Source organism: Paenibacillus artemisiicola, from assembly GCF_017652985.1.
Lineage (GTDB): Bacteria > Bacillota > Bacilli > Paenibacillales > Paenibacillaceae > Paenibacillus_Z > Paenibacillus_Z artemisiicola.
The window spans coordinates 1-57,671 of the sequence record NZ_JAGGDJ010000028.1 but is presented as its reverse complement, the minus strand read 5'-3'; the positions used below and the strand labels follow the sequence as shown (position 1 = coordinate 57,671).

Here is a 57,671-nt window from a genome sequence, read left to right as displayed (position 1 = left end):
CGGCAATACTGGCGAATAGAGCAACCATCGCCAACGCCGCGACGGAGAGGAGGAACCCCGCATGCTGTTCGAGCCCGTGCCGCCGATGATCGTGTCCATGGGCCGGGAAGCGTTCGACGACGACGGCTATCTGTTCGAGCCCAAATGGGACGGCTGGCGCATCCAGCTGCATAAGCAGGGCGGCCGGATCGAGGCGTATACGCGCAGCGGGCTCGCCGTGACGGACAAGTTCCCGGAGCTTGCCGAGGCCGCGGCCGCGATCAAGGCGCCCGAGGCGATCCTGGACTGCGAAGGCGTCTGCCTGCGCGGGGAGCGCACGGTGTTCGACGACTTCGCCTACCGCGGGCGCCTGGCCGACCCGAAGCGTATCGCCGCCGCCGCGCAGACGCATCCCGCGACGTTCGTCGCCTTCGACGTGCTGCGGACGGCGGAGCCGCATCTGCGCGAGCCGCTCGCGGCCCGCAAGGCGCGGCTTGCGGAGCTCGTCGCCCCGAATGCCGCGCTCGCGCTCTCGATGCACGTCGAGGGGCGCGGACGGGCGCTGCAGGCGTGGACGGTGGAGCGGAACCTCGAGGGCACCGTGGCCAAGCGCCTGGACGGCGCCTATCGCCCGGGCGTCGTCGCGAAGGACTGGATCAAAGTGAAAAACGTCCAGACGATCGACGCCATCGTGCTCGGCTACCGCACCAAGCCGCGGTTCGCGCTGGTGCTCGGCCTGCACTTCCGGACGATCCGCTTCAAGCCGGTCGGCACCGTCGAATTCGGCTTCGCGCCCCATGAGAAGCAAGCGTTTCTCGAGATCGCGCGGCAGCTGCATGCCGCCTCCGACCGGAAGACGCAGTGGATCGAGCCGAAGCTCTGCTGCCGCGTTCAATACTTGGAGCGCACCGACCGCCACCAGCTGCGCGAGACGGTGTTCCGGGGCTTCCTGTTCGACAAGAGCCCGGAGGATTGCCGGTGGACGTACTGACTTGCCGTCGCCGCTCGCCATACCTAGAAAGGCCCGCGCAGGTTTGCCGCGCGGGCTTTTTGGCATGCTCGCATGTCCGTGCCAGCTGAACCGGCGGCGGCCGGGGAACCGTTTTCAAGGCCATCGCAAACAAGCCAATACCGCCCTGCAAAGGATAAGATCCGCTCATGGAAGCGCCCGGCCCCCTCCGGTATCATGAAGCTATCACCGAAAGAGAAGGGGGCTCGGCCCATGAAACGAAACGGCGTCATCCGCGAACTCGCGCGCAACCGCCAGCTGCTGCTGATGTTTCTCCCGGTCGCGGCGCTGTTGTTCCTGTTCAACTATTTGCCGCTGTCGGGACTCGTCATTCCGTTCAAGAACTTCGACTTCAGCAAGGGAATCTGGGGCAGCGACTGGATGTATCCGCTGCTGAACAACTTCGATTACCTGCTGTCCTCGGACGTGGCGTTCCGGGCGATCCGCAACACGATTCTGCTGAACGCGCTGTTCATCGCCGTCGGCCTGGCGTTCGAGGTCGGCTTCGCGCTCATGCTGAACGAGCTGCGCGGCAAATATTTCAAGCGGATCACCCAATCGCTGACCTTCCTGCCGTTCTTCATCTCCTGGATCGTCGTCGGCGTCTTCACGTACAGCCTGCTCAACTTCGAGAACGGCGCGCTGAACCGCGTGCTGGAATGGTTCGGGCTCCAGAGCGTCGACTTCTACAGCAAAGCGAGTTGGTGGCCGCTCATCCTGACGATCGCGGTCCGTTGGAAAGTGACCGGCTACGGCACGATCGTCTATCTGGCGGCGCTCACCTCGATCGACAACTCGTACTACGAGGCCGCGTCCATCGACGGCGCCTCCCGCTGGCAGCAGATGCGCTACATCAGCATTCCGATGCTGAAGCCGACGATCATGATCCTCACGCTGCTCGCGATCGGCCGCATCATGAACGCGGACTTCGGGATGTTCTACGCCATGGTCGGCGACGCGTCGCTGCTGTTCCCGACGACGGACGTCATCGACACGCTGGTCTACCGCAGCCTGCGCAAATCCGGCGACATCGGCATGGCCTCGGCGGCCGGCTTCCTGCAGTCGGTGGTCGCGTTCGTCCTCGTCCTGGCGAGCAACTACGCCGCCCGCAAAATCGACCGCGATTCGGCGATTTTCTAAAAGCTCGGCGAGATGCCGCGTCCTGCGGTCGGTATAGGTCTCCAATCGCTGTTGTAGTCGGATTTCTTTATTGCATGGATAAGCGGTAGAAATCCGACTACAAAGGCGACCGCTGACGCTTTTTCGACTCTATACCGACTCTCCGGCCGCTCCCATCGCCAATCTTTTCAATCACCTTTGTTTAGGAGGTATCGCCCGAATGGTTGCCAAACGATTTTCCGTCAGCCAAGCCATCATCATGCTCGTCATCTCGCTGTTCAGCCTGGCCTGCCTGCTGCCGTTCCTGATGGTCATCTCGGGCTCGCTCAGCATCGAGAACGACATCGTGAACTACGGCTATTCGCTCATCCCGCGCCACATCACGTTCGATTCGTACCGGATCCTCTTCCTCGGCTCCAACCGGATCGTGGACGCGTACGGCATCAGCATCCTCGTCACCGCCGTCGGCACGGTGCTGTCCCTGATCGTCAACAGCATGGGGGCGTACGTCATGGCGCGCCGGTCGTTCAAATACCGGAACATCCTGTCCATCTACGTCATCCTGACGATGCTGTTCAGCGGCGGCCTCGTGCCGTGGTACATCATCTGCGTCCGCTACCTGGAGCTGAAGGACACGATCTGGGCGATGATTCTCCCGCCGATGGCGAACGCGTTCAACATGTTCCTGATCCGCAACTTCATGCAGTCGGTGCCGGAGGACATCTACGAATCCGCCAAAATGGACGGCGCGAGCGAGTACCGCATTTTCGGCCGGCTCATCATCCCGCTGTCCGTGCCCGTGCTGGCGACGATCGGCTTGTTCGTGGCCCTGTCTTACTGGAACGACTGGTTCCTCGGGCTGATGTTCATCGACAAGCAGGAGCTGCAGCCGCTGCAATTGCTGCTCCGCACGCTCGTCTCCAACGTCGATTTCCTGCGCAACTCCAGCAACGCGGCGGCGATGCAGCGGATCATGCCGCAAATTCCGTCCGAATCGATGAAGATGGCGCTGACCGTCGTCACGATCGGCCCGATCGTCTTCCTGTACCCGTTCCTGCAGCGGTATTTCGTCAAGGGGCTCATGGTGGGCGCGGTCAAAGGCTAGTCTATACCGGCCTCGGCCGTATAGCGATATAATCAAACAATCAGGGGAGAGGATCGCATGAGAAAGCGAAAAGCAAGAATCCCGATGCTGCTCGCCGTCATGATGCTGTTCGCCGCGCTGCTCGCGGCGTGCGGCGGCGATAACGGCGGCAACGGCAGCAACGGCGGGAACGCGGCCGGCAGCAACGGCGGTTCGGGCGACGCGGGCGGCAACGCCGGCACGTCCGGCGACGGCGGCAACGCGGGCAAGCAGGAGGAGGAAGTGACGCTGAAGTTCTACTTCGGCGGCGACAAGAAGGCGGCCACGGACGAAGTGTGGTCCGCGATCAGCGATTACGTCAAGAGCAAGGGGCTGAACGTCAAGTTCACCATCAACTTCATCCCGTTCACCGACTTCAAGGACAAAATGCTCGTCATGGCCGCGTCCGGCGACAGCTGGGACATGAACTTCGACGGCGACTGGCTGTCGTATAAGCAGATGGCGGCGAAGGGCTCCTACATGGCGCTGAACGAGCTGCTGCCGGAATACGCGCCGAACCTGTACAAGAAATACCAGGAGCAGGGCACGCTGTCCGCGGCGACGGTCAACGGCCAGATCGTCGGCCTGCCGTGGACGATGAAGATGAACCAGCGGCTGTTCGCCGGCTGGCGCTCCGACCTCGCCGACAAGGCGGGCATTACGGTCGCGCCGGACTCCGTCAAGACGATCGAGGACGTCGACGCCCTGCTGCGCCAGATGAAGCAGGCGTACCCGAACGAGAAGCTGTCGCGTTCGACGCCGCTGCCGATCTACATGATCCGCGACGAATGGGTCGACCTGAACTTCCACGGCCTCGGCTTCTACCTGAGCGACCCGAAGGTGACGGTGCAGCCGGTCGAGCAGCAGCCGTTCTACCAGGAAGCGATCAAGACGGCGAAAAGCTGGTACGACGACAAGCTGATCAACCGCGACGCGATGATCGACAAGGAAGACGGCGCCGCCGAATGGCGCAACGGCAAGACGCTGTTCACGCTGACGTCGCATGAATGGGCGAACGCGGATCCGGGCTTCTCCGATCCGTCCTTCAAGCAGCAGATGTCGCTGCTCTACCCGGACAAGAAGCAGGTCAACCGGACGCCGCTCGCGAACGTGGTCGCGATCAACCGCAACTCCAAGCACGCCGACCGCGTCCTGCGCTTCCTCGACATGATCGAGACCGACCAGAAGCTGTACGACCTCGTGCAGTACGGCATCGAAGGCAAGACCTACAAGCTCGACGGCGAGACGGCCGTCTACCCGGACGGCATGAACACGACGACGAGCAACTACATGGAGTGGGGCGGCCAGTGGGCGTTCTGGAAGCCGCAATTCATGCGGCCGACGTCGACGTATCCGAAGGACTTCTGGGTGCACGAAGCCGAGTTCGCGGCGGAGCCGGAGAACGTCAACTCGCCGATCGACGGCCTTTTCATCGCCGAGGACGCCATGAAGAACGAGCTCGCCAAGCGCGACCAGACGGCCGACGAGACGGGCAAGCCGCTCGAATTCGGCATCGTGAAGGATCCGGAGAAGGAAGTCGCCGCGTACGCGGAGAAACAGAAAGCGAACGGCCTCGATAAAATCCTGACCGAAACGCAGAAGCAAATCGACGCGTACCTGGCATCGCAAGCGAAATAAGCCGGCGCCGCCGGCAACCCGGCGGCCCGTGCCGCAAACCCGCATACCCATCCAGAGAGCAAGCCGCCCCGCCGACAAGCAAGCTTCGGAATTCCGCCGAAGCGGGGCGGCTTTGCTGTCGGTATCGAAGACACGAGGAGGGAAATGAGTTTGATGGCCAATCGAATTCGAAAGCGGTTACAGTTTGGGGTGACGAGCCTGTTGGCTCTATCGTTGGTGGTATGGACCTTTGCATGGGCGCCGGCTTCGGCGAGCGCCGCGGCGGGCGATCCGGAGAGCGTCAGCATCGAGCTCGGCGCGACGCCGGCCGAAGCGGGCATCACGGCCCGCGCGGGCGACGGCGCGACCGGCCTGCAGACCGGCGAGCTGGACGGCCGGACGTACTGGAAGACGAACAAGTCGCAGGACGAGAACGCGCGCATCATTTATTTCTATTTCGACGCGGACGACGGCTTCACCGAGAACATCGCGAACTACGACGTGGACGTCGCGGTCGACTACTATGACGCGGGCAGCGGCAAAATGGTGCTGCAGTACGACGCCCAGGGCGCGAACAACAGCTTCAAGGACGCGCCGCTGTATACGTACGGCGATACCGGGTCGTGGCAGACGCACGTATACCGGCTGAGCGACGCGAACTTCGCCAACCGGACCGGGGGCGGCGATTTCCGGCTCGGCATCGAGGGCGGCGCCGCGAGCTGGTCGACCAACGCCGACCTGTCGGTCGCCAAGGTGACCGTCACCAAGACGCTGAAGGCGGCGCCGGCCGACCGGATCGGCATTACGTTCGGCGCGACGCCGATCGAGCAGGGCATCACGGCCCGTGCCGGGGACAACCCGGACGGCCTCGTGACGGGCGCGCTGAACGGCAAGGGCTACTGGCAGACGAACAAGGCCGCGCCCGGCGACCGCACGCTGTACCTGTACCTGAACGCGGACGACGGCTACCTGTACGACGTGCAGGACCAGGACGTCTACGTGACGGTGGAATATTTGGACCGGGGCAACGGCAGCTTCGTGCTCCAGTACGACGCGCAGTCCGCGCCGTTCAAGGACAGCCCGTTGTTCGCCTACAAGGATTCGGGACAGTGGAAGACGCACACGTTCAAGCTGAGCGACGCCAAATTCGCCAACCGCGCGAACGGCGCCGACCTGCGCATCGGCATCAGCGGCGGCGGGAACCCGGACAACAACCCGGATCTCGCGGTCGCGTCCGTCACGATCAGCAAGCAGGAGCGGCTGTCGACCGACGCGCAGACGAAGGTGTACGCGACGGAGAACCCGACGGACGACGTCGTCATCGCGGACTTTAGCGTCAAGGACTTCGGCGCGAAGGGCGACGGGACGACCGACGACACGGCGGCCATCCAGTCGGCGCTGACCGCGGCCGGCAATAACGGCGGCGGGGTCGTGTTCGCGCCGGCGGGCCATTACCGGGTGAACGGCAGCCTGACCGTGCCGACCGGCGTCACGCTGCGCGGCGACTGGGCAAGCCCGGACGACAAGGGCGGCGCGGTCACCGGCACGGTGCTGGACGCGTACGGCGGCAAGGGGCAGGCGGACGGCCCGAGCTTCATCCAGCTTCAGCCCGTCAGCGGCGTGACGAATCTGTCCGTCTGGTATCCGGAGCAGACGCTCGACAGCCCGGCTGCGTATCCGTGGACGTTCGAGCAGCTGTCCGGGGACAGCGCGACGATGGCGAACATCACGCTCGTCAACGCCTATAACGGCATCAAGATCGGGCCGGTCTGGAACGAGCTCCATTACGTGAAGAACCTGTACGGCACGGCGCTGCACACGGGCATCTTCCTCGATTACACGACCGACATCGGCCGGCTGGAGGGCATCCATCTGTCGCCTTCGTACTGGTCGGGCTCCGGTCTGGCCGGCGCGCCGGCGGCGGGCGCGCTGCACGCGTATTCCACGGCGAACGCGGAAGGCATCGTCATGGGGCGCTCCGACTGGGAATACATGTCCGACATTCACATCTCGGGCTACAAGACCGGCATGCGCGTCACGACGCGGACGGATTCGCTGGAGACGGCGAACGCGCAGCTGTACCGCATCCGGATCGACGATTGCAACGTGGCGCTGAAGATCGAGGGCGTCAACGATTTCGGCCTGCTGATCACGGACAGCAGCTTCAAGGCGAGCGCCGGCGAGGCGCCGGTCGCGATCTACGCGACGCCGGGCTTCCATTCGATCGCGCAGTTCAACACGGTCACGGTCGGCGGCGCGCCGCTGACGGCGGTGAAGAGCGAAGGCAACGGCGTCCTGTCGTTCGAGAACAGCACGTTCGAGAATTGGGACGCGGCAAGCGGCGGCTACGCGATCGACCTGTCGAGCGGCTCGCTGACGCTGGGGCATTCCGATTTCGCCAAGGCGGAGAACCAAGTCAAGCTGACCGGCGCGGTGCAGACGGTCAACGCCGTTAATTCGGGCTACCGAGACAGCCTGAACGTCAAGGACGAGAGCGACGGCGCGGAAGTGAACGTGACGCAGGACGACCGGTACGCCCTCGAGACGCTGCCGGCCGTCGGCGCCACGGACGCGGCGGTCCGGCCGAAGCCGGCAACGGTTGAATTGTTCGACGTCACCGCGGAGCCGTACAAGGCGGACCGCAATGGGGGCAGCGACGCGTCGGCGGCGATTCAGCAGGCGCTGGACGCGGCATCGGCGGCGGGCGGGGGCACGGTGTACCTGCCGGCTGGCACGTACCGCGTGAATGCGCCGCTGACCGTGCCGTCCGGCGTCGAGCTGCGCGGCTCGTGGGACGTGCCGCATCATACGATCGGCGGCGGCACGGTGTTGTTCACGACCTACGGCGAGAACCCGGCGGACGATGCGCCGGCGCTCATCACGCTGAAGGCGGACGCGGGCACGCGCGGCTTGTCGGTCTACTACGACGAGCAGGATTGGAACGGCGTCAAGCCGTACGCCTGGACGATCCAGGGCCAAGGGCACGGCGTGTACGCGATCGACACGACGCTCATCAATTCGTACCAGGGCATCGATTTCGGCACGTACGACACGAGCGGCCACTATATCGATTACGTGGCGGGCTCGCCGCTGAAGGGAGGCATTTTCCTCGGGGGCGGCGCGTCCGGCGGCTTCATGCGCAACGTGCAGTTCAACCCGCACTATTACGGCCGCAACAACTACGTCAACCACCCGTCGACGGACGCGGATTTCAACGCGGTCTGGACGTACCAGAAGGATCACCTGGACGCGTTCCGTCTCGGCGGCGTCAAGGACGAAACGGTGTTCAACACGTTCGTGTACGGCTCGCAGTACGGCATTCATTTCGTGAAGCAGGGCGAGAGCGGCCCGGAAGCGGTCGTCATCGGCCACGGCACGGACGGCAGCAAGAAGGGCGCGTACCTCGAGGGCGCGGGCGAAGCCGGCCTGTCGCTGATCAACACCGAGCTCGTCTCGCTCAGCACGACGGATAAGGTGTACGTCACGCTCGGCGAGGACTTCGACTCGAAGGCGACGCTGTACAACAGCTCCATGTGGGGCGACACGACGCGCTCCTTCGACGTCTACGGCGGCAAGCTGAACATCCAGCAGGCCAACCTGACGAACGTCGGGGAGAAAGGGCTGAACGCCCTCGGCGGGGACATCGCGCTCTACGATTCGTATTTCCAGCAGCCGCGGACGACGCATGTCTACGCCGCGGGGGGCATCGACAAGCTCATCCTGACGAACAACCTGTTCAAAGGCGGGCTGCAGCTCGTGAACGAAGCGGGCACGAAGGTAAGCGGCACGAACCTGGTGCCGGTGGCGCTCTCGCTCGAGACGCTGCCGCCGGATCCGGCGCACGCGGACCGGGCGGGCGCGAAGCTCTCGCTCATGAACGTCTCCGATCCGGAGCCGCTGAGCGGCAAGCTCGAGCTGCTGCAGCCGGCGCCGTACGCGGCGGCCGCGGTGCCGATCCGCTTCTCCGGCATCGCCTACGGCGAGGAGACGATCATCGATCTGCCGGCGATGGCGGCGGATTCGCTCAAGTACAAGGTGACGCTGGACAACGGCGCGTCGTACGTGGCGTCGGTGAAGTCCGGGCAGGCCTACGCCAGCCGCAAGGACGCGGGCGCGGCGGACGCGCCGGCGGTCGACGTCTCCGCGCTCGACGAATTCGGCGGCGGCGTGTGGGGCGGCCCGAACGGGCTGAGCGCCAAGGCGAACGTCGCATGGGACGACGAGAAGCTGTACGTGAACGTGGACGTCACCGACGACGCGCAGGCGCAGTCCTTCAAGGGCGGCGATATTTGGCAGGGCGACAGCATTCAGATCGGCCTCGACCTGTCGCGTCAGGACGGCGCGGCCAGCCGTAACGTCAGCGAGCTCGGCTTCGCGCTGAACGACGACGGCTCCGTTCAGAAGTGGCGCTGGAAGGCGCCGGACGGCCTGGCGGCGGGCGCGCTCGACGCGTCGGCGGAGACGACGGTCACCCGCGACGACGAGGCGCACGTGACGCATTACGCGATCGCGCTTCCGTTCGCGATTCTGCACGGGCCGGACGCGGCGTTCGAGCCGGGTTCGGGTCCGCTCGGCTTCTCGCTGCTGCTGAACGAGAACGACGGCGCGGGCCGCGCGGGCTACATGGAATTCAACCAAGGCATCGGCACGAGCAAGGATTTCACGCTGTACGGCGACCTGTACCTGTTGAACGCGCCGTTCGCCGATTGGGCGGTGCCGGCGGCCAAGGCGGCCGTGAACCAGGCGAAGGCGGATCGGGACGCGACGTCGATCGACGCGGCGCGGAACTTCGTCAACCTGCTGCCGGCAGGGGCGGACCGGACGGCGCTGAGCGCGCAGCTGGACGCGATTGGCGACGATAATGGCAACGGTAACGGCAATGGTAACGGCAATGGCAATGGCAATGGAAATGGCAACGGTAACGGCAATGGAAGTGGCAACGGTAACGGTAACGGCAATGGCAGCGGGAACGGAAACAACGCCGTCGTGCTCCCGGTGACCCCGTCGTTGGACGCGGCGAGCAAGATCGCGACGGCGGCCGTCGACGCGGCGGCGCTGAAGCAGGCGCTCGCGGACGCGAAGCCGGGCAAGGACGGCAAGACGCGGGTGCGCGCCGAGGCGTCCGCGGTGCAGGGCGCGGCGGGTTACGCGGTCGCGTGGCCCAGCTCGGCCTTTGACGGCGACGCGAACCGCATCCTCGAGATGAAGACGCCGCAAGGCACGATCGCGGTATCCGCGGACATGTTCGGCGCGGATAAGCCGCAGGGCGATACGATCACGTTCGTGCTGAAGGCCGCGGACGGCAGCGCGTGGAGCGACGGTGTCAAGGGCGCGGTCGGCGACCGTCCGGCCGTCGAGCTGTACGTTCTCTCCGGGGGCGAGCCGCTGCCGTGGGCCAACGACGCGGCGCCGGCGACCGTCTCCGTGCCGTACGAACCGGCGGGACAGGAAGCGCCGGGACGGCTCGTGGTTTGGTACATCGACGGCAGCGGCAGCGCCGTGCCGGTTCCGAGCGGCAAGTACGACGCGGCCGCGAAGCAGATGACGTTCCGCGCGACGCACTTCAGCGCGTACGCGGTGGCTTATGCGAAACCGGCTGCGTTCGGCGACTTGGCCGGCGCGCCGTGGGCGCGCGAAGCGGTCGACGCGCTGGCGGCGAGAGGGATCGCGCAGGGCGTGTCCGCGGACGCGTTCGCGCCGGGCCGCGCGGTCTCGCGGGCGGACTTCCTGCTGCTGCTCGTCCGGACGCTGGAGCTGAAGGCGCCGGGCGGCGGCGCGCGGGGCGCGGCGTTCGCGGACGTTCCGGCCGGCGCGTATTACGCGGACGCGGCGCGGATCGCGAGCGCGCTCGGCATCGCGACCGGCACGGGCGACGGACGCTTCCGGCCGGACGCGCCGATCGGCCGCCAGGACGCGGCGGCTTTGGCCGAGCGGGCGTTCCGCGCCGCGGGCCGGACGCTTGCGGCCGGCTCGGACGACGCGCTCGCCGGCTTCAAAGATGCCGCGGACGTGGCAGGATATGCCCGTTCGAGCGTCGAAGCGCTTATTGCGGCAGGGCTGCTGCAGGGCAGCGGCGGCAAGCTGAGCCCGAAGGGAAGCTTGACCCGCGCCGAAAGCGCCGTCCTGCTTTACCGGCTTTACATGAGCTAACCTGGATTCGGCATCGGAGGTTATGGCATATCGCACCACCCGCGCCTCCCGTCCGCCTCGGACGGGAGGCCATCCCATGAAGAAGGAGCGTGCTTCAAGCATGGCGAAAATCACGGGCATCAAGTGCATCCGGACGAGAAGGAACGGCACGTGGACGGTCGTGAAAGTACTGACGGACCAGGATGGCCTCTGCGGCATCGGCTCCGCCAACGATCTGTACAATCCCGAGGCGGTCGTGCAGGTGATCGAGCAGCTGCTCGCGCCGCAGCTGATCGGCCGGGACGCCGGGAACGTCGAGGACATCTGGCAGACGATGCAGCTCAGCTCGTACTGGCGGAACGGCTCGGTGCTGCAGACGGCGATCGGCGGCATCGACGTCGCCCTGTGGGACATCAAGGGCAAGGAGGCGGGCCTGCCGGTCTACCAGCTCCTCGGCGGCGCGTGCCGGGCGGCCGTGCCGTGCTACGGCCATGCCGGCGGACGCGACATCGCCGAGCTGAAAGAGGACGTGCACCGCTTTAAGGAAGAAGGCTATACGGTCATCCGCGCGCAGCTCGGCGGCTACGGCGGGGGCGGCTTCATTCCCGCGGGCGAAGCGAACGTGCCCGACGGCGCGTGGGCGAAGGAAGCCGTCTTCGACGAGCATGCGTATTTGCAGGCGATTCCGGCGATGTTCGAACAGCTGCGGACGGAATTCGGCGGCGGGGTGCAGTTCACGCACGACGTGCACGAGCATGTCTCGCCGATCGGCGCGGTGCGGCTGGCCAAGCGGCTCGAGCCGTACGATCTGTTCTTCCTCGAGGACGCGCTGCCGCCCGAGCACGTCGGCTGGTACCGCCAGCTGCGCCAGCAAACCGCGACCCCGCAGGCGGTCGGCGAGCTGTTCACCAACCCGCAGGAGTGGACGCCGCTCATCACGGAGCGGCTGATCGATTTTATCCGGGTGCGGGTCTCCAAGGTCGGCGGCATCAGCGCGGCGCGCAAAATCGCCGGCCTCGCGGAGGCGTTCGGCGTCCGGACCGCATGGCAGGAAGGCGGGGAGAACGACCCGATCAACCAGGCGGCGGCCGTTCATCTGGATATGGCGGTATGGAATTTCGGCATTCAGGAGATCAATCATTTCCGGCCGGAGGAGCAGGAGCTGTTCCCGGGTCTCGTCGAGCGCAGAGGCGGCTATCTGTACGTCTCAGGCAAGCCGGGCCTCGGGATCGAGTTCGACGAAGAGAAGGCGCTGCTGCTCCCGGGCGAAGATTGGAACAAGGCGAGCTACCATCAGCCGTACAAGCTCGACCGCAAGGCGGACGGTACGCTGGTGCGGCCGTAACGGCGCGCGGATAACCGAAGGAGGAGAATCGACATGCAAACGATCGCGGTAACGGGAGGCGGCGGCAAGCTGGGGCAGTACGTCGTCCGGGAGCTGGTCCGCCAGCAGTACAAGGTCGTCTCGCTCGACCGGACGCACGCCGCCGGCCTGCCCTGCCGGCAAATCGTCGTGGATACGAGCGACCTCGGCCAGGTGGCGAGCGCGATGCAGGGCGCGGACGCCGTGATTCATTTGGCGGCGGTACCGTCGCCGACCGGATTTCCGGTACCGGATATTTTCGCCAACAACGTCATGGGCAGCTATAACGTGCTGGAGGCGGCGTCGCTGCTCGGCATCCGCCGGGTCGTCATGAGCTCGAGCACGTCGTGCTACGGCTTCGCGTGGGCGGTCAAGCCGTTCGCGCCGCGGTATTTTCCCGTCGACGAAGCGCATCCGCAGCTGACGCAGGAGGGCTACGGCTTGTCGAAGACGGTGGGCGAGCTGATCGCCGAGATGTATCATCGCCGGAACGGCATGTCGGTCGTCAGCCTGCGCTTTTCGCTCATCGCGGCCCCCGAGGAATACGCGCGGCTGAAGCGGGGCGCCGGCAAGGCGGAGGAGTTCGCCAAGATCTTGTGGAGCTACGTCGACATCCGCGACGCCGCCGACGCCTGCGTCGCCTCGCTGCGCGCGGACGTGGACGGCGCGGTGGCGCTGAACATTACCGGCGACGATACGCTGAGCGAGATCGAGACGGCGGAGCTGCTGCGCGCGTGCTATCCCGAGGCGGCGGACCTGCGGCAGCCGTTCGAAGGCCGGGCGCCGCTGTTCAGCAACGCGCTGGCGAAGGAGACGCTCGGCTGGCGGCCTCGGTACCGGTGGGCCGACGGGCTGGCTTGACGCGAAGGATGGAGAAGCCCGAGGCTGCCGGACACGGCGGGTTCGGGCTTTTTTGCGCCCGGGGCGGCGTGGCCGGGAGGCGCAATCGGTGAGCGTGACCGGCAGGCGTGGCCGGGAGGCGCGATTGGCAGGCGCGACCGGGAGGCGCGATCGGCAGGCGTGACCGGCAAGCGTGCGATCGGCAGGCGTGTCTGGCACCGCCGCGGCTTGCGGGATCCGCGCGGACGGGCCATACTTAAACTATTCTTAGAACGAGGACGGGGGAGTCGCATTGAAGCCGTTTGTATTGTTCGATTTCGACGGCACGCTCGTGCAGTCCAAGCTGCTGGCCATCCGGCTGTTCAACGATCTGGCGGGTAAATACGGCGGCAGGCGGATCGCGGAGGAAGAAATCGGGCGCCTGTCCGACCTGTCCATCCCCGACCGTCTGCGGGCGCTGAACGTGCCGTTGTATAAACTGCCCGCTTTGGCGCTGGAAGGCAAACGCGCCTATCGCAAGGAGTCCGCGCATCTGCGTCTGGCGGAGGGGATGCGCGAGACGCTGGGGGCGCTGCGGGAGCAGGGGTGCCGGCTGGGGATTTTGTCCTCCAATACGAGCGAGAACATTCGTCACTACTTGGAGACGAACGGGCTGGATGTCTTCGAGGCCGTCCATTCCGCCTCCAATCTGTTCGGCAAGGACAAGGCGATTCGCAGCCTGGCGCGCGCCATGGGGCTCGAGCTATCGCGGCTGCTCTATGTCGGCGACGAATTCCGGGACGTGGAGGCTTGCCGCAAGATCGACGTGCCGGTCGCGGCCGTGACGTGGGGCTGGGACTCCGCGAAGCTGCTGGCCGAAGCGGGCCCGGATTATTTGTGCCATTCGCCGGAGGAGCTGCTGAGCATCGTGAAGGGATGGGAGTAGCGCGTGCCGTAGCATGCGGCGGAAGACGGACGGTGCTAAGGCGGCGGCATGAAGCAGGGGCTGCATCAGAGCGGTTTTCGCTATCGTCCGCGGCCACACGATCCGTTATTATTGCGATTCAGTAGGTTTCGCGAGTTAAGCGGCCACCAGAGACGCTATTTGCCGAAAACAGACGCCAAAGCGGGGCTGCGGGGCCAATAACGGATCGTGTGTCCGCGAAATCGCGAAAACAGCGGTTTTTGGGTAAATAAGCGCACCTGTGTCCGCGAACGGGAGGACATCGCGCGTTTAACTCGCCGACAAGGTGACGAGCAGCAACGATGCCGGGCCGGTGCCGGTGACGGGCGTGACCCTGGACAGCGGGGCGCTCGCGGCCGGCGAATCCGCGAGCCTGATCGCGAACTTCCAGCCGGTGAACGCGACGAATAAGGCCGTCTCGTGGAGCTCGAGCGCGCCGGCGGTCGCGAGCGTCGACGCGAAAGGCAAGGTGACGGCGGTCTCCTCGGGCACCGCGGTCATCACGGCGACGACGGCGGACGGCTCGTTCACGGCGTCCTGTGCGGGTGACCGTGGCGATCCAGCCGCTGTCCGACGCGGCGGCGTCGGGTTCGAACTGACGAGCGTCGGCCTGGCGGCGAGCCTCAGCATCGACCAGGTGACGGTCATGCCGGCGGCCGGCACGCCGTAAAAGGGCGCGCGGAAATCGCGGCCGCCCGAGCGGGACGAATCTTCAAGCTTAACGGTCGGAACCGCTGGGAATCAAAACGGGACGAAGCCGGCAAATGCCGGCTTCGTCCCGTTTTTCGGGCATGTCCGTTCTCCGGACAATTCCCGTCCCTCGGCCGCGGGGCAAGCATTCCCCCGCGCGCGTCATTCCGCCCATTCGCGGAGCGCGCGATAGCTGATCGCCAAGCTTTCGAACGGATCCCCCGGGCAGACGTCCTGCTCCGCCACGTACCACTCGACCCCGGCATCGCGGCAGGCTTCGATAATCGCCGGCCAGTCCAGATTTCCTTCGCCGATCTCCGCGAACCGCTGCGCGTCGCCGACGATGGCCATGTCCTTCAGGTGCACGACCTTCATCCGGCCGGCGGCCTTGCGGATCCATTTCACGGGGTCGGCGCCCCCGGCTTGCACCCAGTACGTGTCCACTTCGAAGCCGACCCGCGCGTCCGTCAGCTCCAGCAGCCACTCGAGACCGGGTTTGCCCGCCATTTTCTCGAATTCGAATTTATGGTTGTGGTAGATCAGCCCGATGCCCGCTTCGGCAAGCTTCGCCCCGATCCCGGACAGCAGGCGGGCCATCTCCCGGTAGCCCTCCAAGCCGGTCCGGTACGCTTCCGGCATCGATCCAAGGCCCGCATAGCGGCAGTCCCAGGCCCGATGAACCTCGATCACCTGCTCCAAATCGCGAAGCAGCCGGTCGAACGGAACATGCGTCGCGCAAATCGTCAATCCGTGCCGCCGGCACAGCTCTAGTATGGTCTCCGGCGCGATGGGGCCGATTCCCGACACCTGCACGGCTTCGTAGCCGATCGCCTTGATTTTGCCCAGCGCCGCATCCAGCTCTTCCGCCGTTTTCGTAAAGCCGCGCACCGTATAGAGTTGGGCGGCGATTTGGTTTCGTTTCATCGGTATTCGCTCCTCGGCTTGAATTTTTCTTAGATCCCGGCTTGCTTGATCTCTGTCTCCATGATGGATGGGCAGCTTCAGCCGCGCGCGCCGAGGAACACGAGGCCGACCTTGCCGGTCGTCACGTCGGCTCGGTCCGGGCCCGGCACGAATTCGGCGATGCGCACCTCGAACCGGTCGGCCAGGCGGTTCAGACCATCGAAGGCGATGACGTCTTCGCCTCGGACGGTGCCGTACAGGATCAGCTCCAGGCCGAGCGGATCGTGCACGCGTTCGTTCTTCTCCCGGATCGTGCCGCCCATGTAGGCGCCGTATTCGCCCGTGCATCCGCAATGCGGGCATTCGTCGATGTACGGATGGAACCGTTGGGGACGGTCGACTTCGTAATGCACGCTGGCCGCGACTTGGTAATAGCGCCCCTCCGCGGTCTCGACCGGATTGCCGGCGCGAAGCGGAGCGAAGTAAAACCGCAGATGGACGCAGTGATCGTGGCTTCTCGCGCCGTCCGGTCCGAGACGGACCGGCTGCAGGCCGCGTCTGCGGGCGAAGGCGTCGCAGCCCTCGCCGGCATGCGCGTAGCCGAAGTCGTTGTACATGTCGGTGCAGGCTTCCAGCTGCTCCATGACGAGCGTAATCGCCGCCCGATAGCTGTCCGCCAGCGATTCGTGCACCAGCACCCACAAATTGGGATAACGCGGCGCGGAATCGGGGAAGAGCGTGCCCGGAGGCAGCTCGTAGTCGGCTAAAATCGCATGATTGGCATTGGCGGTCATCGTGGTCTCATCTCCTCAAAATTAGTCGGCGCGGGGCAATCCGGGCCGGGGCGCCCAAGTGGACTCCGCGAATTCGATCACGTCGAGCAGCGCCGACGTTTCATTGCTGCGGGCAAGCACGTGCGCGGCGGCATCCTTGACGGCCGGGTCGGCGTTCGCGACGGCAAACCCGTTGCGAACCGAGCCGACCATCTCCAGGTCGTTCAAATTATCGCCGACGGCGGCGAAATCGTCCGCTTCCGCGCCGAGCATGCGAATCATCGCCGACAGGGCGACGCTCTTGTTGATGCCGGTCGGCAGCACCTCCAGCAGCCCGCTTTCGGACCGCACGGTGTTGAGCTTGGCGGCGGCTTCGGCTTGCCGGAAACGAATCAGCCCGCTCTCCGGCCCAAGGAGCATGAGCTTGGTCGCTTGCCCTGCGAGGGATGCCATCCGCTCCGGCGAAGCGGTCTCCGCGACGACGCCGTCTTTGTCCATCTGCTTCCGTACCCGCTCAGACAGCGCGGCGCAGAAGATGCGTTCTTGATGAAACAGCAGCAGGTCGAGCTGCCGCACCGCGCCGTCCTCTTCATGCAGGCGCATGACGCGGCGAACATCCGCGGGGTCGAGCCGATGCTCGGTCAAATACGTGCCCGTAACCGGGTCGTAGATCCGGGCGCCGTTGAACAGGATCACGGGCGCGGTTACGCCGAGCTGCGACATGTACGGCATGGCGGAGCGCAAGGTTCTGCCCGTGGCGAACGTGAAAGCTCCGCCGGCTTCGGTGAAGCGGGCGATGCGCCGAACGAGTCCGGGCGGGATCCGCTGCCGGGAGTCCAGCAGCGTGCCATCCAGATCCGAGACGATCCAGCGAATCGGGATGCTTGGTCGGTTAGCGGGAATAGGCGGCTTGTTTAGCAAAGGTCATGTCTCCCGTTTCGCTTATTTCCGTCCGTCCGCTTGCGGCGGGCAGCCGCAGGTTCGCGCCCGATTCCCGGTCGAACACGTAATAGTCGGCGGCCAGCCGCACCGCGACTTCCTGATGTTCGTCAAGCGATTCGGCCATGCCGGCATACGCCTTGACGGTCGCATCGCCGATGCGGACGTGCACGAGGCGTTCTCTCCCGGTGAATTCGACCGCGGCGACCCGGCCTCGCAAATCGGTTTCCAGGCGGTGGACGGGATCCGTGACCAGCGATGCTTGGTGAGGCCGGAAGGCCAGACGCATCGCTTGGCCCTCCCTTATCGCCCCAAGTTCTTGCGCGGCTGCGCCGGGCAGGGGAATCGCCTGGCCGGCAGCCGTCAGCTGCAGGCTGCCGGCGCGCCAAGCGCAGGCCAGTTCATTCATGGCGGGCATGCCGAGGAAGCTCGCGACGAACCAATTGGCCGGCGCGCCGTACAGCTGCAAGGGCGTGCCGATCTGCTGCAATTCGCCGGCGTTCATCACGGCGATCTTGTCGGACATGGAGAGCGCTTCCTCCTGATCGTGGGTGACCATGATCGTCGTAATGCCGAGCTCCTTCTGCAGGCGCCTGATTTCCTCGCGCATGGACCCCCGCAGGTTGGCGTCGAGGCTGGACAGCGGCTCGTCGAGCAGCAGCAGCCCCGGCCGTTTCACGACCGCCCGGGCAATGGCGATCCGCTGGCGCTGCCCGCCGGAGAGCTGGCCGGGCTTGCGCCGCATATAGTCGCTCATCTGCACCATCCGGGCCGCCTCTTCGGCGCGCTGCGCCCGTTCCTTGCGGGGCACGCCCATGTTTTTGAGCGGATATTCGATGTTCTTCCGGACGTTCATATTCGGATACAGCGCGGAATTCTGAAACACCATGCCGATACGGCGATCCTTCGGCAGCACGCCGTTCACCCGGTGTCCGTCGAACAGGATATCGCCCTGCGAAGGCGGGAGGATCCCCGCGATCATCAGCAGCGTGGTGGACTTGCCGCAGCCGCTCGGGCCGAGGATCGTAATCAGCTCCCCGTCCCGGACGGACAGGCTCAAATCGTTGACGGACGGCGCTTCCGCGTCGTAGCGTTTGGATACGTGCCGCAGTTCAATGCGCATGGCGCAGCCTCCTTCACATTTTCATTCTCATCAGCGCGCGCTGGGAGAAAAAGTACAGAATCAGGCACGGCAGCATGTAGAAGCTGCCGACCGCCATGACGACGCCGTAGCTGGCCGTGGACGTTTCCGAGAACAGGCTGCGGACGATCAGCGAGAGCGTGTTGATGTCGTCGTCGAACAAGAACACCGAGACCATGATGTATTCGCCCCATCCGCTCAGGAAGGCGAACAGGGAGACGGCGACGATGCCCGGCCAGACGAGCGGAAGATAGACCGCCGCGAACGTCCTGATCCGGCTGCCGCCGTCCACGCTGGACGCCCATTCGAGTTCCTTGGGCACGTCGTCGAAGAAGCCCTTGATGATCCAGGTCGACATGCCGAGCCCGGCGAAGCCCTTCAGCAGAATGATGCCGCCGAGCGTGTTGATCAGCCCGAGCTCGTTCAGGATGTAGAACGAAGCGATGAGCGAGGTCACGGCAGGGAACGCATGGGTGAGCATCGTGGAATGCAGCAGGCCGTTTCTCCCCGGGAAGCGGCTGCGGGAGATGACGTAGCCCGCCATGAGGCCGGCGGATACCTCCAGCACGGAGGAGCCGACGGCAATAATCAGCGTATTGGCGAAAATGCCCCAGATGCTCGGGTAGACCATGCCGTCGACCTTCAGTTCCGACCAGAGGAAGCTCCAGTTCCGGAAGGTGAAGCCCTGCGGCAGGATGCCGTTGACCATCTTGTCGCCGAACGAGATCAGAATCAGCCAGACGTAAATGAACAGCAGCGGAACCGTCACGAGGGTAAGCACCGCGATCGACAGGAGATTGGGCAGTCCCTTGAGGCGTCCGGCTCTTGCCGGCGGCGTAAAACCCTCCGACCGAACCGGTTGGGCGTCGATCCGGACCGTATTGTCATGCATGATGCGTATGCCTCCCTTCAGGGCCCGTCAGCGGGCCCCGCCCATTAATTTGCGGAAGCCGAACAACCGGTACGACACGACCATGGCGATGACGATGATCGGCAGGATAAACAGCGAGATGGCCGAGCCGTAGCCGAAATCGAGGGTGAAGAACGCCGTGTGGAAGGCGTACAGCGCCCAGGTCTCCGAACGGTTGTCCGGTCCGCCGTCGGTCAGCAGCAGGATGGATTCGTAGCTGGTGAGCAGGCCAAGTCCCTGCCATACCGCCAGGAAGGTCAGCGGCCACCGAAGGAAAGGAACGATGAGCTTCCAGAGCATGCTCCATTCGGTCGCGCCGTCCACGCGAGCGACGTAGAAATAGGATTTGTCCACCGCTTGCAGCGCGGACGAGAAGACGATCATCGACAGCGTCGAGCCCATCACCCCGGACAGCAGAATGTTGATCAGGAGCGGATATTTGTCGAGCCAGGCCACGGGCTCCGAGCCATACCAGGCGTGCATGAGCGTATTCAGCACGCCGTACTTGCTGGGACTGAGAATCCAGGTCCAAAGCAGCGCTTCGACGACCCCCGGCGAGACGCGGGGGAGGAGCCAGATCGTTCGGAACACGGAGCCGACCGTCTGATTGCGCACGTAGTGGGTGGTCGTCACCGCGATGACGAACCCCCAGGCGATCTGGATGACCAGCGTCGAGACGACGAACAAGGCCGTATTCGCGATAATGAGCCCGACCTTGGGATCGATCAGCGCCTTGCGAAAATTCGTCAGTCCGTTGAAATCCCAGCGCAGCGCGGCGTCCATCGACGTAAAGGCGATCAAGGTCACGATGACGGCCGTCGCGGCAAACAAGACGAATTGATTGAACAGGAACGGACTAAGCATCAAACCCGAGGCGCCGTGTTCCCTCAGCTTGTGCCGCAGTCCCCCGGGTTGCTGCCGGGGGAAGGGCGGGTTGGTATCGTTATGCTTCGCGTTCATGCGGGCCACGTCACTTTACCGTGAATTTATCGAGATTCAGCTTCATTTGCTGCTCCATCCACTTCACCGTTTCCTCGGGACTCTTGCCCGTCGCGATGTTCTTGATGGCATCCGTGTAGATCTTCGCGAACTTGGGCTGGTCGGGATCGTTCGGAATGAATGTGGAATAGTTGATCAAGTAGCTGTTGGCGCTCAGCCAGGGGTCGTCCTTGATCAGCGCTTGGCCTTCCTTCGTAAACGGAAGATGCGAGCTTTGCTCGTCGTGCTCCTTCTGCAGCTCCGGCGCGCTGACGTAGGTCAGCAGGCGCTTGGCCAGCTCCGGGTGCTTCGTTTGCTTGCTGACGACGTACGTCCACGGACCGGATACGGTGACGGGTTTGCCGCCTTTCTCGGCGGGAGGCATCAGCATGACGCCGATATTCTGCATGATGAAGTCCGTGCTTACGTTCCCCTGCGTCTTCTCCATGCCGCGCGTTCGCCACTTCGCTTCGTCCCAGACGCCGGCGACCATGAACATGGTTTCCCCGTTGATCATCGCCTTCAGGTTGTCGTCCTTGGGCGCGGAGAGCGCGGCCGCGGGCAGAACCTTGGTGTCGAGCAGGCCTTTGATCCATTGCAGCGTATCCGTCATATGGGCTTTATCCAGCACGTATTCGGCTTTGTCCTTGTCGTACATCTCCACGCCGTGGCTGTAATAGAGGAGGGCCAGGTCGCTCTGGCCGGTGGTCGGCACGAAGCCGTTCCGGACGATCTTCCGGTCGACGGCGTCCTTGGCGATCTTGTCCATGTCGGCGATCGTGATTTCGCCTTTCTCGGCTTTGTCGGGGAGCGCCGCGATCTGTTCGTCCGTCCATCCGAGCTTCTTCAGCGCGGGTTTCCAGTAATAGACCGGGCGGGCTTCCGTGTCTTGAATGACGCCCCAGATATGCTTATCCCAGGTCACCGCGTCCCAGTAGCCCGGGATCTGGTTTTGGAATACCGCTTCCTTCTCGATGCCGTCGAGATTCAGCAGATAATCCCCGTCCGCCATCCAGCCGATATTGGAGAACGTGGTCGCATAGATATCGGCGGCGTTGCCGGACTTCGAGGCGAAGATGAAGTTTTGCTTGAAATCGTCATCGGCCAGCGGCTTGACGACGGCGTTGACCTTCACCCGCTGCTTGGCGTTTTCCTTCTCCAGCTGGGCGTTAAGCATGTCGGCGGCCTTGACGAAATTGTTCGCCCTGGCCGGGGCGGAGGAATCGGGCGTCATGACCTCGATCGGCACGACTTCCGCATCGTCCGCCGCCGATACGACGTTCACCTTCGTGCCTCCCGTATCGATATCCGAAGCGGCGTTGGGATCCTGGGTGCTTCCCACTTCCTGGGCTTGATTGGCGGCGGCGTTGTTCTGGACGGCCTGTCCGCAGCCGGACAGCAACAGGGTCACCGCGGCAGCGGCGGCGGCGCGTTTCCAATGAAGCGCGGGTTGGATGTTCACGTGGCATTCTCCTCGACGGTTATTTTTTGGGCAAGCAGATTCCGGGGCGGTCCGAACGGGACGATTCAGGTGCGCCTGACGAAGAACCGGATCTTGTCGTTGCGCATGAAATCGTACGAAAGAAAGATCGGCGCCCCCTTGGCGTCATAATGCACTTGGATGAATTTAAGCAAGGGGGGATTGCTCGCTTTCAGCCGATAGGGCAGCATGTCCTCGTCGGTCACGGCGCAGAGCTCCATCAGCGCTTCCGCGACCGTAATGCCGTACTTCTGGCTCAAGCATTTCGTCAGGGAGCCCGGCTCGAACTTCTCCGGGAAATCGACCCCGACGATGCTTTGGGGCAGGATGTTTTTGGAGTACACCACCGGCTCGCGGTCGGCAGTTCTTATTCGGTCGATGACGAAGACGACGTCTTGGCTGCCGAGATCGAGCAGTTGGATCTCCTGCGCGTCGGGTTTGCGTTTGAAAATCTGCACTTCCAGATCGCCCTCGGTCAAATTGGCGTTGCGGATCAGCTCGGTAATGCTGGAAAAGCGGTTAATCGTGCTTTTCATGTGCCGACCATGGCGGCGGACGTAATAACCCGAGCCTTGGATGCCATGGACGCGTCCAAGCTCGATTAATTGCTTCAGCGATCTGCGGATCGTCTCGCGGCTGACGCCGAAGCGGTCGCTCAGCTCCCTCTCCGTGGGCAGCCGTTCGCCTTCCAGGAAGAGTCCTTGGTCGATTTCTTTGCCGAGGATCGCGCAAATCTCTGCGTAACGGTTTACCATCGCGGGCTCCATTCGTTCCTTTGTCGTGGCCACAACCGAGGAAGCTCGGCCTGCTACCAGCATAGGCAGCGAATGTTAGTCGGGAATAAAACAACGTGCGGCGAATGCTAACGGCAGGTTAAGCTTCGATTAATTGGTCTAGATCAATGTTCAGGATTTCTTGGGCGGAAAGCCCGAAACGCCGAATATAAAGGCGGATTCATTGAACGTAGCGGCTATGCGAGGCGTAAATTGGTCTAGAACAATTCGGAGCGGGATTTCGGACCGGCGCTTCGGCCGAGGGCATCTTCGACACGGTCCTCAAATCAAAGAGCCCTCGCCTTGGTTGATCGAGCGAGGGCTCTTGGTTTTTTTTTGAAGAATGGCGACACGCATCGCGCGGATGGGATGCCGATCGATTCGCGCGCTTCGCGAACGGGGTTACCGGGACTCCTGGCGCCCGTCGAAATAAACGCCCGCCTCCAGGTCGTTCACGAACTGCTGGAGCCATTCGTAGTAGCTTAACGCGTGCTTCAGCTTGTGCAGATCCTCCAGACAGAGCTTCCGTTCCTCGTCCGAGGTGTTCAGCTCCAGGATCGTTTCACACAAGGAGGGGATGACCTCCTCGATCGCGTGCTTCATGACGTCGATCTCGCGCTGCAGCTTCGTCGTGAAGAAGGACTGGAACGCCTTGAAGAAGTTCGTCTCCGCCGCATAGAGGTCTTTTCGCGCGTCTTTCTCCTTAAGCTTGGACACCATCTTGGATTCGATCAGCGAGCGGACGGCGTAGCTCATGTTGCTCTTGCTCATCTTCATGTCCGCCTGCATTTCCTCCAGGGTCATGGGCCGGTCCTCGAAAAACATGATGCCGTACAGCTGCCCGAAGGTGTAGTTGACGCCGTACAAATCCATCGTCTGCGCGATGGCGTCGATGACTTTGGCCCGAAGCTGCTCGCGGGACGTGGCCGGATCGTTCAATCTGCCTGCCGTATCTTTCTTCATCGTTCCTCCTCCAGCCATTCGTCTCTACCCTGCATTTTACATAAAATTCAACCCGATTTCACGCTGGGATAACCTTTCTTGCAAAAACTTAACGTACAATAATTTTTGAACATAATACGATTATTTCGAGTAACCGCCATTATTCTGCAAATTGTTAAAAATTTATTGAACGATTGGAGGTTTGTATGCGAAAAAAATATTTTATCTCCGAGGGCAAGGCCCTGCTGTTCACGCTGCCCGCGATGATTCCGCTCGCGCTGTTCTGGTTCTTCCCGCTCGCGTACGTCGTGTACCTAAGCTTCATGGAGTGGGACTTCATGAGCCCGGCCAAGACGTTCGTGGGGCTGGACAATTACGGCGGGCTGTTCGCCGACCCGGCGTTCTACCAGTCGCTCCGCGTGTCCGTGCTGTTCTGTCTCGGCAGCGTGCTGCCGATCATCGCGATCGGCCTCGGCCTCGCCCTGCTGCTCACGAGCAAGTTGAAGGGAGGCGCCGTGTACCGCACGCTGATCTTCTCGCCCTGGGTCACGCCGACGGTCGCGGTGTCGATCGTCTGGTCCTGGATTTTCGAGCCGGAGGTCGGGCTGGCCAACAGCGTGCTGAAGGCGTTCGGGGGCGGCGGCCTTCGCTGGCTGGAGGATTCGCACTGGGCGCTCGTCGGGGTGCTGCTCGTGACCGTCTGGAAATCGGCGGGCTGGGCCATGGTGTTCTACCTGGTGGCGATCCGCAATGTCCCGACCGATCTGAAGGAAGCGGCGGAGCTGGACGGGGCGGGCGCCTGGCGCAAATTCGCGCACGTGACGCTGCCGCTGATCTCGCCGACGACGTTCTTCCTGATCATCGTGCAGATGGTGCAGGCGCTGCAGGCGTACGACCAGATCAACGTCCTGACCCAGGGCGGCCCGGCCGGATCCACGCGCACGCTGCTCTATCTATACTACCAGTCGGCCTTCACGTCGTTCCAGATCGGACAAGCGTCCGCCGTCGCGATCACGCTGGTCGCGGGCTGCGCGCTGCTGTCGCTCGCTTCAGGCCTGGCCGGCCGCAGAGCCGTTCATTATTAGGATTAATCCGACTTTCGGACAGGAGAGGAGCATTCGCATGTCGGCTTGGAGGAAGCTGGGCGCTTCCGCGCATTACCTGATCGTTGCCGCGCTGGCGCTGCTCATGGCGTTTCCGTTCTACTGGATGGTCACGAGCGCGCTCAAAACGAACGACGAAATCTTTCGATTTCCCCCGACCCTGTGGCCGCACGACCCGATGTGGAGCAACTTCCGCGACGCCTGGGCCGCCGCGCCGTTCGCCCGGTACATGGGCAACAGCATTTTCGTCGCCGCCGCGATCGTCGCGATCCAAGTCGTCAACTCGGGGATGATGGCGTACGCGCTCACGCACATGAAATTCCGCCTGAAGGGCGCGTTCACCTCGCTCATTCTGATCGGCTACATGATTCCGGCGACGGCGGTGTATTTGCCCGGCTACATCATTCTCGGGAAGCTGCATCTGCTGAACACGTACGGCGGATTGATCCTGTCGAACTGCGTGAGCATTTTCTCGATCTTCCTGATCCGGCAATCGTTCCTGCAGGTGTCGCACGAGATGGTCGAGGCCGGCCAGATCGACGGAGCGTCGCATGTCCGCATTTTGTGGACCGTGCTCATTCCGCTGACCCGGGCGTCCTTCGCCGTCCTGGCGCTCATCACGTTCATCGAGCAGTACAACAACTACTTCTGGCCGATGCTCATCACGAAGGATCCGAATTTGCAGCTCGTGTCGGCCGGACTGCGGAGCTTCTTCGTGGAAGGGGGTGCGTACGGATTGAAATGGCCGCTCATCATGGCGGCCAGCGCGTTCACGATCGCGCCGCTCCTGGTCATCTTCGTGCTGACGCAAAAGACGATCATCCAGAGCGTCAACCTGTCGGCGGGCGCCAGCAAAGGCTAGAATCGAAAAGCAAAGCTAGAATCGGAAAGCAAGGGCTAAGGTCGGAAAGCAAAAGCTAGAGTCGGAAAGCAAAGGATAGGTTCGATAGCAAGCGGAAACAAGCGGCGAACCCGAGAGCAAGAGAGGCAAGCAAAAGGGAAACGGACATTGAATTCGAAAAAAAAAGAAAAGGTGGAGGAAATGAACATGGTGACGATGAAATCAACAGCGGCGGGTCTTTTGTTAACGTCTTTTCTGGTGCTGACGGCATGCGGCGCGGCCGGGAGCGGGAACGGGAACGGCAGCGCGGCCGGCTCGAACGGCCAGGAGCCCGCGAACAACGCGGCGAACGCGCAGCCGGCGAACGAGTCGGCGGACGCTTCCGCCGGGAACGCGGCCGAGCCGGCCAAGGAACCGGTCACGATCGAATTCTGGTACGGGCTCGGCGGCAAGCTGGGCGAGAACATGCAGAAGCTGATCGACAAGTTCAACGCGTCCCAGCAGGACGTCATCGTGAAGCCGGTCGTGCAGGCCGACTACAGCGAGACGGAGAAGAAGCTGCAGGCCGCGATCGCGTCGGGCGACGTGCCGGCCGCCGTCCTGTCCTCCAACGTCGACTGGGCGCGCAAGGGCTATTACGCCCCGATCGACGATCTGCTCGCCGCGCTGCCGGACTTCAATAAGGACGACGTCGTCCCGACCTTCCTCGAGCAGGGCCAGGTCGACGGCAAGCAGTATTTCCTGCCGATGTACGGCACGACGCAGGTCATGTACTACCGCAAGGACGCGCTCGAGAAGAGCGGCATCAAGCCCGAAGAGCTGACCACGTGGGAAGCGCTGGCGAAGGCGGCGGACAAGATGGCGGTCAAGAGCGGCGGCAAGACGACGTTCTACGGCTGGGAGCCGATGTGGGGCGCGGACAACATGATCGACGCCGCCTACGGCAAGGGCGGCAAGATCCTGAGCGACGACGGCAAGACGGTCCTGATCGACTCGCCGGAATGGATCTCGACGTGGGACTTCTTCCGCAAGACGATCTTCGACGACAAGACGATGCGCATCCACTCCGGCGGCCAAGGCTGGGAATATTGGTACCAGACGATCGACGACGTCATGAAGGGCCAAGCGGCCGGCTACACCGGCTCGAGCGGCGACCAAGGCGACCTGGACTTCACGCAGCTGGCGGCGATAGAGCAGCCGGGCTGGGAAGGCGCGGGCCCGGGCAAGCCGGTCGCGCAGGCGATCCTCGCGGGCATTCCGGCGAAGGCGAGCCCGGAGCAGCAGAAGGCGGCGCTGGAATGGTTCGCGTTCTTCATGAGCCCGGAGAACACGGCGTTCTGGTCGATGAACACTGGGTATATCGCGGTACGTCAGTCCGCGCTGGACGATCCGGCGTTCGTCGAGTTCAGCAAGGCGAATCCGCAGAGCACGATTCCGCTCAAGCAGGCGGCGCACGCGTCCAAGCCGTTCCAGGATCCGACCGGCGGCAAAATCACCGACGCGCTCAAGGTCGCGGCGGACAAGCTGCAAATCTCGGGCGAGCCGGCGGAGAAGGTCCTGAAGGAAGCCAAGGAGACGGCGCAGCGAGAGATGGACAAACTGAACAAGTAAAAGGAGGGCCCGCGCATGGCGCTATTGCGCGCAGCGGGCGCAGAGGTTCCGGTTCAAGCGATTTTGTTCGACAAAGACGGCACGCTGCTGGACTTTGTGTACACGTGGGGGAACTGGAGCGAGCAGCTGCTCGCCCGGTTCTCCCATGAGCTTGAAGCGAGGAAACTGCGGCCGATCGAAGTGGATTCGGACACATTATGGGGAACCCGCCGCTCGGCGGACGGGGAGATGACGGATTACGACCGCAACGGACCGCTCGCGATGGGGACGGTCGGCGAATTGCTGGCGGTGCTGACGTGGCAGGGCTACCGGTCGGGACTTTCTTGGGCCGAGGCGAAGGTGCTCGCCCGGGAATGCGCCTCGTACGCCAACGAGCGGCTGGCGCAGGGCCGGACGGTGAAGCCGCTGGAAGGCGTCGCCGCGTTCCTGGCGCAATGCCGCCGCGCCGGCCTCGCGCTCGGCGTCGTGACGGCGGACGAGACGGAGACGGCGCTCGAGCATCTCGGCTGGCTGGGCTTCGGGCATTATTTCGACGTCTGCATCGGGGCGGACCGGACGGAACGCGGCAAGCCGTTTCCGGATATGGTCGAGCTGGCGTGCGGGAAGCTGGGGCTGCCCTGTTCGCGGGTCGCGGTCATCGGCGATACGAACGGCGACATGCGCATGGCCAAGGCGGCCGGCGCGGCGCTGGCGATCGGCATTGCGGGTCCGGACGGCGCGGGCGCGGAGCTGCTGGCGGACGCGGACGCGATAATCGTCTCCTACGGCGAGCTTGCCGTCCTGGAAGGCGAATCATGAGAGGGGGAAACGGCATGGGGTGGCTGCTGCTGGGCCTCGCGATCGCGCTTGAGCTGTCCGGCACCGTGTCCATGAAGCTATCGGAGAGCTTTACCCGCGTCGTGCCTTCCGTGTTGATGTTTTTGTTTTACGGAGCGAGCTTTACGCTGCTGAATTTCGCGCTCGGCTACTTGGAAGTCAGCTTGGTATACGCGGTGTGGTCGGGCGTCGGGATCGTGCTCATCGCGATCGCCGGGTATTTCGTGTTCGGGGAAAAGCTGCCGATGTCCTCGCTGCTCTGGATCGGCGTGATCGTCGCCGGGGTCATCGGCTTGAATATAAGTCAAAACGGGCATTAACGAAGGGGGAGCGGAACGATGGAAGCGAACGGTCCGGAAGCGAAAGGAGACGCGCGGTCCGAGGAGCGGCTGCTCCGGTTTCAGGTCATCACGGATACGCATGTCCGTGCGGACGGAGATCATCTCTATAACCGCCGCCTGGCGCGGGCGCTGGCGGATATCGCCGCGACGGCGCCGGACAGCGCCGGCATCATGCACGTCGGGGACGTAACCGATCACGGCTTCCCGGACGAATACGCCGCGTTTCGGCATATCTGGGACGCGCACCGGGCGCGGCTGCCCGAGCTGCGGCTGACGACGGGGAACCACGACGTTCGCTTCGGCGTCTGGGAATCCCGCATCGCGAACTTCTTGTCCGCGACGGAGATGCCCGCGCCGTATCACGATCATTGGATCGAAGGGGTTCATTTTATTTTCCTCGGCACCGAGACGAACCACGAGCTGCACGCGTCGCTGTCCGGCGAGCAGCTCGCCTGGCTCGCGGCGAAGCTGGACGAGGGCGCGTCTTCGCGGCTGCCCGCGTTCGTCTTCCTGCATCAGCCCTTGCTGGACACCGTAGCCGGCTCCCGGACGGGGCAAAACTGGCACGGCGTCGTGCAGGACGCGGAGCTGAAGGCGGTGCTCGCCAAGCATCGCGGCGGCGCGATTTTGTTCACGGGGCATACGCATTGGGAGATGGAAGCGGCCCATAACCACTTCGCGGGGGACGAGGCGCTGCCGCCGATGTTCAACGCCGCTTCGGTCGCGTACCTGTGGACGGACGCGGACGAGCGCAAGGAAGGCAGCCAAGGCTACGACGTCGAGGTGTACCGCGGCCGCGTCGTCGTGCGCGGCCGGGACTTCGAGCGTGGCGCCTGGATCGCGGGCGCGCGGTACGAATTGGCGTATCCGCGGGCGTAGGCGCGCGGCCGCGGCCGGGTTATAATGGTGGCGAACGAGGCATGCATGCACATACGACATCGGGAGGATTGACGCTATGGAGGATCCGCGGCTGACCGCGTTGTTCCGGAAGCTGACGCGCGGCACGGCTTGGGAGAAGCGGGCCGAGATCGGCCTGCAGTTCGACAACGGCCACGCCCAAGGCATGATCCGGATCGGCGATCTGTATTACTTGTCCTCGGTCGAGCTGACCGAGGCCCCCGTTCGCGAGGCGAACCGGGCGGACGGTCACGACCGTTCGCCGGGCAAGGGAATCGGCCGCCTGTTCGTCTTCGACGGCGCGGGGCGGCTCGTGCGGGAGACGACGCTCGGCGAGGGCGACCAGTACCATCCGGGCGGCCTCGACTACGACGGCGAAAGCCTGTGGGTGCCGGTCGCCGAATACCGGCCGCACAGCCGGGCGATCGTCTACCGCGTCGATCCGCGCACGCTGGAGGCGGAGGAAGCGTTCCGCGTGCCGGACCACGTCGGCGGCGTGGCCTGCGACGGCCGAAGCGGCCGGCTCGTCGGCTACAGCTGGGGCTCGCGCGTCTTCTACGAGTGGGACCGGACGGGGCGGCTGCTGCGCGCGAAAGCCAACGGCAGCCACTTCGTCGACTACCAGGACGGCCATTACGCGGGCGGCGGGCAGCTGCTCCTGAGCGGCATCGCCGAGCTGCCGGCGCCGGGTCCCGCGGAGGGCGGCTCCGCGCCGTACGAGCTGGGCGGCCTGGCGCTGGTCGACTTGGATACGCTCGCGGCGGTCCATGAGGTGCCGGTCGCGTTATATTCGCCCGGGGGCCACGTGCTGACGCGCAACCCGGTCTTCCTGGAGCGCGCGGGGGATCGGCTCCGGCTGTACGCGGTGCCGGACGACGGCCGCGGGGCGCTGCTGATGTACGAGAGCGAGCGCTTGGAGCCGGACGGCGAAGGCGAAGAGCCGCCGGCAAGCGGCGGCTCGGCAGGATAGGCGTGAAACGAAATAAAAGATGCCGGGGGCGACCCGGCATCTTTTTTTGCTTGTATGGCTTTAGTGGCATGTATGGCGTGTATGGTGCCCAAGGCACGGTCTTGACGCGCGTCCGCCGCTCGGCCTTACGCGTGCGCCGGACGCGCCGTTCGCCGCGTCCGCCGGTTGCGCCGCGCGTCCGCCGTTCGCCGGCCATGCGCGTTCGCCGGTTGCGCCGCGCACCGGCCATACACGTTCGCCGCTCGCGACGTACGTCGCCGGCGGTGCCGTTTTCGCTATTGGCCGCGCCGCTCCACCAGCTTCGCGATTTCCACGATGACCTCCGTCGCCTTCTGCATCGTCTCGAGGGAGACGTATTCGAACTTGCCGTGGAAGTTCTCCCCGCCGGCGAAAATATTCGGCGTCGGCAGGCCCATGTACGACAGCTGGGAGCCGTCCGTGCCGCCGCGGATCGCTTTGACGATCGGCGCGATGCCGAGGTTCGTCATCGCTTCGTGGGCGATGTCGACGATGTATTTGACCGGCTCGATTTTCTCGCGCATGTTGTAGTACTGGTCCTTCAGCTCAAGCACGATGCGGTCCTCGCCGTACGTCTGGCGGAACTCGCCCGCGATCGCTTCGACGGTCGCCTTGCGGTGCGCGAAGAGCTCCTTGTCGTGGTCGCGGATGATGTAGACGAGCTTCGTCTGCTCCGTGTTGCCCTGAAACGAGATCAGATGGTAGAACCCTTCGTACCCCTCGGTAAACTCCGGCGCTTCGCCCGCGGGCAGGCGGTCGTGGAACGCCATGGCGATTTTGGCGGAATGGATCATCTTGCCCTTCGCCGTGCCGGGATGCACGTTGACGCCCTTGAACGTCAGGACCGCCTGGGCGGCGTTGAAGCTCTCGTACTCCAGCTCGCCGAGCGGGCCGCCGTCCATCGTGTAGGCGAAGTCCGCGCCGAAGGCGGCGACGTCGAACTTATGCGGGCCGCGTCCGATCTCTTCGTCCGGCGTGAACGCGACGCGAATGCGGCCGTGCTTGATCTCCGGGCGTTGAACCAGATACGCCATGGCGGTGACGATCTCGGTGATGCCCGCCTTGTCGTCGGCGCCGAGCAGCGTCGTGCCGTCGGTCGTGACGAGCGTCTGGCCTTTGTAGTTGACCAGCTCCGGGAACTCGCGCGGCGAGAGCACGATGTTCAGCCCGCGGTTCAGCACGATGTCGCCGCCGTCGTAGTTCTCGACGACCTGGCGCTTGACGCCGGCGCCGGTGAAGTCCGTCGCGGTGTCCATGTGGGCGATGAAGCCGATCGTCGGCACGCCTTCGTTGTCCGTGTTCGCCGGCAGCGTCGCCATGACGTAGCCGTTCTCGTCCAAGGTTACTTCCGTCAGGCCGATCTCCTTCAGCTCGCGCTCGAGATGCCGCGCCAGGTCCCATTGGCCCGCGGTGGAAGGGCAGGTTTCGCTGTCGTCGTCGGATTGGGTGTCGATCGTTATGTATGAAGTGAATCGGTTCAACAGTTCTTCTTTCATGGTCGCACGCTCCTTTGCGGTTTCATTTCCTTCCTATCGTACCACAAGTTATAATGAGAAGTATAAGAGCGGACACGGCAGACGGTGGATGGCGTCCCCGCGCGGAAGCGGGGCGGAAGCGGGCAGCACGAAGAGCGGCTTTGCAGGGAGGCCGGAAGGCGTCCGGGAGGAAAATCGGAAGAACGCCGGAAGAAGAAGCCGGAGGAAGAATCGGAAGAAGAGTCGCCACGTCGGATTGCGAAAAGTAGGAATGAAGCAGACCATTCAATCGGCAAGGGAGTCCTGCGCTTGCGTTACTTGAGTCCATATTTGCGGCGGTTCGGCAAGCCGTTCGCCGCGGCGATCCTGTTTTTGACGCTGGAAGCGCTTTGCGACCTGCTGCAGCCGACGCTCATGTCGCGCATCATCGACGTCGGGGTGCAGAACAAGGACCTGAACTACGTCTTCCGCTTCGGCGGGTACATGCTGCTCGTCACCGCGTTCGGGGCGGTGGCCGCCACGATGCGCAACGTCATCTCCAGCCACGTGTCGCTCAACTTCGGCACCAAGCTGCGGTCGGATCTGTTCCGCAAGATTCAGACGCTGAGCTTCACGAGCATCGACAAGTTCGACCGCGCGTCTCTCGTCACCCGGCTCACCAACGACGTCACCCAGCTGCAGAACTTTACGAACGGCTTGATGCGGATCTTCGTCAAGTCGCCGCTCATCTGTCTCGGCAGCCTCATCATGGCGATCCGGCTGAATCCGCCGCTGTCGGTCGTGCTCGCCGTCGTCGTGCCGATGGTGGCGGTCCTGATCGTCTGCAACATGCGGATCGGCTTTCCGCTGTTTTCGCGCGTGCAGAAGGCGCTCGACCGGCTGAACGGCGTCTCCCGCGAATACTTGTCCGGCGTGCGCGTCGTCAAGGCGTTCAACCGGTTCGAGTTCGAGACGGACAAATTCGGCGGCGTGAACCGGTCGTACCGGGAGATCACCGCGCGCGCCATGCGGATGATGTCCATCTTCAGTCCGGGCATCATGCTGACGGTCAACTTCGGCATCGTCGCGGTCATCTGGATCGGCGGCCAGCGGGTCGACCAGGGCCACATGCAGGTCGGTCATATCATCGCGTTCATCAACTACATGACGCAAATCCTGTTCTCGCTGCTCATGATCTCCAACGTGTTCAACCTGTTCGTCCGGGCGAAAGCGTCGTCGGAGCGGATCGGCGAAGTATTCGCGGAGCGCGACGACATGACCTGGAAGGACGGCGCGGCGGCCAAGCCGCAGGCGGCGGGCAGCGTCTCGTTCAAGGGCGTGTCGTTCGCGTACGGCGGCACGGATGCCGTGCTGCGCGACGTCACGCTGGACTGCCGGCCGGGCGAGACGATCGGCATCATCGGGTCGACGGGCTCGGGCAAGACCACGCTCGTCTCCCTCATTCCGCGCTTCTACGACGCGGCTGCCGGCACGGTGGAGGTCGACGGGACGGACGTGCGCGACGTCGAGCCGAAGCGGCTGCGCGAGAGGATCGCGATCGTGCCGCAGAAGACGGTGCTGTTCACCGGCACGATCCGCGACAACCTGCTCTGGGGCAAGGAGGACGCCACGGAGGAGGAAATGGTCCGGGCCGCCAAGATGGCGCAGGCCCATGAATTCATCGCCGCGTCTCCCGACGGCTACGACACGAAGCTCGGCCAAGGCGGCGTCAACCTGTCCGGCGGCCAGAAGCAGCGCTTGTCCATCGCGCGGGCGCTCGTGCGCCAGCCGGCGATTCTGATCCTCGACGATTGCACGAGCGCCGTCGACGCGGCGACCGAGACGCGCATCAAGGCGGCGCTGCGGGAATACGCCGAAGGCTTGACCTGCCTCCTGATCGCGCAGCGCATGACGTCCGTCATGGACGCCGACCGGATCGTCGTGCTCGACAACGGCGAGATCGTGGGCTCCGGCAAGCATGACGAGCTGATGCGGACCTGCCGGACGTATCAGGAAATTTACCGGTCGCAGACCGGCAAGGAGGCGAGGGCGAATGTCTGACCGCGACGAAAGCCGGAGCGGGCAAGCGGGCGGCGGCGCGGGAGCGCCTCCCGGTCCGCCGCCGATGGGCATGGCCGGCCGGGGCCGCCCGGGACGCGGCGGCCCCGTCGTCAAGCCGAAGAACCTGAAGGCGACGCTCCGGCGCCTCTGGTCGTATTTCGGCGGCGAGCGGAAGCTGCTGACGGCCGTCTTCGTCATCATCCTCGTCGATTCGCTCATCATGCTGGCGGCGCCGTACTTGATCGGCCGCGCGATCGACGCCATGACCGCGGACGCGGGGGGCGTCGACTTCGGCGCGCTCGAGCTCGCGCTGCTCGCGATGGTCGTCTCTTACGTCGCCGACGGCGGGCTGACGTTCGCGCAGGGCTGGCTGATGGCCGGCGCTTCGCAGCGGATCGTCGGCCGGCTGCGCGCGGCGCTATTCGAGAAGCTGCACAAGCTGCCGGTCCGGTTCTTCGACACGCGGACGCACGGCGACCTGATGAGCCGGATGTCCAATGACATCGACAACGTGAGCAATACGGTCGCCCAGTCGGCCGCGCAGGTCATGACCGGCTCGATCTCCATCGCGGGCGCGCTCGTGATGATGCTCGTCCTGAGTCCGCTGCTGACGCTCGCGAGCCTCGTCACGGTGCCGGCGGTTTACTTCCTGACCCGCTCGATCGCCCGCTCGACGGGGCCGCTGTTCAAGGATCAGCAGAATAAGCTCGGCCTGCTGAACGGCCATGTCGAGGAGACGATATCCGGCATCGAGATCGTCAAAGCGTTCAACCGCGAAGGGAAGGCGATCGACGAGTTCGAGGCGATCAACGCGGAGCTGTGCGAGGTCGGCACTAAGGCGCAGATCCGTTCCGGCTTCCTCATGCCGATCATGAACGTCATTAACAACCTCGGCTTCGCGGCCGTCGCCATCGTCGGCGGGCTGCTGGCGGTGAACGGCCACATCACGGTAGGGGTCATCGCGAGCTTCCTCAGCTATTCCCGGCAGTTCGTGCGGCCGCTCATCGACCTGGCGAATCTGTTCAACATGCTGCAGTCCGGCGTGGCGGGCGCGGAGCGGGTGTTCGAGGTGCTGGACGAGGAGGAGGAGCCGGCGGACCCGCCGGGCGCGGTCCGGCTCGCGAATCCGCGGGGGCACGTCGTGTTCGACAACGTCTCGTTCGGCTACCGCGCGGACCGGCCGATTCTGCAGGACGTCAGCTTCGATTCGGCGGAGGGCACGAGCACCGCGCTGATCGGGCCGACGGGCGCGGGCAAGACGACGATCGTCAACCTGCTGACCCGGTTCTACGACGTGACGGGCGGCTCCATCGCGATCGACGGCCGCGACATCCGCGCGTACACGAAGGACAGCCTGCGGCAGGCGTTCGGCATCGTGCTGCAGGACACGTACCTGTTCTCCGGCACGATCCGGGAGAACATCAAGTACGGCAAGCCGGACGCCACGGACGCGGAGATGGAGCGGGCGGCGGCGCTGGCGAACGCGGCGCCGTTCATCCGCCGGCTGCCGCAGCGGTACGACACCGTGCTCGCGGAGAACGGCAGCAACCTGAGCCAGGGCCAGCGGCAGCTGCTCGCGATCGCGCGGGTCATCCTCGCGGATCCGTCGATCCTCATCCTAGACGAAGCGACGAGCAGCATCGATACCCGGACCGAGCTGCACATCCAGGACGCGCTGAAGGGCGTGCTGCAGGGCCGCACCAGCTTCGTCATCGCCCACCGGCTGAACACGATCCGCGACGCGGACACGATTATGGTCATCGACCGCGGCAGCATCGTGGAGCGCGGCTCGCACGCCGAGCTGATGGAGCGGCGCGGCGTGTACTACGATATGTTCACGAACCAGTTCGGCGCGGTGCTGAGCGGCGGGTAACGGTCGGCGGCCGGCGCGTTAAGGGCTGGCTAGGTTGGCAAGGATGGATAGGCTTGCTAGGATGGGTAGGCTGGCTAGGCGGGAACGGCGTGGAATCGCGGTCCTTGAACGGATAAAAGAGACGTTTCCCGGGCGGCGCCGCTTGGGGAACGTCTCTTTTCGCTCGCGTCACGGCTTTGGTCGGGGGGCGAGGCGGCTGCGCGGGACCGATGTCCTGTCGTCTACTGCCGCGCGGGGGTATGATGGAGGAACGGCAAGACTGAACGTACGAATGCTGGAAAGCACGAATGACGGAAAGGGAGCATCAAAACAATGGAAAACGAACGGATTACCAAACAAATCGCGTTCATTCGCGAGATCGACGGCTTGAAGCACGTGCTGCGCCAAGCCTACCTGATGAACGGCGAGCGGCGCGAGAACGACGCGGAGCATACGTGGCACATCGCCGTCATGGCGCTGCTGCTGCAGGAGCACGCGGCGGACGCGGCGCTCGACCTGAAGAAGACCGTTCATATGCTGCTCGTGCATGATTTGGTCGAGATCGACGCCGGCGACACGTTCGCCTACGACGTTCAGGGCCACGCGGACAAATGGGAGCGCGAGGTCGCCGCGGCCAAGCGAATCTTCGGGCTGCTGCCGGAGGACCAGCGGGACGCATGGATGGCCTTGTGGCTCGAATTCGAAGAAGGCCGGACGCCGGAAGCGAAGTATGCCTTGGCGATGGACCGGCTGCATCCGGTCTTGCACAATTTCTACACCGAGGGCAAGGCGTGGCGGGCGCACGGCGTCCGCGCCGAAGCCGTGCGGAAACGCATGGCGATCGTCGCCGAGGCGGCGCCGGGCCTCGAGAGCTTCGTCCATAGCTTGCTGGAGGAAGCGGTGGCGAAGGGGTATTTGCTGCCGTAGCCGGCTGGCGGCTGCGCCGGGAGGTCCTGGGGCGGGGGCGCAGGCCAGGGCTAATGGAAGAAAAGGCCGGTAAAAGCCAAACTTGGCGTAAACTAGGGCCGACTTGCGGCTGTGCCGGGAGGTCTGGGGGGCCGGGCGCAGGCCGGGCTAGTGGAAGCCAAGGCTAGCGTCCGCCAAGGCTGGCATGTCAAAAAAAGCCGAACGCAACCGCGTTCGGCTTCTTTGTGTTGGTGTTCGAGGCGACGGCGCAGCCGGAGAAGCGTGCCTGCCTGCGGCGGCGCCTCGCGTCCGCGCAGGCCGGAGGAGCGTCCGCATCGGCGGCGGCGCCTCGCGTCCGCGGGCCCGGCTTACGCCGGATCGTTCGCGGCTTGCGCGCGGCGGGCAGCCTGCCGGCCGCGGACGGCGATGACGCTGAGCAGGCTGATGGCGATCATGGCCGCGCCGGCGAACAAGGCCGGCACGATGTGATCGCCGAAGTCGGCGGGAGTCCGGACGGCGGCGCCGGATTGGAACACCAGCCCGCCGATGGCGATGCCGAACACGCCGCCGAGCTCCCGCATCGCGTTGCTCATGCCGCTGGCTTCGCCCGCGGCGGATTCCGGCACGGAGGAAAGCAGGCCGTGGGAGAGCGGCGTGAAGCTGAGCCCCATGCCGGCGCCCGCCATCATCATGAACGGCAGCATGTAGCCGAACGGGAAGTCGACGCCGAGGTTCGCGATGAGCAGGCCGAACCCGAGCAGGGCGCCGGTTTGCAGCAGCAGTCCAGTCGTCAGGACGGCGCGGGTGCCGAGCTTGCCCACGGCGAGGCCCGCGAGCGGGGCGGCGATCATGGTGCAGCCGGTCCAGGCCATTTCGCGGACGCCGGCTTCCAGGGCGGAGAAGCCTTGGGCTTGCTGCAGGAACAGCGTGAGCAGGAAGATGGCGCAGAAGATGCCGGCGTTCATCCAGAAGCCCGCGATGACGAAGCTGCTGTATTTCGGACTGCGGAACAGCTCGAATTGGACGAACGGCTGCTTGCGGCTGCGTTCCCAGAGATAGAACAGCGCGAGGAGCACGACGCCTCCGGCCAGCAGGGAAATGACGGTCGCCGAGCTCCAGCCGTCGGTATTGCCGCGTTCCAGACCGAAGACGATGCCGAACAGGCCGGCGCCGAGGAGCGCGATGCCGAGCGGATCGATCGGCTTGCGTTCGCCGCGCGTTTCCGGAAGCCAGCGCATGCCGAGCAGGAAGGCAACGATGCCGACGGGCACGTTGACCCAGAAGATCAGCTGCCAAGGAGCGCCGTTGACGATGAGGCCGCCGACGAGCGGGCCGACGGAGAGGCCGAGCCCGGAAATGCCGGACCAGATGCCGAGCGCCGCCGCCCGTTTGTCCGGGGGAAACGCGCCGTTGACGAGCGTCAGGCTGAGCGGCACGATCGCGGCGCCGCCGACGCCTTGCAGCGCCCGGGCGAGGATGAGCTGAATCGAGCTTTCGCTGATGCCGGACATGGCGGAGCCGAGGGTGAACAGGACGATGCCGGTCAGGAACATGCGTTTGCGGCCGAACCGTTCGCCGAGGACGCTGAACGGGATGAGCAGGACGGCGAAGGCGAGCGTGTAGGCGTTCATGAACCATTCCAGGTCGGACATGTCGGCGTGGAATGATTCCTGAATGGAGGGGAGCGCGACCCCGATGACGAGATTGTCGAGCATGGCCATGAAGAGCGCGGCGCAGGTGACGACGAGCAATTTGACGCGTGACGAGGTGAACATGGAACGAAACACTCCTTTATGAGGTGGATTATTGAATCCATAATGACAGGCAGGGCTGCTTTTGCGCATATTTTTATTTATGGATAAATAAATAAGCGGATAAAAAAAGAGATGTCAATTGGCGTCGGCAGGGCTTCGGCATAAGAAACGGAGGACTGACCAAGGAGTGTATGGGACGCCGACTTGGAGAAGAAAGCTAATTTATGGATAAATAAATAAAAGCGCTAAAAAAATTAAGCTATTTATTTATTGATTAATAAGCGGTTGGGCTAATAAAAAGCAACGGGATTGCGATTTCCGCTGCTTTCAACAATGGACTCAAGAACCGGGGTATTCCGGGTCCTCGAGCGTTGCGTACTTCTCGGGAGCCTTGTCGCGCCAACGGCATAGGTGCGGCAGGTCCAGCGTTTCCGACATGGCGATCAGGAGGCCGTGGCCGATGAAGTTGCTCGCCTTGTCCGCGGCGTCTTCGAGTCCGGCCTGTTCGAAGCGGGCTTTGACGCGTTCGAAGATCGTGCCGAATTCCTTGCGGGTATACTCGCGCACGGCGGTTTCGGGCGTCGTGTACGACATCATGACGAGCAGGATTTCGTCGCGATGGTCCCCAAGCAGGTCCACGAACGCCTTGCCCATCGTCTCCTGCAGCTTCTCGGGCGGCGCCTGCACGGCGGCGAAAGCGTTGACGATGCGCCGGTAGGCACGGTCCAGCACGGCGAGGTAGAGCGCTTCTTTGGACTTGAAGAAATGAAAGACGTAAGGCTGCGTCACGCCCACGGATCGGGCGACTTCGGCGGTCGTCGTCTTGTAGTAGCCGTTCTCCGCGAACAGCGCCGCGGCGGCGTCGAGAATCTGTTCTTTGCGGTTTTGGGCGGCTTCTTCTTTGGCTGTCATGGCGTGGGCGGCTCCTTACGGTTATTTATTGACTAATAAATAAATACCATATCGAGGAAGCGGCTGTCAAATCATTTTTTGAGAGTTCGTCCAAACCAATCGCCAAGCCTATGCTCCCGAAGCAGGCGCATGCTGCATTCCCTGTCTTACGCCAGTGAACGCAAACCAATCGCTAAGCCTATGCTCCCGAAGCAGGCGAATGCTGCATTCCCTGTCTTACGCCAGTGAACGCAAACCAATCGCCTTATTTGGCGTTTTGAAGGCGCATGCGCTACACTGGAAGCATAGGCCATTTATTTGATTAAGGAGGATTTTTTACATATGAGCCAAGACAACGTCTATGCCGGCGACAGCCGGGTCATTCGGTTTTTCGAGGAACTGTCGCGCATTCCCCGCGGATCCGGCAACGAGAAGGCGGTCAGCGACTTCGTAGCGGATTTCGCGCGCGCGCGGAACTGCGCGGTGCTGCAGGACGACCGGCATAATCTGATCATCCGCAAGCCGGCGGCGCCCGGGTACGAGCACGCGCCGATCGTGATTTTCCAAGGCCACCTGGACATGGTCACCGAGAAGAACAAGTCGACCGTGCACGACTTCACGAAGGATCCGATCCGGTTCAAAATCGACGGCGACATGATCTACGCGCAGGGCACGACGCTCGGCGCGGACAACGGCATCGCGGTCGCGACGGCGATGACGATCATCGATTCGCCGGACATGGCGCATCCGGAGCTGGAGATCCTCCTGACGACGGAGGAGGAAACGAGCATGGGCGGCGCGTTCAAGCTCGACGCGTCCCCCCTGAAAGGCCGAATGATGATCAATTTCGACTCCGACCGCGAAGGGATTCTGTTCGTGAGCAGCGCCGGCGGCATCAACACGTACCATACCGTGCCGCTGGCGTGGAAGGAAGCGGGCTCGTTCGCGGGCGAGCCGCACACGATCGCCGTGCAAGGGCTGATGGGCGGCCATTCCGGCGACGACATCATCCATGAGCGCGGGAACGCGAACAAGCTGCTCGGCCGCGTGCTGGACGACCTGCGCCGCCATGCCGCGTTCGAGCTGGCGGGCGTCGGCGGCGGAATGAAGGTCAACGCCATTCCGCGCGAAGCGGAAGCGGCGGTGTACCTCGACGGCGCGGCGAAAACGGCGGTCGAAGCACGGCTCGCGGAGCTCAATGGCATTTTGCGGGACGAGTTCCAAGCGAGCGACAAGGGCGTCTCGGTCACGCTGCAGGCGGGCTTCGACGCGGGCGATTCCGCCGGAAGGGCGTTCGCGGACGATGTGAAAACGGCCGTCATCCGCTTGCTGGCGCTCATTCCGAACGGCGTGCTGAGCATGGACAAGGCAATCGGCAACCTCGTGCGCACGTCCTCCAACCTCGGCGTCGTGTCCGTGAACGAGACGCATGTCGTGATGCAAAGCTTGGCGCGCAGCTCCATGCGCTCGCAGACCGACGACGTCGTGCGGTCGATGGCGACGTTGGCGGAAGCGGTCGGCTGCGAGTTCCGCACGGACCACTATTTCCCGGGCTGGCCGTACCGCGCGGATTCCAAGCTGCGCCCCGTGATCGAGGCGGCATACGACAAGCGCTTCGGCAAGCCGATCGAGATCAAGGCGATCCATGCCGGCCTCGAATGCGGCGTGCTGATCGAGAAAATGCCGGACCTCGACGCCGTTTCCTTCGGGCCGAACATGTACGAGATCCACACGCCGGACGAGCATCTGTCGATTTCGTCGGTGGAGCGGACGTGGGCGTTCCTGGAGGATGTGCTTGCGGCGTTGAAAGGGTAAAACGCGATGAACCGCCGGGGGAACCCGGCGGTTTTTTTGTTGGCGGGCGGCTCGGCGGTGTCAGTCGGCGGTCCCGCCGGACTTTGCCGGACCCAGGAGCCGCTATTTTGCGGAAATCGCGCTATTTGCAAGTTTGACGGCCACCAGAGCCGTTAATGGCGTGAAACACCGTGCGCAGCGCCACTTTTGGCTCCAATAGCGGAACGTATGGCCGCCAAAAGCGCAAAACCGGCCAAAAACGCAAAATAGCGGCGCTGGTGTCCGCATAGCAGGCTGCTCGGCGGTTCCACAGCCGGCTCCACGACCTCCGCCCCCAACCCGAAAAGCCTAACCCCGGCGCCGGAAGCATCCGGCCCGAGGTTGGGCTTTTTCCTTTCCGCATGGCGCATATTCCGCTACTGCGCCAGCTCCCCGAGGCGCGCGAAGATGGCGAGCGCCGGATCGATCGGCACGTCGGCGCGCTTCACGTCGGCCGGGATCGGAATCGTCGGCGTCGGGCGCGGCCGGCGGTTGCCGAACTGCGGCAGCCATTCGCTTTCGGCGTCCAGCATCTCCGTAACCATGTCGCGGATTTCCTTGAGCGTCAGCACGGAGGCGGTCAGCGGATCGAGGGCGATCGCCTGCACGACGGTCTCGGGATCGCCGGACTTGGCGGCCAGGACGGCGAGCCGCTGGACGTTGATGTTCGTCTGGTTCAGCGCGGCGCATTGCGGCGGCAGCTCGCCGACGATCGTCCGGTGGATGCCGGTCCGGTCGGCGTACACGAGCCCTTCCGCGCAGCAGTCGTCCGGCAGATTCTTGATCATGCCGTTGTTGCGCAGGTTGCCGCTGAATTTGAACGGCTTGCCCGTCTCGAGCGCCTCGATGATGTACGCGCAATATTCGATGCTCCGCGGCGGCAGCTCGGACGATTCGTCCGTCAGAAGGTCTGACTCCTTGTATTTGCCCGCCACGTAGATGCACCAATTGTAGTACGCGCCCGATTCGCCGCCGAACGCGGGCTCGTCGCAGTACAGGTCCAGCGCCTTGCGGCTGTGGCGGAACCACGGCACGTATTCGGACAGGTGGCCCGTCGACTCCGTCATGAAGTAGCCGAAATGCCGGAACACTTCCCCACGCACCTTCTCGTTGACGTAAAACTCCGGCTGCTCGAACTTTTCGCGCAGGAGCGGGTAGAGGTCCCGGCCCTCGTGCTCGATTCGGAGAAACCAGCCCATGTGGTTGATGCCGCCGGTCACGAAATCAATCTCCTGCTTCGGCACGCCGGTGTAGCCGGAGATGAGATCGAGCGTCGTCTGCACGCCGTGGCACAGGCCGACGTATTGAATGTTCGTTTCGCCGAGCGCCCAGCAAATCATGGCCATCGGGTTGACGTAATTGAGCAAAATCGCGTTCGGGCACAGTTCTTCCATGTCCCGCGCGACATCGAGGATGACGGGAATGCTGCGCAAGGCGCGGAAAACGCCGCCCGGACCCAGCGTATCGCCGATGCATTGGTCGACGCCGTATTTGAGCGGAATCTTGTAGTCGAGCTCGAACGCGGCCAAGCCCCCGATCTGGAAAGAGCAGATGACGTAGTTCGCGCCGGCGAGCGCTTCGCGGCGGTCGGTCGTGATCGAGACCGTGGCCTTCAGGTTGTTATGCGCGATGACGCGGTCGATGTAGGCTTTCACGTGGGTCGTCTTGTTCGCGGACGGCGCCATGAGCACGAACTCGGTTTCTTCCAGCGCCTCGGTGGCCATTATGTCCAGGATCAGCGTTTTGCAGAAGACGACGCTGCCGGCGCCGATGATGGCGACTCTTCTCATAAGAACACCCCGTTCTTTGGAATGGGTAAAGAAAGGAGAAAGCATGAACTTGCGGGCGATACGGGTCCCCGCTCGCTGTTGTCATCGGATTACTCGTTAACACGATACGGTGCTTCGCTGCCGCGGGCGGGCGGCAGGCCCAGCGAGCGCCGGGCGCCAAAGTACCTAGGCGCCAAAGCCGCCAAGGCGCCGGCGAAGCCGAACGCTCAATGCCGCCGAGCGGCCCCAACGGCGCCTGCGCGCTCAATGCGCCGAATGCTCAATGCGCCGAGCGCTCAATGCAATCGATCGCTCAATGCCGTCGAACGCTCAATGCCGCCTACGCGCTCAATGCCGCCTGCACGCTCAACGCCGCCGAGCGTTCAACGTCGCCGAGGCGCTCAACGGCGCCTGCGCGCTCTCGCGCTCAACGCCCCCAAGGAGCAGGCCTCCGCCTGCTCCTTACGGCTCTAAACCTTGGCCAGCCCCACGCCGTAGGTGCGGGACATGTAGTCGATGTACGAGCGGGCGAAGATCAGGTCCACGAGCGCTTCCTTGGACGTGCAGGGCGCCGGGCGTTCGCCGCGGACGGCCGCCAGGAAGTTGCGGGCCTGGTTGCGCATGGCCGAGACGTTCGGCATGATCGGCTGGACGATCTCCGGCGCGCCGGCGCCGGGGCCGTCCTTGTAGATGGTCACCTTGCCCGCCTGCTGGCGGACGAGCGGGGCGGGGAGGTCGACCCGGACGAAGCCGTGCTCGAAGGCGACGATAACGTGCTCGTGCCATTCGGTCGACGTGTGGTACGGCGCCATCTCCAGGCTGACCGTGACGCCGCCGTCGCTTTCGCCGGCGAGCAGCACGCCGGCGCGGTCGCCGAACGTCAGCTTGTAGTTCTCGCCGCCGAGGAAGAAGCGGATCGCGTTCACCTGATGGATGTAATAGTTGACGAAGATATCCAGCTCGCGCGTCTGCTCGTCGGTGTAATCCGCCGGCCCCGGCTCCTGCTGCAGCGCCGGGTACGGGTCGCCCGCGTTCAGCGGCTTGTCGGCCGCGGCCGTCCAGTCGCCCGGCGGCATGGTGACGCGGATGCTCCGCAGCTTGCCGAAGCCGCCGCTCGCCCGCCAGGCGTCGACTTCCCGCTTGGCGCGTTCCATCGCCGGGTCGGAGCGCTTGTGGTAGCCGACCATATGCAAGGTGCCGGTCTCCTCGCCGACGCGTACCAGCTCGCGGCCGGCTTCCACGGTCAGGCTGAGCGGCTTCTCCGTGAACACGGGCACGCCCGCCCGGAGGATATCCGGGATCAGCGCCGCGTGGTGGCGGTACTGCTGCGGGGCGACGATGGCGTCGACCTTGGCGTTCGCGAGCAGCTCGCGATGGTCGGCATACACCTCCGGAATGCCGTAGCGTCCGGCGACGAGCGCCGCGGATTGCGGCCGGATCTCCGCCAGCGCCACGACCTCGCATTCGTCGGTCAGCACCGCGTAATTGCTGAGATGCGCCATCTGACCCATCCCGCCGCCGCCGACGAAACCGATTCTCACCTTGCTCATGACCGTTCCCCCTCGCTTGGTCCCAAGTTTTCGAACAGGTACAGGCCGTCCTTGCCCGGCGCGACGATGTCGGGATACCCGTTGCCGCTCAGGTCCTGCACCCAGAAATAAATGCCGGCCCCGGAAGCCTCGCCCGCCGGGCCGTAGTCGATGACGCGCTTCTCGAAGCGGCCGCCGCCGAGCTTGTAGTAGTAGAGGCCGATGTCGTCGAACGCGCCGGGGTCGCCGTCGTTGTGCGCCCGATACCGCTTGCCGGTGACCAGCTCGAGCTCGCCGTCCAGGTCGAGATCGACCAACCGAAGGTCGTGGAACTGGGAGCCCGACATGTCGATCTCGTGCTTCGTCCACGTGCGCGAGCCGTCCGCCGAGCGGCCTTGCTCGTACCAATGCAGCCCGTAATCGTGCGCCTGCCCGACGATCAGGTCGACGAGCCCGTCGCCGTTCACGTCGTGGCCCAGCACCGGCACGCTGGCGCTGCCGAGGTCGAACTCGGGATGAAACGTCCACGGCCCGGCGAACGGATCCGCCGGCTGCTCCAGCCATCCGCCGGACAGCACCACGTCCATGCGGCCGTCGCCGTTCACGTCGACGAAGCCCAGGCCGTGGCCGCTCGGACCTTCGCCGATGACGTATTTCTCGAACGAGCCGGTGCCGCGTCCGGCTTCGTCGCGAACGAGCTTGTAGAACGCCTGAGGCGCGCCCGGCGTGTTCGGGAAAATCTCCGGCACGCCGCAGCCGTCGATATCGAGATAGCGGATCGTCTCGATGCTGCCGCAGCGGTCGATGTCGAACGTCTCCCATGCCGCGCCGGTCTCGCCGGGGTTGCGGCGCCAGCGCAGCGTCTCGCCCCACCAGGCGCCGGTCACGATGTCGAGCCGGCCGTCGCCGTCGACGTCCATCGGGTAATCGGAGAAATCGTCATGGTAGTCCGAGATCGCGAGGACGTCGCAGATAAAATGCTTCTTCGCGAAGTCCGGCCCTTCGTACCAGTACGCGCCGCTGACGATGTCCGGCACGACGTCGCCGTTCACGTCGAACACGGCGCAGGCTTCGTATTTCTCCTCGGACAGGTGGCGCTTCCTGAATTGCAGCACGATTGCGCACGCTCCTCCAACTAAATATTGTTGTACGTCTTGCGGTTATGCGCTATGCTTGGGATGTATCCCATGCAAGCGCTATCTTCTATATAAGGTTATGCCATCGCCGGGAGCGTTTCAATAAGAAAGCTTGTGAATAAACCTATCGATTCTTGCGATTGCGGAGGTGATTCGATGAGCGAGGCATCGCTGTTTCGCAGCCAGCCGGTCTTCCTCTCCGGCGCGACCTTCGCGTTCGACGGCCACGAGGGGCGGTTCTTGCTGGAGCTTCATAAGCACGACGCCAACAGCGAGATCTTGCTGATCGAGGAGGGAGAAGGGGAGTTCGAGATCGACGGGCGCCGTTACGCCGCGGGACCGGGGACGCTGCTGTTCTACCAGCGCGGCCTGTGGCATAAGGAGCTGTCGACGAAGCATCCGTTTCGCGCCACGTATATCGGGTTTACGGACATGCAGATCGGCGCGCTGCCGCCGGATTATTTTTTCGATCCGGCCGAGGCGCCGGTCCTCGAGCTGCGCGAGCATCTGCCCGCGGTCTCCAAGCTGATGAAGGATTGCATCGCGGAGCACCGCCGGATGGAGCCGGAATCGCAGCTTGCGGCCAGCCACTACCTGGGGCTGCTGTTCGTGAAGCTGGCGCGGCTCGCGCACTACGGGGACGCGGCGGAACGCGGCCGCTCGACGGCCAAGGAAGCGGTGTGGAAGGCGAAGCGGTTGCTGGAGGAGAATTACGGCGCCGCCCATACGCTGGCCTCGCTCGCCGCGGACACGTATTTGAACAAATATCATCTGGCGCATTTGTTTAAAGAAATCGTAGGCGTCAGCCCGATTCAGTTTTTGATCTATTGCCGAATGGAAGCGGCGAAGCGGTATTTGCGCACGACCGGTCTGCAGGTGAAGCAAATCGCCGAAATCGTCGGCTACCAGAGCGAACCCTCGTTCTATAACGCGTTCATGAAGACGACCGGCACGACGCCGCGCCAATACAGGGACGACGGTTGAACCCTACGCGTGATCCGATTCGGGCATTCGATAAGGAGGCTGACAACGATGAAAAACAAACTCGTGCTTCTTGCGTTATTCGGCAGCTGCGGTCTCATGGTGGGGGCGCTCGTCTGGTTGGTGTGGGCCTTGCAGCGGATATAAGGGGCGTTTCGGAGCGGCCGCGGCGGAAGCGGCCGGCAGGCCGGCGATGCCGTTCTTCGTCCTGCGGCCGGCGGGCGGACCTTGCCGATCCCGCGACCCGAAACGAATGCGATACAGCCCAAAGAGCCTTCGTGCGGCATGTTGCCTCGCGAAGGCTCTTTGGGCTGCTTATGATTCTTGCGCGGCGCTCTTCATCGCGCCGTTCCGGGGCCGCGGCGGTGACTGCCGCCTTGCCTGCGAATAGCCGCGGCGCCGCCCCGTCAAACGCCGCCGACGCCGGCGAAATAATCGCGCGTGTCTTGGCGCGCCTTGGGCGTCAATACGCGGTCGAGCTCCTCGTTCAGCCACAGCAGGGACTTCCCGCGCAGCGAATTGCGCATGCTCTCTTCGGCTTCGAGCATCGTGAGATTGATCGTGCAAGGCATGGCGCGGGCGCAGGCGGCGTATTCGTCGTCGCTGCGGCACAGATAGCTGTTGTCTTTGATGTTTTTGCACTGAAAAATGGGCGTGACGCCTTCGACGGCTTCCACGACGTCCCAAAACGAGATCTCCGCCGGAGGCTTGGCTAGTTTATACCCGCCCTTGACGCCGGGAACGGAGCCGACGATGCCGGCTTTCGCCAGCTTGCCGAAGATCTTCGACAGATAGGTTTCCGAGATCCCTTGGAACGCGGAGAGCTCTTTAATGCCGACGGTCGCATCAGGCGGAATATCGATCAAATAAACCAAGCAGTGCAGGGCATATTCAACGCCGATACTATACTGCATGCGGACACCTGCTTTCATGACGCACGGTTGATAGTAAACATCTTAGGTAGATTTAGCCCCCTTGTCAAATAGGGGCCGGACGGCAGCCGTGCGCCGAAATTCCGGAAGATGGCGAATTGACAACCGCAAACCCAAGCGTTATATTGTAGGTGCAATCGATCAACGATAGATGTTGTCGACAATGTGGCCGCGAGGCCAAATACGAATAACGGAGGAGATACGATGAAAGTCCGATTCAACTATACCGAAGCCAATCCGGGCGCGTTCCAAACGATGCTGAAGCTGGAAGGATTCAATAAAACGAGCGGGCTGGACGCGAAGCTGTACGAGCTCATCAAAATCAGAGCCTCGCAAATCAACGGCTGCGCGTTCTGCATCAACATGCACACGAAGGACGCGCGCAAGCTGGGGGAGACGGAGCAGCGGCTGTACTTGTTGAACGCTTGGCGCGAAGCGCCGTTTTACACGGATAAAGAACGGGCGGTGCTCGAGCTGACGGAAGCGGTGACCCGCATCTCCGAGCATGGCGTGCCGCAGGACGTGTACGAGAAGGTTCGGGCGCACGTCGACGAAGCGGAATTCGTAGCCATCATCATGGCGATCAACACGATCAACGCGTGGAACCGGCTCGCCATCTCGACCGGCATGTTCCCCGAAGAGGATTGAGCCCGGAACGAAGCCCGATCATTGCACGGCTTAGCTTTCGGCCAAACGCCGCCGCCAGAATGAAGTCCCGTGCGGCGGGAGATACTCTGATCGGATGGCAACTTGGCCGTATCCTTGATGGTCGAACGATTTAAACGAAACCAGCTTATGCATAGACCGGGGGACCTTATGCGCTACAAAATCCTGCTGTTCGATCTCGACGATACGCTGCTGGATTTCGGCGCGAACGAGACGGACTCGTTAACCCGATTGTTTCGGCAGTTCGGGTATGCGTACCCGGACGAGCTGTTCCGGCATTATCATACCGTCAACAAGCAATTATGGGCCGAGTACGAGAGCGGAGCCATAACGCTGGACGTCGTACTGAACTCCAGGTTTTCGGAGACGATGCTGAAGCTCGGCAAGGTCGTGAACGGCCCGGAATGGGAAGCCTTGTATCGCGAACTCTTGGGCGAAGGAGACCAGGTCGTGATGGACGACGCGCTGGACGTCTGCCGGCGGTTGTCCGCGACCCATCGCTTGTTCGTCGTCACGAACGGGATTACGCGCACGCAGATCAAGCGGCTCAAGCAGTCGGGGCTTGACGAATTCTTCGAAGACATCTTCGATTCGCAGAGCATCGGCGCCCAGAAGCCTTCCCCTGCTTTTTTCGATCACGTGATGCGGCATATTCCGGATTTTAACCGGCATGAAGCGCTGATCATCGGGGACTCGTTAAATACGGATATTAAAGGCGGTCAACAGGCGGGCATCGATACCTGCTGGATCAACCGAAACCGGGCGGCGCAATCCGGCCCGCAGGCGATACCGAGCACGTACGCGATCTCGAGCTTAACGGAGCTGTTGGCCATCTGCGCGGAGCCGGGCGCAGCTCCGTAAAGGTCGTAAGACTGCAACGCAGCAAGATAGCGGACAAAAAGAAGACCGGGCGAACGTGGCCCGGTCTTCCGCTTTGTATTGCCGATTGCGCGGGTCGAGTCGTTCTGCCGGCTGGCCGGGAGGCGACAGGATTGCCTGTCCCGGCCCAGGACAAGCCGTCCGCGAACCGAGCCTCAGGCGATCGTCAGGCCGCCGTCGACCGCGATGACTTGGCCCGTGATCCAGTCCGCTTCGGGATCGGCCAGCTTCGCGATCCACCGCGCGACGTCGGCCGGCTCGCCGCGGCGGCCGAGCGGAATCGCCTGCCGCTCCTGCTCCTTGACGGCGGCGATTTGCTCGTCGGAGAGCCCCATGCGCTCGCGGAGGAAGTCCGACTCCACCGGTCCGGACGCGATCGCGTTCACGCGGATGCCCTGCGGCGCGAGCTCGAGCGCCCAGCAGCGGGTCAGATGCTCCAGCGCCGCCTTGCTCGCGGCGTAGAGCGACAGACCGCTTCCCGCCTTGCTGCCGTACGTGCTGGACAGGTTGATGATCGTGCCGTTCGTCTTCGCCAGATGCGGAACCGCGGCGGCCGCGAGCAGCGTCGGGCCGATGACGTTGATCGCGAGCATGTCCTGCGCCGACTGGGCGTCCACGTCGACGAGCGGCTGAATCGCGCCGGCTCCCGCGTTGTTGACGACGAGATCGAGCCGTCCCCAGAGGCCGATCGCCGCCGCGACCGTACGGGAGGCCGAATCCGCGTCGCCGGCGTCCGCCGGGAAGCCCTTGAGATTCGGATGGAGGGCTTCGACTTCCTTCAGACGGCTTTCCCGGCGGCCGGTGACGAGCACCTTCGCGCCTTGCTCCGCCAATAATCGGGCAGCGGCCAAGCCGATGCCTGCCCCTCCGCCCGTAATGATCGCGACTTTACCGTTGAATACCATAATAAGAACCTCTCCTTTATAATTAGATAATTAATAATTAATGAATTAACCATTAGACGGAATACGCCCTCCTTATATGGCAGGGACGATATTCTTTGCGTCATACCAACTTCTTCAACAGGGCGCTCAGCTGCGCCTGTTCGTCCGGCGAGAGCTTGCCGCCGACCAGCCGGGCGATCGTCTGCTCGTAGACGGGCCAGACGTTCGCGATGACCTCGCGGCCTTGCGGCGTGAGGTGGACGAGAATTCGCTTCCGGTTGGCGGGGTCGAATGCCCGTTCGATCCGGCCGGCCTTCTCGAGGGCGTTCAGTAAATTGCTGACGTTCGCCCGCGTGACGGCCAGATCGTCGCTCAGCTCGGAAGGGAGCATTGGCCTGCCGCCGGACCTCAGGGCGACCAGCAGGCACCAACGGCCGAGCGTCAGTCCGAAGCTGCCGAGCTGCTCTTCCAGTGTTTGCACCAGCCGGTGATTGGTCTTATAGAGCGTCAAAAAAACGTCGATCGCCGGCATCGGCGTCTCGAACGGATTCCATTTCTCGATACGACAACCTCCTTATCGTGCGGGAATCGCCTGGGAGAAGAGCGATCGCCCAGCCAACGGTTAAACAATTAACTATTAGCAAATTAACAATAAAAGAACGGCTGCCGGCTGTCAACTGGGGAATCGTTCCTGGCCTTTGCGCCGGGCCTGCGGCCGCCGCCTCATCCGCCGATATGCGTCAGTTTGTCGGGATTCCGTACGATATAGAAGTTTCGGATCGCGTTTCCCTCGACGTGAAAGAGCACCGCGGAACGGGTCCCTTCGTCCGACCGCAGAATGAGCCCCGGCTGGCCGTTCAGCTGCACGAGCTCGATCGCCAGCTGTCCGGCCAGCGTCGCGATTTGGCGAAGCGGACCGAACAGAAACGCCGCGACGCGCTTCCTCGTCGCGATCGGCCGGGGAATGACGCTCGCTTTGCCGCCGCCGTCGGTGACCAGCTCGACCTCTTGGCTGAGCATGGATATCACCTCGTTCAAGTTGCCCTGCTTCAGCGCGGCCAGGAAGCCCTGCACCCATTCGCTGCCGGCCGTTTCGCTTTCGGGCCGGACGAGCTCCTCCTGGTCGATCCCCATCTTGGCGCGGGCGCGGCTGAACAGCTTGCGGCAGTTCGGTTCGCTCTTGTCCACGAGCCCGGCGATCTCCTGATAATCGAAGCCGAGCGCCTCGCGCAGGACGAATACGGCCCGTTCCGACGGACTGAGCCGCTCCAGCAGCACGAGCATCGCGTAGGACAGCAGATCGTCGCGCACCACCTCCGATTCCATCGAATCGTCGGGCGACGTCAGGAACGGCTCGGGCAGCCATTCGCCGACGTATTGTTCCCGTTTTTTTCGGGCCGATTTATGCAGATCGCGGCAGCGGTTCGTGACCATCTTGCAGAGATAGGCCTTTGGCTCCGCAAGCTTCTCCGGCGGCACGTCGTAAATTTTCAGAAAGACGTCCTGCACCACGTCCTCCGCGTCGGACACGGAGCCGGTCAGCTGGTAGGCGAGCGTAAACAGCAGCGATTTATAGTTGGTATACAGTTCTTGCATCGTACCACTTCCGTTCTTTTCGGGTTGCGTTCGGTTGTAGGTCGACCCTTTTCATGAAACGAACGCAGGGGGGATTTTGTGACATGCCTATCGGATGCCCGGTGCCCGGCGGCCCTTCCGCATGCTGCCGATCGCCCATAACAACGGGGGAACGACGAGGTAGACGAAGGGATAGAAGTAATTGACCAAATACGGGTTCTTGAGCGTATAGGCCAACCGGGCATGATGACCGCTGTAGAGGATGTACCCGACGGCAGCGCACGTCATCAGGCCGGCGATCAGCTTCCAATTCTTGAATCCGGACCACTCGGACAGACCGTAGCTCAGGATGAACAAGCCGACGGCCAGCTTGACGAAGGCGCCGAGCAGCCATAACGGGATGTAGATCGCGTCGATGTTCTGGATGAAATTCAGAATCGACACGAATTTGGTCAGCGAATAGATGGGGGCGATCATTTCGGCGGCCATGTTCGGTCCGGTCACGAACAGCAAGACCAGCGTGGCCAATACCCCCCACAGCATCGAGACCGCCGTGCCCCATATAACCGCGCGCGAAGCGGCGCGCTTGTTCTCGGCGAAGAAGAACAGCATCAGCACGATCGACGGGTCCATCATGTAATAGACGGAGTGCCACGCGCCCTTGAGGATGCGGTACCAGCCCGAGTCGGCGTACACCGGCAGGATGCGGCCCAGCTCCATATCCTGCGGGTTCAGGAAAAGCTGCGCGAACAGCGTGAACATGAAGATCGGGCCGATGACTTCCGCGCAGCGGCTGACGGCCGTGAGACCGCCTTTCCACACCGCATACGTCACCGTGAACAGCAGGAGCAGCAGAATGACGATCATCGGCGTGTTGTGGAGCATGACCAGATTTTGAAATTCGATCGTCCCCTTCGCGATCAGCGACAGCTGCATGAACCAGAGCGCGAAATAAGCCGTCGCGAGGAGCTTGCCGAGCACGGTTCCGAGCAGCTCCTTCATGAAGCCGACCAGCGTCTTGTTCGGATGCCTTATGCAGAGCCGGAGCATGAGCCACGTAATCGCCATCATGGCGGAGCTGCCGAGCAGCTCGGAGATCCAGCAGTCCTGGGCGGACACTTCCGCGGCCAGCTGAATGGGCAGATAGGAATACATGATCATGGAGGAGATGTTGATCAGCCAGAACAGCTGGTAGCCGCTAATTTTCATCCTTCATCGCCACGCCTTTTCCTCGTTTGTCTTGTACGGTGCGCCGATCGTGCCGACCGACCGGAGTTGAATCTTCGTCTCGACGGCCACGTCGAGGCGTTTGAAGCCCTCGTCCCAATCGGTCTTGTGCGTCTTCCACCAATACGGGTAGGTATGATGCAGATATTCGCCGACGCCGAAGACGTCGGATCCCCACTGCCGGACCTTGTCCATCGTCCCCTGCAGCTGCTTCCGGACTTCCGCGTTCAAGTAGTGCTGAACGGCGATCATGTTGTCCACCTCGGCCATGTCGAGGGCGGTCGTGTTTTCGAGCAGGTACGCCTGCGCCTTGACGGTCAGGCCGACGCGCTCGGGCGCACGGCTGCCGGCCGCGCGAAGCTTCCGCTCGATATGCGTCAGCCGGAACGAGAGCGTGCCTTTGGTGTCCTTCCACGGAACGGTAATGGCGTCGAAGGTGCCTTTCCCGCTCATCCAGACGGCGCGCTTGCCTTCGGTTTCGTCCAGGTAGCCTTTGATTCTGCGCTGCTCGTCCAGGACGGCGAAGCCGCTCAAGGCGGCAATCGGCGTCTTTTTATCCGGGCTGAGCTCGACCTTCTCGATTTGGAGGAACGGCAAGAGGGGACGGGTTCCGCCGGTCAGGCTGTCGATGACGAGCTGCCGGGCGCTGAATTTGCGCAGCCCGTTGATCTGCAGCTCCTTCCCGGCCGCGACGCTGGGCAGAAATTCCATGGGATGCTTCTGCATGAGAAATTCCTTCGCGGTGCCGCCTCGGATGAGCAGGATGGCATCCCTTAAGCTGTTCGTCGGGTCGCGGCCGATTTTATCGTATAACAGCCCGATGTCGTTTTGCTTGACGTACGACTCGCCGAAGGCGATCAGAATCCGGTGGCTCGTCATCAGCCGGCGGGACAGCTTGAGCTGGATTTTTTGGGTGGCGTCGAACAGGTTTTTGCCCTTGGCCGACATGACGATGTATTGATCGACTTTGTCGGAGCTGCCCCCTCTAAGGCGCGAGGGAATGACGATCTGGTGGCTGACCTCGATGAGGCCGTCCCCGGCATCGTCCATGCCGCTCCCCATGACGAAGGCCAATTGGTTCGGCTCGACGAAATCGGTGCAGCCGGCGGCCGGAACCGCGAGCAGGAGCAGGACGCCCGCCAGAAGCGCGAAGCGGATCATGGCCGGCGTCCCTTCTTGTTCCGGCCGTTCTTCGCCCAGAAGGGATAGCGGACGATCAGGTTCTTGAGCCGCGGACCGTCGAACGGCGCGACGGGGCTGAAGAACGGCGTGCCGAACGATTCCAGCATGACCAGATGGAGCAGCAGGAAGATGACGCCGAACGCGAAGCCGACGAAGCCGAGCCAGCCGGCGAAGATCAGCATGAGATAGCGGAGCAGCCGGAAGGGCAAGGTGGCGCTGTACCGCGGAATCGTATACGCCGCGATGCCCGTCAGGGAGATGACGATGATGATCGGCGTGGAAATGATGCCCGCCTCGACGGCGGCCTGACCGATGACGAGCGCGCCGATGATGCTGACGACCGGACCGAGCTGGTTCGGGAGATGCACGCCGGCCTCCTGCAGGCCGTCGAAGACGAACATCATGAGGAGCACCTCGATCATCGTCGGAAACGGCGAATTTTCCCGGGCGGTCGCGATCCCGATCATGAGATTGCTCGGCACCATCTCGGGATGGAAGGTGGACAGCGCGACGTAAAGGGCGGGCAAGGCGAACGAAACGAAGGTCAGGATATAGCGGACCATCCGGGTCAGGATGACGAAGACGAAGCGTTCGAAATAATCGTCGGCCGACTGCAGACCGGACCAGAACGTAATGGGCATAATAAGGGCGAAGGGCGTTCCGTTCGTCAGGAGGGCGACTTTCCCTTCCAAGAGGCTGGCCGCGACGATATCCGGGCGCTCGGTATTCAGAATCTGCGGGAAGAGGGAGAAGGAATTGTCCTCGAGCCATTCCTCGAGGTAAGCGGAATCGATGACGCCGTCGGCCTCGATCTTGCCGAGCCTTTCCCTGACGTCCGCAAGCACGCGCTCGGACGCCTTCCCCTTGATATACGTCAGGACGACTTCGGTTTGCGTATACGTGCCGATCGTGAACGACTCCGTCTTCAGCCCGTCGTGCACGATTCTTCGCCGGAGCAGCGTCGTATTCGTCCGGAGCTGCTCGACGAAGCCTTCCTTCGACCCCCGAAGGGTCGATTCCTTGTGCGGCTCTTGGATGCCCCGCGTCTCGTAGCCCGGCGCGGGCGCGACCAGCGCGGTCGGCTCGCCGTTCACCAGCATGGCCAAGCTTCCGAGCAGGATATGCCGGACGAGCTCTTCCATGGAGTCGACCGTCTTGACGTTCGAGAGCGGCATCCATTCGCGGGCGAACATCTCGGCGAGCGACTGGATGCGCGCCATGCCTTGCGGAAGACCGCCGAAGAGAAGGGGCTTTAACAGATTTTCCTCCGCGCTGTCCAAGCTCGCCATGCCGTCCAGATACGCGAGCAGCAGCATCGTGCCGTCCTTCAACCTGTAGGACCGCAAGATCATGTCCGAGCAATGATCGAATTGCGCCTTGAGAAACGCTTCGTTCGCTTCGATGTCGCGGTTGATGGCTCGCACTGGACAATCACCCCGGTTAAATACAGATTTTATGGTGGATATTATGGACGTTGCGCATGGCGGCTATGCAAATTTTGCATGCGAACCGCCGGCGCTCGCAGAGGCGCGGATCCAAAATATTCTTGGCGGCGCGGCTTGTCACAACCCGCGGCGCTCGATCGTTCTATGCTTGAAAGCCGATCGAGAGGGACGCGCGGCGAACGGAATCGCGGGCGGAACGACGCCGGATTTCGGCAATCGCGATCGCCCGGACAGGACGGCTTCGTGAAGGACCGCGACATGCCGATCGGGGATGCCGCGCAGACCAGGATCCGCCAAGGTGCAAACCAAATCCAACGAAGAGAGGGAATTAATCATGACTCAACGTTTAAATTACATGCAGCAATCGCCGGAACTGACCAAAGCGATGATGGGACTCAGCACGGCCGAGAAACAAAGCGCGATCGACGCGAAAATCCAACATCTCGTTCATATCCGCGCTTCCCAAATGAACGGCTGCGGCTTTTGCCTGGATATGCACGTGAAGGAAGCCAAAATCCACGGCGAAAGCGAGCTTCGCCTCTACCACATCGCGATTTGGCGGGAATCGAACCTGTTCGAGCCGCGCGAACGGGCCGCGCTCGCGTGGACCGAAGTGCTGACCCGGATTCCGGAGCACGGCGTGCCGGACGAGCTGTACAACCGCGTTCGCGAGCAGTTCTCGGAGAAGGAGCTTTCGGATCTGACGTTCTCGGTCATGGCGATCAACGCTTGGAACCGCGCCAACGTGGCGTTCAAAATGACGCCGGGCTCGGCCGACGCCGCGTTCGGTCTGACGAAAGCGGGCTTGAGCTAAGCGGGAGCGCGTACGAGGCAATCGCGTATCGGCAGTAGAACCGGACACAACGAGTAGCCCGACAAGGGTAGTTACCAAGGGGGAAACGAACATGAAAATCGTAGTCATCGGCGGTACCGGATTGATCGGTAAGAAGCTCGTCCATAACCTTCAAGAGCTGGGGCATGAAGCCGTGGCGGCGTCGCCTTCCAAAGGCGTCAACGCCGTGACCGGCGAAGGCTTGGCCGAAGCGCTGAGCGGCGCGCAGGTCGTCGTCGACGTGGCGAACGCGCCGTCTTGGGAAGACCAGGCCGTGCTGGACTTTTTCGAAACGTCGAGCCGCAATCTGCTTGCGGCCGAAGCGGCGGCCGGCGTGAAGCATCACGTCGCCCTGTCCATCGTAGGCACCGACGGCCTGCCGGAGAACGGCTATTTCCGCGCGAAGACGGCGCAAGAGAAGCTGATCGCGGCTTCCGGAGTTCCGTACACGATTCTCCGCGCCACGCAGTTCTTCGAATTCGTCGGCGGCATCGCCGATTCGTTCGCGGACGGCAACACGGTCCGCGTGCCGAACGTCGCGTTCCAGCCGATCGTCTCGGATGACGTCGCCGCCGCGCTGACCGATGTCGCGGTCGCGTCGCCGGCGAACGGCATCGTCGAGGTGGCCGGTCCGGAACGGATGCGTTTCGACGAGCTCGTCCGGCTGTATTTGGAATCGAAAGGCGACCCGCGTCAGGTCGTCACGGATAACGGCGCGCGCTACTACGGGTCGACGCTGGAAGAAAAGTCGCTCGTTCCGGCCGACGATTCGAAGCCGCGCATCGCGCCGACGCGGTTCACGGACTGGCTGGTCGGCTCGAAATAAGCCGGAAGCGCCGGCTGCGTAAAAGCGCCGACTGCGTAAACCGGCGGGGCTTGCGCGGTTGCGGGCATCGCCGGACCATGGCGGACAGGCGAGCTAGCGGCAGGTGTAGGGCCGCTAGGCGAAAGAGCTAGGATTAAAAGGAGCTAGTTGGAAAAATAATTAGTCAAAAAAGTAGCTAGGCTAAAAATAGCTAGCTCATAAAGAACCGGGTTTACAAGCAACGAGGTTAACAAGTAACCAGGTTAATAGAGGTAAAGAACAGCTTGGTTAAGGGCGACCAGGCGAAGAGAAACTTGGTTAAGAGAAACTTGGTTAAGAGCAGCTAAGGTAATAAGTAACCAAGTTAACAAGTAACCGAGCAAAGAATAACCAAGCAGCAATCAAGCCCAAAGCAATCAGGCTACAAGCAATCAAGCTGCAAGCAATCAGACTACAAGCAATCAAGCTGCAAGCACGCAAAGGGGCTGTCCCGTTCGCCGTAAGGCGACGCGGGACAGCCCTTTTGGTGTGTGTGGCTATCGCGGTTCAAGTTGTGGCAATCGCCCCTGGTTCACGATCGAGCGGACAGGAGAGCCGTTATCGTCGCTTTTTTGCGCGATTTCGGAGTTTCGCGGCCACAGGCGCGCTTATTCGTATCGAATGCCGGCAAAACCGGGGCCGGGACGCGAAATAACGGATCGTATGCAACTAGAATAAAAAGTGGACACATCGTTAAGAAAAACAAGATAATCAACTTAACGAAAGCGAGGTGTCCCACGGTGGGGGAACAACGGCAACGGTACAACGAAGAGTTTAAAAAGCAAACGGTC

Annotated in this window: 47 protein-coding genes; 25 read left to right on the top strand and 22 right to left on the bottom strand. The window is 63.2% G+C overall.

Annotation, left to right across the window (positions count from 1 at the left end; genetic code table 11):
• Positions 1-61: 61 nt before the first annotated feature.
• From I8J29_RS23435 to I8J29_RS23395, 9 genes are all read left to right on the top strand, one after another.
• A complete protein-coding gene (locus I8J29_RS23435; protein WP_208849878.1) occupies positions 62-970 on the top strand; it encodes an ATP-dependent DNA ligase in 909 nt (302 codons plus the stop codon).
• Positions 971-1,201: 231 nt separating this feature from the next.
• Positions 1,202-2,128 carry an ABC transporter permease gene (locus tag I8J29_RS23430; protein ID WP_208849877.1) on the top strand — a complete coding sequence of 309 codons (927 nt, stop codon included), beginning with the start codon at positions 1,202-1,204 and terminating at the stop codon, positions 2,126-2,128.
• 199 nt (positions 2,129-2,327) lie between these two features.
• Entirely contained in the window at positions 2,328-3,212 is an 885-nt protein-coding gene (locus tag I8J29_RS23425; RefSeq protein ID WP_208849876.1) for a carbohydrate ABC transporter permease, read from the top strand.
• Positions 3,213-3,269: 57 nt separating this feature from the next.
• Positions 3,270-4,868, top strand: a complete 1,599-nt coding sequence (locus I8J29_RS23420) for an extracellular solute-binding protein (protein ID WP_240546427.1) — start codon at positions 3,270-3,272, stop codon at positions 4,866-4,868.
• A 201-nt stretch (positions 4,869-5,069) separates the two neighbouring features.
• A complete protein-coding gene (locus tag I8J29_RS23415; protein WP_240546426.1) occupies positions 5,070-10,997 on the top strand; it encodes a glycosyl hydrolase family 28-related protein in 5,928 nt (1,975 codons plus the stop codon).
• Positions 10,998-11,073: 76 nt separating this feature from the next.
• Positions 11,074-12,321, top strand: coding sequence for an enolase C-terminal domain-like protein (locus I8J29_RS23410; RefSeq protein ID WP_240546425.1), 1,248 nt, complete (start codon positions 11,074-11,076; stop codon positions 12,319-12,321).
• 33 nt (positions 12,322-12,354) lie between these two features.
• Positions 12,355-13,200, top strand: coding sequence for an NAD-dependent epimerase/dehydratase family protein (locus tag I8J29_RS23405; RefSeq protein WP_208849874.1), 846 nt, complete (start codon positions 12,355-12,357; stop codon positions 13,198-13,200).
• A gap of 271 nt (positions 13,201-13,471) precedes the next feature.
• On the top strand, positions 13,472-14,104 hold the full coding sequence (locus I8J29_RS23400; protein WP_208849873.1) for an HAD-IA family hydrolase: 633 nt from the start codon (positions 13,472-13,474) through the stop codon (positions 14,102-14,104).
• Between the two features lie 304 nt (positions 14,105-14,408).
• On the top strand, positions 14,409-14,792 hold the full coding sequence (locus tag I8J29_RS23395) for an Ig-like domain-containing protein (protein ID WP_208849872.1): 384 nt from the start codon (positions 14,409-14,411) through the stop codon (positions 14,790-14,792).
• 182 nt (positions 14,793-14,974) lie between these two features.
• Here the strand turns inward: I8J29_RS23395 and I8J29_RS23390 are convergent, their stop codons facing one another.
• The 9 genes from I8J29_RS23390 to I8J29_RS23350 form a co-directional block, all read right to left on the bottom strand.
• Entirely contained in the window at positions 14,975-15,736 is a 762-nt protein-coding gene (locus I8J29_RS23390; RefSeq protein WP_208849871.1) for a sugar phosphate isomerase/epimerase family protein, read from the bottom strand.
• A gap of 77 nt (positions 15,737-15,813) precedes the next feature.
• On the bottom strand, positions 15,814-16,509 hold the full coding sequence (locus I8J29_RS23385; RefSeq protein WP_208849870.1) for a hypothetical protein: 696 nt from the start codon (positions 16,507-16,509) through the stop codon (positions 15,814-15,816).
• 21 nt (positions 16,510-16,530) lie between these two features.
• A complete protein-coding gene (locus tag I8J29_RS23380; protein ID WP_208849869.1) occupies positions 16,531-17,409 on the bottom strand; it encodes an HAD family hydrolase in 879 nt (292 codons plus the stop codon).
• Complete coding sequence (locus I8J29_RS23375; protein ID WP_208849868.1) at positions 17,381-18,550, bottom strand: ABC transporter ATP-binding protein; 1,170 nt, start codon at positions 18,548-18,550, stop codon at positions 17,381-17,383. Before I8J29_RS23375 ends, I8J29_RS23380 begins: the two co-directional genes overlap by 29 nt.
• Before the next feature lie 13 nt (positions 18,551-18,563).
• Complete coding sequence (locus tag I8J29_RS23370; protein WP_208849867.1) at positions 18,564-19,460, bottom strand: carbohydrate ABC transporter permease; 897 nt, start codon at positions 19,458-19,460, stop codon at positions 18,564-18,566.
• A 27-nt stretch (positions 19,461-19,487) separates the two neighbouring features.
• Positions 19,488-20,438 carry a carbohydrate ABC transporter permease gene (locus I8J29_RS23365; protein ID WP_208849866.1) on the bottom strand — a complete coding sequence of 317 codons (951 nt, stop codon included), beginning with the start codon at positions 20,436-20,438 and terminating at the stop codon, positions 19,488-19,490.
• Between the two features lie 10 nt (positions 20,439-20,448).
• Entirely contained in the window at positions 20,449-21,918 is a 1,470-nt protein-coding gene (locus tag I8J29_RS23360; RefSeq protein ID WP_208849865.1) for an extracellular solute-binding protein, read from the bottom strand.
• Between the two features lie 65 nt (positions 21,919-21,983).
• Positions 21,984-22,691, bottom strand: coding sequence for a GntR family transcriptional regulator (locus I8J29_RS23355; RefSeq protein ID WP_208849864.1), 708 nt, complete (start codon positions 22,689-22,691; stop codon positions 21,984-21,986).
• Between the two features lie 420 nt (positions 22,692-23,111).
• Positions 23,112-23,672 (bottom strand): GbsR/MarR family transcriptional regulator, encoded by a 561-nt coding sequence (locus tag I8J29_RS23350; RefSeq protein WP_208849863.1) that lies wholly within the window; start codon positions 23,670-23,672, stop codon positions 23,112-23,114.
• A gap of 185 nt (positions 23,673-23,857) precedes the next feature.
• On the opposite strand from I8J29_RS23350, the gene I8J29_RS23345 reads away from it, so the two are divergent.
• From I8J29_RS23345 to I8J29_RS23315, 7 genes are all read left to right on the top strand, one after another.
• Positions 23,858-24,736: a carbohydrate ABC transporter permease gene (locus tag I8J29_RS23345; RefSeq protein ID WP_208849862.1), complete on the top strand. Its 879-nt coding sequence runs from the start codon at positions 23,858-23,860 to the stop codon at positions 24,734-24,736.
• Between the two features lie 37 nt (positions 24,737-24,773).
• Positions 24,774-25,616, top strand: a complete 843-nt coding sequence (locus I8J29_RS23340) for a carbohydrate ABC transporter permease (RefSeq protein ID WP_208849861.1) — start codon at positions 24,774-24,776, stop codon at positions 25,614-25,616.
• A gap of 186 nt (positions 25,617-25,802) precedes the next feature.
• Positions 25,803-27,206, top strand: a complete 1,404-nt coding sequence (locus I8J29_RS23335; protein ID WP_208849860.1) for an ABC transporter substrate-binding protein — start codon at positions 25,803-25,805, stop codon at positions 27,204-27,206.
• A gap of 15 nt (positions 27,207-27,221) precedes the next feature.
• A complete protein-coding gene (locus I8J29_RS23330; RefSeq protein WP_208849859.1) occupies positions 27,222-28,004 on the top strand; it encodes an HAD family hydrolase in 783 nt (260 codons plus the stop codon).
• Positions 28,001-28,342, top strand: coding sequence for a DMT family transporter (locus tag I8J29_RS23325; RefSeq protein WP_090643734.1), 342 nt, complete (start codon positions 28,001-28,003; stop codon positions 28,340-28,342). The genes I8J29_RS23330 and I8J29_RS23325 overlap by 4 nt, the downstream gene beginning before the upstream one ends.
• A gap of 18 nt (positions 28,343-28,360) precedes the next feature.
• Positions 28,361-29,242 (top strand): metallophosphoesterase family protein, encoded by an 882-nt coding sequence (locus I8J29_RS23320; protein ID WP_208849858.1) that lies wholly within the window; start codon positions 28,361-28,363, stop codon positions 29,240-29,242.
• 76 nt (positions 29,243-29,318) lie between these two features.
• Positions 29,319-30,230 (top strand): DUF6454 family protein, encoded by a 912-nt coding sequence (locus tag I8J29_RS23315; protein WP_208849857.1) that lies wholly within the window; start codon positions 29,319-29,321, stop codon positions 30,228-30,230.
• 275 nt (positions 30,231-30,505) lie between these two features.
• Here I8J29_RS23315 and pepT read toward each other — a convergent pair whose 3' ends face one another.
• Positions 30,506-31,744 carry a peptidase T gene (gene pepT, locus I8J29_RS23310; protein ID WP_208849856.1) on the bottom strand — a complete coding sequence of 413 codons (1,239 nt, stop codon included), beginning with the start codon at positions 31,742-31,744 and terminating at the stop codon, positions 30,506-30,508.
• Between the two features lie 288 nt (positions 31,745-32,032).
• Between pepT and I8J29_RS23305 the strand changes: the two genes are divergently transcribed.
• The 3 genes from I8J29_RS23305 (at position 32,033) to I8J29_RS23295 (ending at position 36,542) form a co-directional block, all read left to right on the top strand.
• Entirely contained in the window at positions 32,033-33,763 is a 1,731-nt protein-coding gene (locus I8J29_RS23305) for an ABC transporter ATP-binding protein (protein ID WP_208849855.1), read from the top strand.
• Positions 33,764-33,827: 64 nt separating this feature from the next.
• On the top strand, positions 33,828-35,636 hold the full coding sequence (locus I8J29_RS23300) for an ABC transporter ATP-binding protein (RefSeq protein ID WP_240546430.1): 1,809 nt from the start codon (positions 33,828-33,830) through the stop codon (positions 35,634-35,636).
• Between the two features lie 312 nt (positions 35,637-35,948).
• On the top strand, positions 35,949-36,542 hold the full coding sequence (locus I8J29_RS23295; RefSeq protein ID WP_208849853.1) for an HD domain-containing protein: 594 nt from the start codon (positions 35,949-35,951) through the stop codon (positions 36,540-36,542).
• 347 nt (positions 36,543-36,889) lie between these two features.
• Here the strand turns inward: I8J29_RS23295 and I8J29_RS23290 are convergent, their stop codons facing one another.
• Complete coding sequence (locus tag I8J29_RS23290) at positions 36,890-38,296, bottom strand: MFS transporter (RefSeq protein WP_208849852.1); 1,407 nt, start codon at positions 38,294-38,296, stop codon at positions 36,890-36,892.
• A 318-nt stretch (positions 38,297-38,614) separates the two neighbouring features.
• Entirely contained in the window at positions 38,615-39,187 is a 573-nt protein-coding gene (locus I8J29_RS23285) for a TetR/AcrR family transcriptional regulator (RefSeq protein ID WP_208849851.1), read from the bottom strand.
• Positions 39,188-39,508: 321 nt separating this feature from the next.
• Here I8J29_RS23285 and I8J29_RS23280 point away from each other — a divergent pair, with 321 nt between their 5' ends.
• On the top strand, positions 39,509-40,981 hold the full coding sequence (locus tag I8J29_RS23280; protein WP_208849850.1) for an aminoacyl-histidine dipeptidase: 1,473 nt from the start codon (positions 39,509-39,511) through the stop codon (positions 40,979-40,981).
• A gap of 395 nt (positions 40,982-41,376) precedes the next feature.
• Here the strand turns inward: I8J29_RS23280 and melA are convergent, their stop codons facing one another.
• From melA to I8J29_RS23265, 3 genes are all read right to left on the bottom strand, one after another.
• Positions 41,377-42,789 carry an alpha-galactosidase gene (gene melA / locus I8J29_RS23275; protein ID WP_208849849.1) on the bottom strand — a complete coding sequence of 471 codons (1,413 nt, stop codon included), beginning with the start codon at positions 42,787-42,789 and terminating at the stop codon, positions 41,377-41,379.
• Between the two features lie 449 nt (positions 42,790-43,238).
• On the bottom strand, positions 43,239-44,318 hold the full coding sequence (locus I8J29_RS23270; RefSeq protein ID WP_208849848.1) for a Gfo/Idh/MocA family protein: 1,080 nt from the start codon (positions 44,316-44,318) through the stop codon (positions 43,239-43,241).
• Positions 44,315-45,412 (bottom strand): FG-GAP repeat domain-containing protein, encoded by a 1,098-nt coding sequence (locus I8J29_RS23265; protein WP_208849847.1) that lies wholly within the window; start codon positions 45,410-45,412, stop codon positions 44,315-44,317. Before I8J29_RS23265 ends, I8J29_RS23270 begins: the two co-directional genes overlap by 4 nt.
• Positions 45,413-45,589: 177 nt before the next feature.
• Here I8J29_RS23265 and I8J29_RS23260 point away from each other — a divergent pair, with 177 nt between their 5' ends.
• Positions 45,590-46,417: a helix-turn-helix transcriptional regulator gene (locus I8J29_RS23260; RefSeq protein WP_208849846.1), complete on the top strand. Its 828-nt coding sequence runs from the start codon at positions 45,590-45,592 to the stop codon at positions 46,415-46,417.
• Between the two features lie 404 nt (positions 46,418-46,821).
• Here the strand turns inward: I8J29_RS23260 and I8J29_RS23255 are convergent, their stop codons facing one another.
• Positions 46,822-47,328 carry an RrF2 family transcriptional regulator gene (locus I8J29_RS23255; RefSeq protein WP_208849845.1) on the bottom strand — a complete coding sequence of 169 codons (507 nt, stop codon included), beginning with the start codon at positions 47,326-47,328 and terminating at the stop codon, positions 46,822-46,824.
• A gap of 222 nt (positions 47,329-47,550) precedes the next feature.
• Here I8J29_RS23255 and I8J29_RS23250 point away from each other — a divergent pair, with 222 nt between their 5' ends.
• Together I8J29_RS23250 and I8J29_RS23245 are read left to right on the top strand one after the other, a co-directional pair.
• The gene (locus tag I8J29_RS23250) at positions 47,551-47,994 is read left to right on the top strand and encodes a carboxymuconolactone decarboxylase family protein (protein ID WP_208849844.1); all 444 of its coding nucleotides are present in this window, start codon (positions 47,551-47,553) and stop codon (positions 47,992-47,994) included.
• A 168-nt stretch (positions 47,995-48,162) separates the two neighbouring features.
• Positions 48,163-48,873, top strand: a complete 711-nt coding sequence (locus I8J29_RS23245) for a YjjG family noncanonical pyrimidine nucleotidase (protein ID WP_208849843.1) — start codon at positions 48,163-48,165, stop codon at positions 48,871-48,873.
• Between the two features lie 173 nt (positions 48,874-49,046).
• On the opposite strand, the gene I8J29_RS23240 is transcribed toward I8J29_RS23245, so the two are convergent.
• From I8J29_RS23240 to I8J29_RS23215, 6 genes are all read right to left on the bottom strand, one after another.
• Positions 49,047-49,796, bottom strand: coding sequence for an SDR family NAD(P)-dependent oxidoreductase (locus I8J29_RS23240; RefSeq protein WP_208849842.1), 750 nt, complete (start codon positions 49,794-49,796; stop codon positions 49,047-49,049).
• A 100-nt stretch (positions 49,797-49,896) separates the two neighbouring features.
• Positions 49,897-50,307: a MarR family winged helix-turn-helix transcriptional regulator gene (locus tag I8J29_RS23235; protein WP_208849841.1), complete on the bottom strand. Its 411-nt coding sequence runs from the start codon at positions 50,305-50,307 to the stop codon at positions 49,897-49,899.
• A 191-nt stretch (positions 50,308-50,498) separates the two neighbouring features.
• Complete coding sequence (sigJ, locus tag I8J29_RS23230; protein ID WP_208849840.1) at positions 50,499-51,371, bottom strand: RNA polymerase sigma factor SigJ; 873 nt, start codon at positions 51,369-51,371, stop codon at positions 50,499-50,501.
• Between the two features lie 87 nt (positions 51,372-51,458).
• A complete protein-coding gene (locus tag I8J29_RS23225; RefSeq protein WP_208849839.1) occupies positions 51,459-52,559 on the bottom strand; it encodes a GerAB/ArcD/ProY family transporter in 1,101 nt (366 codons plus the stop codon).
• A gap of 3 nt (positions 52,560-52,562) precedes the next feature.
• Positions 52,563-53,738 (bottom strand): Ger(x)C family spore germination protein, encoded by a 1,176-nt coding sequence (locus I8J29_RS23220; RefSeq protein WP_208849838.1) that lies wholly within the window; start codon positions 53,736-53,738, stop codon positions 52,563-52,565.
• Positions 53,735-55,183 carry a spore germination protein gene (locus tag I8J29_RS23215; protein WP_338113268.1) on the bottom strand — a complete coding sequence of 483 codons (1,449 nt, stop codon included), beginning with the start codon at positions 55,181-55,183 and terminating at the stop codon, positions 53,735-53,737. Before I8J29_RS23215 ends, I8J29_RS23220 begins: the two co-directional genes overlap by 4 nt.
• A gap of 355 nt (positions 55,184-55,538) precedes the next feature.
• Here I8J29_RS23215 and I8J29_RS23210 point away from each other — a divergent pair, with 355 nt between their 5' ends.
• Entirely contained in the window at positions 55,539-56,018 is a 480-nt protein-coding gene (locus I8J29_RS23210) for a carboxymuconolactone decarboxylase family protein (RefSeq protein WP_090644398.1), read from the top strand.
• 91 nt (positions 56,019-56,109) lie between these two features.
• Positions 56,110-56,862 carry an SDR family oxidoreductase gene (locus I8J29_RS23205; RefSeq protein ID WP_090643783.1) on the top strand — a complete coding sequence of 251 codons (753 nt, stop codon included), beginning with the start codon at positions 56,110-56,112 and terminating at the stop codon, positions 56,860-56,862.
• Positions 56,863-57,671 lie beyond the last annotated feature (809 nt).

Coding starts and splice junctions, on each gene's coding strand:
- I8J29_RS23435 (WP_208849878.1), top strand. CDS start 62: ATGCTGTTCGAGCCCGTGCCGCCGATGATCGTGTCCATGGGCCGGGAA.
- I8J29_RS23430 (WP_208849877.1), top strand. CDS start 1,202: ATGAAACGAAACGGCGTCATCCGCGAACTCGCGCGCAACCGCCAGCTG.
- I8J29_RS23425 (WP_208849876.1), top strand. CDS start 2,328: ATGGTTGCCAAACGATTTTCCGTCAGCCAAGCCATCATCATGCTCGTC.
- I8J29_RS23420 (WP_240546427.1), top strand. CDS start 3,270: ATGAGAAAGCGAAAAGCAAGAATCCCGATGCTGCTCGCCGTCATGATG.
- I8J29_RS23410 (WP_240546425.1), top strand. CDS start 11,074: ATGAAGAAGGAGCGTGCTTCAAGCATGGCGAAAATCACGGGCATCAAG.
- I8J29_RS23405 (WP_208849874.1), top strand. CDS start 12,355: ATGCAAACGATCGCGGTAACGGGAGGCGGCGGCAAGCTGGGGCAGTAC.
- I8J29_RS23390 (WP_208849871.1), bottom strand. CDS start 15,736: ATGAAACGAAACCAAATCGCCGCCCAACTCTATACGGTGCGCGGCTTT.
- I8J29_RS23385 (WP_208849870.1), bottom strand. CDS start 16,509: ATGACCGCCAATGCCAATCATGCGATTTTAGCCGACTACGAGCTGCCT.
- I8J29_RS23375 (WP_208849868.1), bottom strand. CDS start 18,550: ATGCGCATTGAACTGCGGCACGTATCCAAACGCTACGACGCGGAAGCG.
- I8J29_RS23370 (WP_208849867.1), bottom strand. CDS start 19,460: ATGCATGACAATACGGTCCGGATCGACGCCCAACCGGTTCGGTCGGAG.
- I8J29_RS23365 (WP_208849866.1), bottom strand. CDS start 20,438: ATGAACGCGAAGCATAACGATACCAACCCGCCCTTCCCCCGGCAGCAA.
- I8J29_RS23355 (WP_208849864.1), bottom strand. CDS start 22,691: ATGGTAAACCGTTACGCAGAGATTTGCGCGATCCTCGGCAAAGAAATC.
- I8J29_RS23350 (WP_208849863.1), bottom strand. CDS start 23,672: ATGAAGAAAGATACGGCAGGCAGATTGAACGATCCGGCCACGTCCCGC.
- I8J29_RS23345 (WP_208849862.1), top strand. CDS start 23,858: ATGCGAAAAAAATATTTTATCTCCGAGGGCAAGGCCCTGCTGTTCACG.
- I8J29_RS23340 (WP_208849861.1), top strand. CDS start 24,774: ATGTCGGCTTGGAGGAAGCTGGGCGCTTCCGCGCATTACCTGATCGTT.
- I8J29_RS23335 (WP_208849860.1), top strand. CDS start 25,803: ATGGTGACGATGAAATCAACAGCGGCGGGTCTTTTGTTAACGTCTTTT.
- I8J29_RS23330 (WP_208849859.1), top strand. CDS start 27,222: ATGGCGCTATTGCGCGCAGCGGGCGCAGAGGTTCCGGTTCAAGCGATT.
- I8J29_RS23325 (WP_090643734.1), top strand. CDS start 28,001: ATGAGAGGGGGAAACGGCATGGGGTGGCTGCTGCTGGGCCTCGCGATC.
- I8J29_RS23320 (WP_208849858.1), top strand. CDS start 28,361: ATGGAAGCGAACGGTCCGGAAGCGAAAGGAGACGCGCGGTCCGAGGAG.
- I8J29_RS23315 (WP_208849857.1), top strand. CDS start 29,319: ATGGAGGATCCGCGGCTGACCGCGTTGTTCCGGAAGCTGACGCGCGGC.
- pepT (WP_208849856.1), bottom strand. CDS start 31,744: ATGAAAGAAGAACTGTTGAACCGATTCACTTCATACATAACGATCGAC.
- I8J29_RS23300 (WP_240546430.1), top strand. CDS start 33,828: ATGGGCATGGCCGGCCGGGGCCGCCCGGGACGCGGCGGCCCCGTCGTC.
- I8J29_RS23295 (WP_208849853.1), top strand. CDS start 35,949: ATGGAAAACGAACGGATTACCAAACAAATCGCGTTCATTCGCGAGATC.
- I8J29_RS23290 (WP_208849852.1), bottom strand. CDS start 38,296: ATGTTCACCTCGTCACGCGTCAAATTGCTCGTCGTCACCTGCGCCGCG.
- I8J29_RS23285 (WP_208849851.1), bottom strand. CDS start 39,187: ATGACAGCCAAAGAAGAAGCCGCCCAAAACCGCAAAGAACAGATTCTC.
- I8J29_RS23280 (WP_208849850.1), top strand. CDS start 39,509: ATGAGCCAAGACAACGTCTATGCCGGCGACAGCCGGGTCATTCGGTTT.
- melA (WP_208849849.1), bottom strand. CDS start 42,789: ATGAGAAGAGTCGCCATCATCGGCGCCGGCAGCGTCGTCTTCTGCAAA.
- I8J29_RS23270 (WP_208849848.1), bottom strand. CDS start 44,318: ATGAGCAAGGTGAGAATCGGTTTCGTCGGCGGCGGCGGGATGGGTCAG.
- I8J29_RS23260 (WP_208849846.1), top strand. CDS start 45,590: ATGAGCGAGGCATCGCTGTTTCGCAGCCAGCCGGTCTTCCTCTCCGGC.
- I8J29_RS23255 (WP_208849845.1), bottom strand. CDS start 47,328: ATGCAGTATAGTATCGGCGTTGAATATGCCCTGCACTGCTTGGTTTAT.
- I8J29_RS23250 (WP_208849844.1), top strand. CDS start 47,551: ATGAAAGTCCGATTCAACTATACCGAAGCCAATCCGGGCGCGTTCCAA.
- I8J29_RS23245 (WP_208849843.1), top strand. CDS start 48,163: ATGCGCTACAAAATCCTGCTGTTCGATCTCGACGATACGCTGCTGGAT.
- I8J29_RS23240 (WP_208849842.1), bottom strand. CDS start 49,796: ATGGTATTCAACGGTAAAGTCGCGATCATTACGGGCGGAGGGGCAGGC.
- I8J29_RS23235 (WP_208849841.1), bottom strand. CDS start 50,307: ATGCCGGCGATCGACGTTTTTTTGACGCTCTATAAGACCAATCACCGG.
- sigJ (WP_208849840.1), bottom strand. CDS start 51,371: ATGCAAGAACTGTATACCAACTATAAATCGCTGCTGTTTACGCTCGCC.
- I8J29_RS23225 (WP_208849839.1), bottom strand. CDS start 52,559: ATGAAAATTAGCGGCTACCAGCTGTTCTGGCTGATCAACATCTCCTCC.
- I8J29_RS23220 (WP_208849838.1), bottom strand. CDS start 53,738: ATGATCCGCTTCGCGCTTCTGGCGGGCGTCCTGCTCCTGCTCGCGGTT.
- I8J29_RS23210 (WP_090644398.1), top strand. CDS start 55,539: ATGACTCAACGTTTAAATTACATGCAGCAATCGCCGGAACTGACCAAA.
- I8J29_RS23205 (WP_090643783.1), top strand. CDS start 56,110: ATGAAAATCGTAGTCATCGGCGGTACCGGATTGATCGGTAAGAAGCTC.